47 protein-coding genes (1 of these 47 only partly in view) are annotated in these 57324 nt (G+C 72.1%); 21 read left to right on the forward strand and 26 right to left on the reverse strand.

The features are described 5' to 3' along the window. Nucleotides 1–120: 120 nt before the first annotated feature. From ACFWIC_RS21475 to ACFWIC_RS21505, 7 genes are all read right to left on the reverse strand, one after another. Nucleotides 121–1080, reverse strand: a complete 960-nt coding sequence (locus ACFWIC_RS21475) for a sugar kinase (RefSeq protein WP_380519755.1) — start codon at nt 1078–1080, stop codon at nt 121–123. Beyond that, a complete protein-coding gene (locus ACFWIC_RS21480) occupies nt 1077–1700 on the reverse strand; it encodes a bifunctional 4-hydroxy-2-oxoglutarate aldolase/2-dehydro-3-deoxy-phosphogluconate aldolase (protein ID WP_380519756.1) in 624 nt (207 codons plus the stop codon). Before ACFWIC_RS21480 ends, ACFWIC_RS21475 begins: the two co-directional genes overlap by 4 nt. Next, nucleotides 1697–2566 (reverse strand): hypothetical protein, encoded by an 870-nt coding sequence (locus ACFWIC_RS21485; protein ID WP_380519757.1) that lies wholly within the window; start codon nt 2564–2566, stop codon nt 1697–1699. Before ACFWIC_RS21485 ends, ACFWIC_RS21480 begins: the two co-directional genes overlap by 4 nt. Then, nucleotides 2560–3705, reverse strand: coding sequence for a galactonate dehydratase (gene dgoD / locus ACFWIC_RS21490; RefSeq protein ID WP_380519758.1), 1146 nt, complete (start codon nt 3703–3705; stop codon nt 2560–2562). The genes ACFWIC_RS21485 and dgoD overlap by 7 nt, the downstream gene beginning before the upstream one ends. Next, nucleotides 3702–4409 (reverse strand): FadR/GntR family transcriptional regulator, encoded by a 708-nt coding sequence (locus tag ACFWIC_RS21495; protein WP_380519759.1) that lies wholly within the window; start codon nt 4407–4409, stop codon nt 3702–3704. The genes dgoD and ACFWIC_RS21495 overlap by 4 nt, the downstream gene beginning before the upstream one ends. A 53-nt stretch (nt 4410–4462) precedes the next feature. Further along, nucleotides 4463–5230: an SDR family NAD(P)-dependent oxidoreductase gene (locus ACFWIC_RS21500; protein ID WP_380519760.1), complete on the reverse strand. Its 768-nt coding sequence runs from the start codon at nt 5228–5230 to the stop codon at nt 4463–4465. A 224-nt stretch (nt 5231–5454) separates the two neighbouring features. Further along, on the reverse strand, nt 5455–6528 hold the full coding sequence (locus tag ACFWIC_RS21505; protein WP_380519761.1) for an ROK family protein: 1074 nt from the start codon (nt 6526–6528) through the stop codon (nt 5455–5457). Between the two features lie 492 nt (nt 6529–7020). Between ACFWIC_RS21505 and ACFWIC_RS21510 the strand changes: the two genes are divergently transcribed. After that, the gene (locus ACFWIC_RS21510; RefSeq protein WP_380519762.1) at nt 7021–10107 is read left to right on the forward strand and encodes a DUF5703 domain-containing protein; all 3087 of its coding nucleotides are present in this window, start codon (nt 7021–7023) and stop codon (nt 10105–10107) included. 191 nt (nt 10108–10298) lie between these two features. On the opposite strand, the gene ACFWIC_RS21515 is transcribed toward ACFWIC_RS21510, so the two are convergent. The 4 genes from ACFWIC_RS21515 to ACFWIC_RS21530 form a co-directional block, all read right to left on the reverse strand. Next, nucleotides 10299–11180: an SMP-30/gluconolactonase/LRE family protein gene (locus ACFWIC_RS21515; RefSeq protein ID WP_380519763.1), complete on the reverse strand. Its 882-nt coding sequence runs from the start codon at nt 11178–11180 to the stop codon at nt 10299–10301. 308 nt (nt 11181–11488) lie between these two features. Next, nucleotides 11489–12316 carry a carbohydrate ABC transporter permease gene (locus tag ACFWIC_RS21520; protein WP_380519764.1) on the reverse strand — a complete coding sequence of 276 codons (828 nt, stop codon included), beginning with the start codon at nt 12314–12316 and terminating at the stop codon, nt 11489–11491. Then, a complete protein-coding gene (locus ACFWIC_RS21525) occupies nt 12313–13311 on the reverse strand; it encodes a carbohydrate ABC transporter permease (RefSeq protein ID WP_380519765.1) in 999 nt (332 codons plus the stop codon). The genes ACFWIC_RS21520 and ACFWIC_RS21525 overlap by 4 nt, the downstream gene beginning before the upstream one ends. After that, entirely contained in the window at nt 13308–14591 is a 1284-nt protein-coding gene (locus ACFWIC_RS21530) for an ABC transporter substrate-binding protein (RefSeq protein WP_380519766.1), read from the reverse strand. The genes ACFWIC_RS21525 and ACFWIC_RS21530 overlap by 4 nt, the downstream gene beginning before the upstream one ends. A 113-nt stretch (nt 14592–14704) precedes the next feature. Between ACFWIC_RS21530 and ACFWIC_RS21535 the strand changes: the two genes are divergently transcribed. The 4 genes from ACFWIC_RS21535 to ACFWIC_RS21550 all read left to right on the forward strand — a co-directional run bounded on the left by ACFWIC_RS21535 (nt 14705) and on the right by ACFWIC_RS21550 (nt 21329). Next, on the forward strand, nt 14705–15928 hold the full coding sequence (locus ACFWIC_RS21535) for an ROK family protein (RefSeq protein ID WP_380519767.1): 1224 nt from the start codon (nt 14705–14707) through the stop codon (nt 15926–15928). Nucleotides 15929–15963: 35 nt separating this feature from the next. Then, complete coding sequence (locus ACFWIC_RS21540; protein WP_380519768.1) at nt 15964–18117, forward strand: alpha-galactosidase; 2154 nt, start codon at nt 15964–15966, stop codon at nt 18115–18117. A gap of 759 nt (nt 18118–18876) precedes the next feature. Beyond that, complete coding sequence (locus ACFWIC_RS21545) at nt 18877–20373, forward strand: hypothetical protein (protein WP_380519769.1); 1497 nt, start codon at nt 18877–18879, stop codon at nt 20371–20373. Nucleotides 20374–20660: 287 nt separating this feature from the next. Beyond that, complete coding sequence (locus tag ACFWIC_RS21550; RefSeq protein WP_380519770.1) at nt 20661–21329, forward strand: GntR family transcriptional regulator; 669 nt, start codon at nt 20661–20663, stop codon at nt 21327–21329. 539 nt (nt 21330–21868) lie between these two features. Here ACFWIC_RS21550 and ACFWIC_RS21555 read toward each other — a convergent pair. From ACFWIC_RS21555 to ACFWIC_RS21565, 3 genes are all read right to left on the reverse strand, one after another. Next, nucleotides 21869–23188 (reverse strand): ABC transporter substrate-binding protein, encoded by a 1320-nt coding sequence (locus ACFWIC_RS21555; protein WP_380519771.1) that lies wholly within the window; start codon nt 23186–23188, stop codon nt 21869–21871. Nucleotides 23189–23551: 363 nt separating this feature from the next. After that, on the reverse strand, nt 23552–24157 hold the full coding sequence (locus ACFWIC_RS21560; protein ID WP_380519772.1) for an SGNH/GDSL hydrolase family protein: 606 nt from the start codon (nt 24155–24157) through the stop codon (nt 23552–23554). 1058 nt (nt 24158–25215) lie between these two features. Beyond that, nucleotides 25216–25650: a hypothetical protein gene (locus ACFWIC_RS21565; protein WP_329875854.1), complete on the reverse strand. Its 435-nt coding sequence runs from the start codon at nt 25648–25650 to the stop codon at nt 25216–25218. Nucleotides 25651–26011: 361 nt separating this feature from the next. On the opposite strand from ACFWIC_RS21565, the gene ACFWIC_RS21570 reads away from it, so the two are divergent. Further along, the gene (locus ACFWIC_RS21570) at nt 26012–27832 is read left to right on the forward strand and encodes a glycosyl hydrolase family 18 protein (protein WP_380361130.1); all 1821 of its coding nucleotides are present in this window, start codon (nt 26012–26014) and stop codon (nt 27830–27832) included. A gap of 241 nt (nt 27833–28073) precedes the next feature. Further along, nucleotides 28074–29225 carry a C40 family peptidase gene (locus ACFWIC_RS21575; RefSeq protein ID WP_380519773.1) on the forward strand — a complete coding sequence of 384 codons (1152 nt, stop codon included), beginning with the start codon at nt 28074–28076 and terminating at the stop codon, nt 29223–29225. A gap of 312 nt (nt 29226–29537) precedes the next feature. Here ACFWIC_RS21575 and ACFWIC_RS21580 read toward each other — a convergent pair whose 3' ends face one another. Beyond that, entirely contained in the window at nt 29538–29807 is a 270-nt protein-coding gene (locus tag ACFWIC_RS21580; protein ID WP_380361122.1) for a hypothetical protein, read from the reverse strand. A gap of 225 nt (nt 29808–30032) precedes the next feature. Here ACFWIC_RS21580 and ACFWIC_RS21585 point away from each other — a divergent pair, with 225 nt between their 5' ends. The 4 genes from ACFWIC_RS21585 to ACFWIC_RS21600 all read left to right on the forward strand — a co-directional run bounded on the left by ACFWIC_RS21585 (nt 30033) and on the right by ACFWIC_RS21600 (nt 32537). Next, nucleotides 30033–30284 carry a hypothetical protein gene (locus tag ACFWIC_RS21585; RefSeq protein ID WP_380519774.1) on the forward strand — a complete coding sequence of 84 codons (252 nt, stop codon included), beginning with the start codon at nt 30033–30035 and terminating at the stop codon, nt 30282–30284. A 39-nt stretch (nt 30285–30323) separates the two neighbouring features. Further along, nucleotides 30324–31001, forward strand: coding sequence for a hypothetical protein (locus ACFWIC_RS21590; protein WP_329949924.1), 678 nt, complete (start codon nt 30324–30326; stop codon nt 30999–31001). Between the two features lie 239 nt (nt 31002–31240). After that, nucleotides 31241–31939, forward strand: coding sequence for a hypothetical protein (locus tag ACFWIC_RS21595; RefSeq protein ID WP_380519775.1), 699 nt, complete (start codon nt 31241–31243; stop codon nt 31937–31939). Between the two features lie 241 nt (nt 31940–32180). Then, nucleotides 32181–32537, forward strand: a complete 357-nt coding sequence (locus ACFWIC_RS21600; RefSeq protein ID WP_380519776.1) for a hypothetical protein — start codon at nt 32181–32183, stop codon at nt 32535–32537. A 109-nt stretch (nt 32538–32646) separates the two neighbouring features. Here the strand turns inward: ACFWIC_RS21600 and ACFWIC_RS21605 are convergent, their stop codons facing one another. The 6 genes from ACFWIC_RS21605 to ACFWIC_RS21630 all read right to left on the reverse strand — a co-directional run bounded on the left by ACFWIC_RS21605 (nt 32647) and on the right by ACFWIC_RS21630 (nt 42271). Then, entirely contained in the window at nt 32647–33093 is a 447-nt protein-coding gene (locus ACFWIC_RS21605; protein ID WP_329875873.1) for a hypothetical protein, read from the reverse strand. Nucleotides 33094–33289: 196 nt separating this feature from the next. Continuing rightward, nucleotides 33290–34993 (reverse strand): SulP family inorganic anion transporter, encoded by a 1704-nt coding sequence (locus tag ACFWIC_RS21610; RefSeq protein ID WP_380519777.1) that lies wholly within the window; start codon nt 34991–34993, stop codon nt 33290–33292. Between the two features lie 46 nt (nt 34994–35039). Then, the gene (locus ACFWIC_RS21615; RefSeq protein WP_380519778.1) at nt 35040–36866 is read right to left on the reverse strand and encodes an alkyl/aryl-sulfatase; all 1827 of its coding nucleotides are present in this window, start codon (nt 36864–36866) and stop codon (nt 35040–35042) included. 307 nt (nt 36867–37173) lie between these two features. Continuing rightward, a complete protein-coding gene (locus tag ACFWIC_RS21620) occupies nt 37174–37794 on the reverse strand; it encodes an L-threonylcarbamoyladenylate synthase (RefSeq protein ID WP_329875879.1) in 621 nt (206 codons plus the stop codon). 150 nt (nt 37795–37944) lie between these two features. Next, the gene (locus tag ACFWIC_RS21625; RefSeq protein WP_380519779.1) at nt 37945–38556 is read right to left on the reverse strand and encodes a hypothetical protein; all 612 of its coding nucleotides are present in this window, start codon (nt 38554–38556) and stop codon (nt 37945–37947) included. A 118-nt stretch (nt 38557–38674) separates the two neighbouring features. After that, a complete protein-coding gene (locus ACFWIC_RS21630) occupies nt 38675–42271 on the reverse strand; it encodes a hypothetical protein (RefSeq protein ID WP_380519780.1) in 3597 nt (1198 codons plus the stop codon). Between the two features lie 374 nt (nt 42272–42645). Between ACFWIC_RS21630 and ACFWIC_RS21635 the strand changes: the two genes are divergently transcribed. From ACFWIC_RS21635 to ACFWIC_RS21650, 4 genes are all read left to right on the forward strand, one after another. After that, the gene (locus tag ACFWIC_RS21635) at nt 42646–44181 is read left to right on the forward strand and encodes a trypsin-like serine protease (RefSeq protein WP_329875885.1); all 1536 of its coding nucleotides are present in this window, start codon (nt 42646–42648) and stop codon (nt 44179–44181) included. Nucleotides 44182–44552: 371 nt separating this feature from the next. After that, a complete protein-coding gene (locus tag ACFWIC_RS21640) occupies nt 44553–44954 on the forward strand; it encodes a hypothetical protein (RefSeq protein ID WP_380519781.1) in 402 nt (133 codons plus the stop codon). Nucleotides 44955–45064: 110 nt separating this feature from the next. Further along, on the forward strand, nt 45065–45316 hold the full coding sequence (locus ACFWIC_RS21645) for a hypothetical protein (protein WP_380357860.1): 252 nt from the start codon (nt 45065–45067) through the stop codon (nt 45314–45316). 784 nt (nt 45317–46100) lie between these two features. After that, nucleotides 46101–47174, forward strand: a complete 1074-nt coding sequence (locus ACFWIC_RS21650) for a hypothetical protein (protein WP_380519782.1) — start codon at nt 46101–46103, stop codon at nt 47172–47174. Nucleotides 47175–47333: 159 nt separating this feature from the next. On the opposite strand, the gene ACFWIC_RS21655 is transcribed toward ACFWIC_RS21650, so the two are convergent. Both ACFWIC_RS21655 and ACFWIC_RS21660 read right to left on the reverse strand, forming a co-directional pair. Further along, nucleotides 47334–47858 carry a GNAT family N-acetyltransferase gene (locus ACFWIC_RS21655; protein WP_380357854.1) on the reverse strand — a complete coding sequence of 175 codons (525 nt, stop codon included), beginning with the start codon at nt 47856–47858 and terminating at the stop codon, nt 47334–47336. 86 nt (nt 47859–47944) lie between these two features. Further along, nucleotides 47945–48883, reverse strand: a complete 939-nt coding sequence (locus ACFWIC_RS21660) for a GlxA family transcriptional regulator (RefSeq protein WP_380519783.1) — start codon at nt 48881–48883, stop codon at nt 47945–47947. A 114-nt stretch (nt 48884–48997) separates the two neighbouring features. Between ACFWIC_RS21660 and ACFWIC_RS21665 the strand changes: the two genes are divergently transcribed. Next, on the forward strand, nt 48998–49927 hold the full coding sequence (locus ACFWIC_RS21665; RefSeq protein ID WP_380519784.1) for an NAD-dependent epimerase/dehydratase family protein: 930 nt from the start codon (nt 48998–49000) through the stop codon (nt 49925–49927). 188 nt (nt 49928–50115) lie between these two features. Here ACFWIC_RS21665 and ACFWIC_RS21670 read toward each other — a convergent pair whose 3' ends face one another. Further along, a complete protein-coding gene (locus tag ACFWIC_RS21670; protein ID WP_380519785.1) occupies nt 50116–50838 on the reverse strand; it encodes an SDR family oxidoreductase in 723 nt (240 codons plus the stop codon). A 96-nt stretch (nt 50839–50934) separates the two neighbouring features. On the opposite strand from ACFWIC_RS21670, the gene ACFWIC_RS21675 reads away from it, so the two are divergent. Next, the gene (locus ACFWIC_RS21675) at nt 50935–51882 is read left to right on the forward strand and encodes an AraC family transcriptional regulator (RefSeq protein WP_380357841.1); all 948 of its coding nucleotides are present in this window, start codon (nt 50935–50937) and stop codon (nt 51880–51882) included. A 48-nt stretch (nt 51883–51930) separates the two neighbouring features. On the opposite strand, the gene ACFWIC_RS21680 is transcribed toward ACFWIC_RS21675, so the two are convergent. Beyond that, nucleotides 51931–52809, reverse strand: a complete 879-nt coding sequence (locus tag ACFWIC_RS21680) for a LysR family transcriptional regulator (RefSeq protein ID WP_329949937.1) — start codon at nt 52807–52809, stop codon at nt 51931–51933. A gap of 123 nt (nt 52810–52932) precedes the next feature. On the opposite strand from ACFWIC_RS21680, the gene ACFWIC_RS21685 reads away from it, so the two are divergent. Beyond that, nucleotides 52933–53796, forward strand: a complete 864-nt coding sequence (locus tag ACFWIC_RS21685; protein ID WP_329949938.1) for an oxidoreductase — start codon at nt 52933–52935, stop codon at nt 53794–53796. 329 nt (nt 53797–54125) lie between these two features. After that, a complete protein-coding gene (locus tag ACFWIC_RS21690; RefSeq protein ID WP_380519786.1) occupies nt 54126–54659 on the forward strand; it encodes an EF-hand domain-containing protein in 534 nt (177 codons plus the stop codon). 436 nt (nt 54660–55095) lie between these two features. Here ACFWIC_RS21690 and ACFWIC_RS21695 read toward each other — a convergent pair whose 3' ends face one another. Beyond that, nucleotides 55096–56088, reverse strand: a complete 993-nt coding sequence (locus ACFWIC_RS21695; RefSeq protein ID WP_329949939.1) for a LacI family DNA-binding transcriptional regulator — start codon at nt 56086–56088, stop codon at nt 55096–55098. A 130-nt stretch (nt 56089–56218) separates the two neighbouring features. Between ACFWIC_RS21695 and ACFWIC_RS21700 the strand changes: the two genes are divergently transcribed. Together ACFWIC_RS21700 and ACFWIC_RS21705 are read left to right on the forward strand one after the other, a co-directional pair. Continuing rightward, on the forward strand, nt 56219–57130 hold the full coding sequence (locus ACFWIC_RS21700) for a ribokinase (protein WP_329875909.1): 912 nt from the start codon (nt 56219–56221) through the stop codon (nt 57128–57130). A gap of 60 nt (nt 57131–57190) precedes the next feature. After that, nucleotides 57191–57324, forward strand: partial view of an NtaA/DmoA family FMN-dependent monooxygenase gene (locus ACFWIC_RS21705; RefSeq protein ID WP_329875911.1) — the 5' end (the start) only. 1213 nt of this gene lie beyond the right edge of the window; the window shows 134 of its 1347 coding nt (coding positions 1–134); the start codon lies at nt 57191–57193; its stop codon lies beyond the right edge, outside the window.

A 57324-nucleotide genomic window follows, 5' to 3' on the forward strand; every position in this document is an offset into this window, starting at 1 on the left:
GGCCCACCGACGGGCCAGGGTGCTGCGGCGTCCGCGATCGGGCAGAAGCACAGACCTGTCGGTCGCAGGCGCCGTCGTTCCTGCGGCCCGGGGGCGGGGGAGTGGCCCCGGGCGGGCCGGTCAGCGCAGGGTGGTTCCGGTGGGGGTGTCGAGGAGGGTGAGGTCGGTACGGGTGGGGAGGCCCTCCCAGTCCCCGCGGGTGGCGACGGCGAAGGCCGCGGTGTCGGTGGCGCGGTGGAGGCGTTGTTCGGTGGTGAGGTTGTCGAGGAGTGCGGAGAGGTAGCCGGCGACGAAGGCGTCACCGGCGCCGATGACGTCGACGACGGGGACTCGCCGGGCCGGGGCGTGGGCGGCCGTGTCGGGGGTGGTGACGTCCGCGCCGGCGGCGCCGCGGGTGATGACGACCTCACGGGTGCCCCGGTCGAGGAGGGCGGTGACGGTGTCCGCCTCGTCGCGGGTGGGGTCGTCGGCGACGAGGTGGAGTTCGTCGGCCGAGGCGATGAGGATGTCGGCGGTGCGGGCCAGTGGCAGGAGGGTCCGGCGGGCCTGGTGCTGTGTCCACAGGCGGGCGCGGTGGTTGACGTCGAGGCTCACGGTGATGCCGAGCTCGCGGGCGCGGGCGGCGGCGGCCTGGACGGTTCGGGCGGCGGTGGGGCCGAGTGCGGGGGTGATGCCGGTGAGGTGGAGGACGCGGACGCCGGGGTGCAGGGCGGGCAGGACGTCGTCGGGGCTCAGGGCGGATCCGGCGGAGCGCTCGCGGTAGTAGTGGACGGTGGCGAGGTCGCCGATGCCGTCCTCGCGCACCAGCAGGCCGGTGGGCTGGCCGTCGGTGGCGGTGCGGGTGTGAGTGGTGTCGACGCCTTCGGCGCGCAGGGTGCGCAGGATCAGGGCGCCGAAGGGGTCGGCGCCGACGCGGCCGACCCAGCGGGCGTGGTGGCCGAGCCGGGCGAGGCCGATGGCGACGTTGGCCTCCGCTCCGGCGACGGACAGTTCCATGGGCGGGGCGAGTCTGATCGGCCCGGTGGCGCGCAGTGCGGCCATGGCTTCGCCGACGGTCACCACCTCGGGGGCGGCGGTCACGTGGCCACCAACGCGGCGAGGGTGCTGCGCCAGTGTGCGGCGCGGGCGCGCAGGGCGTGCTGGTCGCCGCCGTCGGCGGCGTCTCCGATCAGGGGCGAGCCGACGCCGACGGCGGTGGCTCCGGCGGTGAGGTGGGCGAGTGCGGCGGCGGCGTCGATCCCGCCGACGGGGATGATCGGGGTGTCGGGGAAGGGTGCGCGGAGCGCGGCCAGGTAGGCGGGACCGCCGTGGGAGGCGGGGAAGAGTTTGACGGCGAGGGCGCCGTGCCGGGTGGCCGCCATGATCTCGCCGGGTGTGAGGGCGCCCATCAGGACGGGTGGGTGTCCGGGGCCGTGGGGCAGGTCGGTGACGAGGCCGGGGGTGACGAGGAAGCCGGCTCCGGCGTCGGTGGCGCGGGCGGCGTCGTCGGCGGTCAGGACGGTGCCGGCGCCGAGGTCGGCGTCGGGTCCGAGTTCGCGTCGGGCCTGTTCGATCACCCACAGGGCGTCGGTGGTGGTGAGGGACACCTCGCTCGCGGTGAGGCCCTCCTCGGCGAGGGTGAGCACGGTGCGCAGGGCGGCGCCGCGGTCGGTGCCGCGGACGATGACGAGGGTGCGGTACGGCAGTTCGGCAGGTCTCATGGAGTGCCTTCACAGGACGGGGAGGGTGTGCGGCCGGCGGTGAGGGTCAGCTCCCAGCGCAGGTCGCCGGCGGCGGGGACGACGGCCGCGTCACCTCGGCCCGCCTCTGCGAGGTCGAAGACGGCCCCGAGCATGGGTTCGACACCGATGCTGCGGTAGGGACCGGTGGCCGGGTAGCCGCCGAGGTTGCGCCACAGCGCGACGGACACCGGGACGTCGGCATCGGCCCGGAGGCTGAGGCGCAGAGTGTCCCGGCCGTCGACGACCGACACGTCCGCACAGTCGGTGAGGACGGCGCCGACGGCGGTGCCGTCCTCGGGGCCGAGGCGGTCCAGGGGCAGTCCGAGCGGTGTGGGCCAGCGCCCGGTGAGGTGCGGGGCGTTCGCGGGCCACGGTCGGTCGATCAGGGGCGCGGCCTCGGGGAAGACCCGGGTGGCCGTTCCCGCGGGTGCGACGAGCCGGGCACCGGGCCCGACGTCGAGCAGCGCGTGGGCCGCCCAGAGAAAGCGGTACCCGGGGTCCGCCGACAGGCGGTAGGAGGCGCACAGGGCCCCCGTCCGGTCCTGCCGCAGGCTGCGGCGCAGGACGAAGTCGGGATGGTCGAGCACGTCGGTGTCGCCGTCGCGCCGCCAGGGCCGGGACCAGGCGTCGCCGTGGTCGGGGGTGCCGCGGACGGTGGGGAGGCACTCCTCCAGACCGCCGGCGTCGACGAAGGCGTCGCCGGGTCGGACGGTGTCGCGGGCGGGGCAGTGGCGGTGCCAGAGCCACTCGCGTCCGCCGCCCCGAAGGCTGGTCCACCGGCCACCGTTGCGGGGATCGGTGGTGGCGGTGAGGGGGAGCCGGTTCACCGGGATCGGGTTCACCATTCCGCGAACCCGCCGTCCTCGTGGTACCAGACGGGGCTGCGCCAGCGGTGCCCGCGCTCGGCTGCGCGGCGGACGGCGGCTTCGTCGATCTCGATCCCGAGGCCGGGGGCGGTGGGGAGGGCGGCGTGTCCGTCGGTGAAGCGCAGGGGTGCCGTGTCGAGGAGGTAGTCGAGGACGTCGCCGCCCCGGTTGTAGTGGATGCCGACGCTCTGTTCCTGGATGAGGAAGTTGGGTACGGCGAAGCCGAGTTGGATGCTCGCGGCGAGGGCGATCGGGCCGAGGGGGCAGTGCGGGGCCATCGCGACGTCGTGCGTCTCGGCGAGGGCGGCGATGCGGCGGACCTCGGAGATGCCGCCCGCGTGGGAGACGTCGGGCTGGGCGACGGCGATGCCGGTGGTGAGGACGTCGCGGAAGTCCCAGCGGGAGTAGAGCCGTTCGCCGCAGGCGAGCGGCACGGTGGTGGAGTCGACGAGCCGGCGCAGGTCGCGGGCGTGTTCGGGCAGGACGGGCTCCTCCACGAACAGCGGGTGGAGCGGTTCCAGCAGGGGCAGGACGCGCCGGGACATCGCGGTCGACAGCCGGCCGTGGAAGTCGATCGCGACGTCGTGCTCGTCGCCGACGGCCTCACGTACGGCGGCCACCCGGTCGACGATCTCCCGGGTCCGGGCGGGGGTGTCGATGGACCGCAGCTGTGCGGATCCGTTCATCTTGACGGCGGTGAACCCGGCCTCGATCTGTTCGCGGGCGAGTTCGGCGACGTGGGCGGGGCTGTCCCCGCCGATCCACGCGTACATCCGCAGCCGGTCGCGGACCGGGCCGCCGAGCAGCTGGTGGACGGGTACGCCGTGGGTCTTGCCCTTGATGTCCCACAGGGCCTGGTCGATGCCGGCGACGGCGCTGGAGAGGACGGGGCCGCCGCGGTAGAAGCCGCCCTTGGTGAGCACCTGCCAGTGGTGCTCGATCCGCAGCGGGTCCTCGCCGACGAGGTGGTCGGCCAGTTCCCCGACGGCGGCGCGGACGGTCTCGGCGCGGCCCTCGACGACGGGTTCGCCCCAACCGGTGATCCCCTCGTCGGTGGCGATGCGCAGGAACAGCCAGCGGGGGGCGACGAGGAACGTCTCCAGGGCTGTGATCTTCATGGCGTCTCTCCCGGGTGTATCAGGGCGAGGTCGGCGGTGGCCTGCGCGAGCAGGTCCCGGACGGCCTGTTCCGCGGCCTGCGGGTCGCCGTCGCGGACGGCGTCGAGCACCGCGCGGTGCGCGGGCACGGGGTCGGCCCAGTGCTCCGTGCTGTGGACGAGGTGGTCGCGCACCCGCAGGTCGGCCGCGATCACCACCTCCATGCGGGTGAGCAGTTCGTTGTGGGCGGCGGTCAGCAGGGCGCGGTGGAACGCCAGGTCCGCCTCCACGGCGGCGTCGGTGTCGTGGCCGGCTTCGGCCATGCGTTCCAGGGCGTGGGCGAGATCGGCGAGGTCGGCCTCGTCACGGCGCTCGGCGGCGAGGCGGGCGGCGGCCGGCTCCATGATCGAGCGGACCTCGCCCAGATCGGCGAGGAAGCCTTTGTCGGGGATGCCGGCGCCCTGCCAGCGCAGCAGGTCGACGTCCAGGAGGTTCCAGTCCGCGCGGGGCCGCACGAAGGTGCCCCGCTTCTGCCGCGATCCGATGAGGCCTTTGGAGGCCAGGACGCGCAGCGCCTCGCGCAGGACGGTCTTGCTGACCCCGATCTCCTGCTCCAGCCGGTCCGGGGACAGGAGCGAGTCCGGTGCGTAGGCGCCGCTGACGATCCGCTTCCCGATGATGTCGATGATCTGCTGGTGCAGATTCCGGGTGGGCGGCTGGTTCATAGGGGGCCTTCCGGTGCGGCTGTTCGGGGGTGGGTCATGAGGAGGTGGCTGTGTCATGAGGAGGCTTTGACGATCGACCAGCCCCCGTCGACGACGAGCGTGGTTCCGGTGACGTAGGAGGCGTCGGGCGAGGCGAGGAAGGCGACCGTGGCCGCCACCTCCTCGGGGGTGCCGAACCGCTTGGCGACCGTCCCGGCCACGCTGTCGGCCTGCCCCGCCTCGTCCACCCGCTCCCACGCCGCCGTCATGATCGGCCCGGGCACGACGGTGTTGACCCGCACCTGCGGCCCGTACTCGACGGCCAGTTGGCGCCCCAGCGAGCAGAGGGCGCCCTTGGCGGCGGCGTAGGCGGGATGGCCCGGAAGACCCACCAGCGCGTGGACCGACGAGGTCAGCACCACCGAGCCGCCGCTGTCGCGCAGGAGCCCGGCGAAGGCGCGCACCCCCAGCCACGCGGCCTTCAGCGTGACCGCCAGCTGGCCGTCCCACTCCGGCTCGGTCAGCTCGTGCGCGGGCTTGACGACCACCGCGTACGCGTTGCTGTGCAGGACGTCCAGCCGTCCGTAGCGCCGGCGCACGTGCGCCGCGAGCTCCTCCCACATGGCCGCGGACGACACGTCGCCGTGCCGGTACTCGGCCTGCCCGCCCTGGTGCGTGATCGCCTCGGCCGTCGCCCGCCCCGCGGCATCGGCGATGTCGACGATCACCACCGCCGCGCCCTCCGCCGCCAGACGTCGCGCGGTCGCGGCGCCGATACCGGCGGCGGCACCGGTGATCACTGCGACCCGGTCACGGAAGCGGTGGCACGTCTGCTCTGTCATGCCGCCACCGTACCGGTGGACATTAATTATGCAAATATCCGACGCGGAGATCTCACCGCTACAGGCTCGGTGTCCACGACCCCGGGCGCACGCGTTCGGCTGCTTCTACTTCACCGACACCATCGGCCGGCACCTCAAGGCCCCTGCCCGCGAGGCCGGCCACCGGGCCGAGCCCACCGACGGGGCTCGGCCCGGCCTCCTGCCGTGTGCGGCGAGGGGAGGGGTCAGGCCTGGACCGTGACCAGTAGCTCCTTGAGGGCGTCGAGGGCGAGCCGGGCCGCGCCGAGGGCGACGGATTCGTCGCCGAGCAGGGAGACGCGGACCTCCGGCGAGCTGAGGGAGGTCGCGGCGAAATGCCGCTCGAACGGGAGGGTGAGCGCGTCACCGGCGCGGGACAGTCCGCCGCCGATCACGACCAGGTCGGGGTCGACGGCGTGGACGAGGGTCGAGGCACCCACGGCGAGAGCCCGGGCGACGCCGTCGACGACCTGCGCGGCGGCGGGATCATCGTTTCCGGCCGCCCGGAAGAGGGCCTGGACGTCGTCGCCGGTGGCCTGCGCGGCGATCGAGCCCGCGCGTTCGAGGGCCGCGCGTTCGAGTGCCGTCATCGCCTCGGGCCATCCCAGGAGCTTCATGGAGCCGACGGACGCCGCGAGGCCGCGTCGGCCGTTGTGGATCCGCCCGTCGATGAGGATCGCGGCGCCGAGCCTGCGGCCCGCGTGCATGTAGACCAGGTCGCGGGCGCGGGTGGCAGCGCCCTTCCACTGCTCGGCCAGGGCGGCGGCCTGGATGTCGTTGGCGATCAACACGTCGCGCTTGAAACGGTCCGTCACCTGCGCGACCACGTCGATCCCGTCGAACCCCGGGAGCGAGTAGACGTCGAGATCCCGGCCCGCGGGGAGGTTGCGGACGTCCATGACCGTCGAGCCGTTGGCGAGCACGCCGGTGATGCCGCAGGCCACCGCCCGGATGTGATCCTGGTCCGTCCCGGACCCCCGGACCGCCACCTGCACCAGGCGGGCCGCGGCGTCGATGCGGTCGGCGGCACCGAGCTCGGGGTCGACGCTGCGCCTGCGCATCGCCAGGACCGTCCCGTTCAGGTCGCAGAGCGCCACGGCGACCTTGTGCGCGCCGATGTCGACACCGGCGACGACGGACCGCTCGGCCACGAGCTCGTAGCGGCGGGCGGGCCGTCCGCCGGGTCGCTCGCCGTCCTGGCGTACGGGCGCCTCCCGGATGAGGCCCTGCTGGAGAAGGACCGTCAGGAGCTCCTCGGCGGTCGGGCGTGAGACGCCCACGCTCGACCGCACCTCGCTGACCGACAGGGACGCCGTTTCGAGGAAGGCCCGTGTCAGGGCCGCCAGGTTGAGCTTGCGCAGATACCCCGGATCGCCGATCCGCCCTTCGGATCTCGTGCCGGATTCGGTAATCGATGTGTCTTGACTCACAGCGACACGCTATCTACATTGATGCCCCACGGCAATATTGCCAAGAAACCTACTTATCAAAACCAGGCTGGGTTTCCACTTCGGCGCGGGGTTCGCGTTTCCCGCGCCCCTTCGGGTCCCGGCGACCGGCCGGATGCTCCAGGGGTGCTTCACCCGGGGCATCACCGGCAGGGCCGTCGAGGACCGGACGCTCGCCCGGTCCGAGGTCGGTCGTGGACGACCGTCCCGACCTCGGCAGATCTTCGAGAGATCGAAAGCTATCGCTCACAAGGCCTCCGGCGGCTCCCTCCTGCGTGCGATCCCCGCACGCGGCCGCCGTACGGCCGAAGCGGGAGGAATCGAATGACAGGACGAAGTGCCAGAAGGCTGCCACGATTCGTGGCGGCGATGGCCGCGGCAGCCACCGTCGGCGGGTTGGTGATCGGCTCCCCGGTGGCACCGACCGCGCATGCGGCGATCAACCCGATCGTCGACCAGCGTCTTCCGCAGTACAACGAGACGTGGACCTCCAAGAGCAACGACATCACCGGCTCCATGCCGATCGGCAACGGCATCCAGGCGGCCAACGTCTGGGTCGAGGGCAACACGCTCAAGCTGCTGCTGTCGTCGGGCGACGCGTGGGAGGAGAACGTCCGCCTCGCCAAGCTCGGTCGGCTCGACCTGACCTTCTCACCCAACCCCTTTTCCTCGGGCTCCTTCGCCCAGGTGCTGAAGCTGCGGGAAGGGGAGATCGTCGTCACCTCGGGTACCACTCCGAAGATCACGACGCGCATCTGGGCCGATGCGAACAACCCGACCATCCACGTCGAGAGCGACGCGCCGTCCGCGTTCTCCGTGCAGGCCGACTTCGTGAACGTCCGCCCGACGGAGGTGACCAACCCGTCCCGCGAGAACCTCACGTTCATGGACCTGGTCGACACCGAGCCTCCGAGAACCTCGGTGTATCCGCCGAAGATCACGCCCGACACCGTGCACACGCGCTCGAACAAGCTGCTGTGGACGCACCGCAACGCCGATTCGAGGTTCGACGAGGTCATGCGGTTGCAGGGCCTCGACCCGGCCGGCTACGACGACCCGCTCACCGGGCGTACCTTCGGCGGCCTCATCCAGGGGCCTGGCTTCACCACGGCCTCCAACACCCGCCTGGTCTCCGGCTCCTCCGCGTCCCAGCGCCTGGACATCACCCTGTCGTCGCAGATCGACAAGGGCGCCGACTGGTTCACCAAGTGGGAGACGGGGATCTCCACGAGGGCGGGCACGGTCGGGGCGACGCCGAGCACCACGCTCCGCACGGCCCACCAGCAGTACTGGACCGGCTTCTGGAACCGTTCGTTCATCTTCGCCTCCGGTGACGCGGACGCCGACCGGGTCACCAAGGGATGGCTGCACACCCGCTACACCGAGGCCATCGCGGGGCGGACCCCGAAGATGCCGATCCGGTTCAACGGCTCGCTGTTCACCCCGGGTACCGAGACCGACGCCGACCACCGGTGGTGGAACAGCTACCACGGCTTCAACCAGCGCTTCGCCTACTGGAGCATGCTGCCCTCGGGCGACTACGACCTGATGCAGCCCTACTTCGACCAGTACGCCTCCTCCCTCGGTCTGGCCAAGGACCGGGTGAAGGCCTTCTGGGGCAACGGCGCCACCGAGGACAACAACGTGCGGCTCCCGGCGTCGAGCGGCGCGATGTGGCCCGAGGTGATGGGCCTCTGGGGGCAGGCGGTCGGCGGGGAGTACGGGTGGAGCCGGGCGGGCAAGCCGGCGAACTGGTTCTCCGGAGTCTGGACCCGGTACCTGTACGCGACCAACGTCGAACTCACCTCGATGATGCTCGACTACTTCACCTATACCGGTGACAACGCGTTCGCGACGCAGAAGCTCCTGCCGGTGGCCCGTGAGGTGGTCCGTTTCTACGACACCCACTGGAACCTCGCCAGCGGCAAGATCGACATGTATCCCATGTACTCCGGTGAGGGCGACCGGAACCTGCGCAACCCGATGGCCGACGTCGCCGGGCTCACCAGGACCGTCAACGGCCTGCTCGCCCTGCCGGCCTCGCTGACCACCCAGGCCGACCGCGACTACTGGACGACGGTCAAGGGACGTCTGCCGAACCTCCCGATCGGCTCGTCCGTCACGGACAACGACACCTCCTACGGTCCCAACGACCGCCTGAAGACCGCCTCCAGCGTCTTCCAGGGCGGCGACACCAACAACCAGAACCTCTGGCCGATCTTCCCGCTCAGGATGTTCGGCAGCGGCCGGGCCAACCTCGACCTGGCGATCGCCTCCTACACCGACCGCAAGGGCAAGTACCCGACGGACGGCACGCAGGACTGGCGGCACGACGCCACCCACGCGGCCTACCTCGGCCTCACCGACGAGGCGCGCTACCAGACCGTGGAGGCGTTCCGCGCCGGCGCCTGGCGCTACACCGGATTCGGCCCGGGAGGCACCGACGGCGAACCGGGCAACGAGCCGCGTTCCATCGGGAAGATCGCGCTCCAGGCGATGCTGCTGCACCCTGGCTCGGGCGACGAGGCGATCCTGTTCAACGCCTGGCCCGGCAACTGGGACGTCACGTTCCGGCTGCACACCACCAACGGGCGGATCGTCGAAGGATCGAGGACGGCGGGCGTCGCCGACTACACCGTGTCCCCCGGCGCCGGCACCATCACCGTCCGGTCGTCCCAGAGCGCCCAGACCACCAGCCACACCTGGGCCGCCCAACCCGGTTCCACTCCGCTCGGCGGGGACGTCAACGGCGACGGCAAGGGCGACCTGCTCGCCTGGCAGGGTACGGACGGCTCCGCCTACCCCAAGGTCGGCAACGGGTCGGGCACCCAGTTCACGCTGCTGTCGCCGACCGCCTGGGCGGCGCCCGGCAGGCGCTTCGGCGGGGACTTCAACGGTGACGGCAAGCTCGACCTCGGAGCCTGGTCGGCCGACTCCGCCGGCAGCTGGAAGATCCGGTACGGCACGGGGACGACGTTCGGAAGCGAATCGACCTACACGTGGACCGTGGCGCCGAGCGTGAGCCTGGTGACCGGGGACTTCGACGGCGACGGCCGAACCGATCTCGGTGTCTGGCAGGTGGACGGCCACTTGTACATCAGGTACGGCAACGGTTCCGGCTCCTTCGGGAGGGAGAGCCACCAGGCCCTGCCGTATCCGGGCAACGGCATCGAGATCACCGCCGGCGACTTCGACGGCGACGGTGACGCCGACCTCGCCCACTGGAGCGGCACCGGTTGGTCCGTCAGGGCCGGCGACGGCACCGGGCAGTTCGGGGCGGCGACGGTGCTGCAGGGCCAGCCCGGCAACGGAAAGGCCGTCACCAGCGACATCAACGGTGACGGGTCCGACGACCTCGTGGTGTGGACGCCGTCCACCGGTACCTGGGTGACCAGGTACGACGTCCTCTAGCAGATCGGGGCATGGGTGACGGCCGGAGCCGTCACCCATGCCCCGTCCGCATGTCCGTGGCCGGCACTGCGGACCCCGGCGACCCGTCCCGGGCCCGAAGTGCCGGTACCCGACGTCCTTCCCGGAGCCTCGTTCGCAGACGGCTACGAGACCACGCCCCCGGGGGCGTGGTCTCGTAGCCGTCAGACCGTTCAGGTGAGGCGTGCCGCCGCCGTGGGCAGGCCCGCGCAGGGGGCGGGCAGGAGAAGGGTGCGGCCGTCGACCGGGCCGGGGGCGTCGAGGCCGAGGGCGGCGGTGGTGACGTAGAGGTCGGTGAGGTCGGGACCGCCGAAGGCACACGAAGTGGGCTGCCGGGCGGGGAGGGCGAGAATGCGCAACAGGTCGCCGTCGGGGCTGTAGTGACGGAGGCGGGCACCGCCCCACTCGGCGGACCACACGTTGCCGTCCCGGTCGACGGCCATGCCGTCGGGCACGCCCTCGTCGGGACGGAGCCGGGCGAGGAGCCGCGGTGTGCCCAGGGTGCCGTGCTCCAGGTCGTAGGGGTAGGCGTCGATCCGCCGCAGGGCACTGTCGGCCAGGTACATCACGGTGCCGTCGGGGGAGAAGGCCGGGCCGTTGGGGATGGTCAGGCCGTCGAGGATCTTGGTGACGGATCCGTCGGTGTCCGTCCGGTAGAGCGAACCGGAGCCGGGGGTGGCGTCGAAGGCCATGGATCCGGCGACGAACCGGCCGCGGGGGTCGGCGCAGCCGTCGTTCATCCGCATGCGGGTCGGGGCGCCGTCCTCGGGCCGGTCGATCCAGTCGGGCCGGCCGTCGCGGAGGACGGCGATGCCGGTGTCGCAGGCGGCGATCCAGCCGCTCCCGTCCTGGAGCGGGGCCACAGCCCCCAGGGGTACGTCGAGGGAGAGCAGGCGACGGGTGGCATCGGTGGCGGGGCGGTGTTCCCAGAGTTCGCCGGCGAGGAGGTCGACCCAGACCGTCCGGTCGTGGATCCAGCGGGCGCCTTCGCCGAGTTCGTGGGGGTTGCCGAGAGCGCGGGGCACGCCCCGGGAGGGCAGGTCGGTGGGGGACACGGACGGCTCTTTCGGTGGCGGGGGAGCGGAGTGTGGTGTCGGCGCGGAGCACGAGCGCCGCGACCGGGACCTCGCCGCCGGGGTCGGCGGCGGAGGTGGGGTCGCGGCTCTCGACGGCCTGTCGGGCGGCGGTGCGCCGGACAGGGCGGATGGCGGGGTCGTCGGGTGTGGGGATTCGTCGTGTCGGGCCGCCCGGTTCCCGGGGGACGGGAAGCATGTGTCATCAGGTCCAAGACGATGACACATGCCGGGTCCGGGGGGCAACGGGCACTCCTCTCGCTCGGGCCGATGCCCGGACTCCGGGGGTGTCAGCCCTTGGTCGCGCCGCCTGTGAGGCCCCGGACGAAGTGCTTCTGGAACGCGAGGTAGAACACCAGGACCGGCAGTGTCGCAAGGAACATGAACGCGAACACGGCACCGAAGTCCTGCTGGTAGGGCCCGATCGACCGGTAGATGCCGACGGTGACGGTGTTTCCGGCTCCCGGGCCCAGCACCAGCAGCGGAGTGAGGAAGTCGTTCCAGACCCACACGCCGAGGAAGATCAGCACGCTGGCCGACGCCGGACGCAGCAGCGGGAAGACCACCTGCCAGAAGATGCGGAACCGGCCCGCCCCGTCGACCGCTGCGGCCTCCTCGAGTTCGCGGGGGATCGTGCGGATGAAGCCCATGAAGACGAGCATGGCGAACGGTAGGTAGTACCCGACGTTGACCAGCACCGCGCCGGGCATGGTGTGTAGTAGCCCCCCGGCGTCGAGGACCCGTGTGATCGGCAGCATGATCACCGCGGGCGGGACCATCAGGCCGGTCAGCATGACGCCGAGGACGGCGCGGCTCCACCAGCGGTCCGACCGCACCAGGTGGTAGGCCGACATCGCGGCCAGGACGGTGGTGATGAGGATCGACGCCGCTGTGAGCGTGGCGGAGTTGGCGAGGCCGTACCAGTAGAGACCGTCCGGCCGCGACAGTACGCGCCCGATGTTCTCCAGGGTGGGTGGGGTGGGGAGCGCCAACGGCGAGGCGACGACGTCGGCGTTGGGCTTGAAGACGTTGACCAGTGCGACGTACAGCGGCAGGGCGAAGACGGCCGCGGTGCCCGTGGCCAGGAGCGGGCGTACCCACGGGACTCGGGACTTCACAGGTTCACCTCTCGTCGTTGCAGAAGCCTGAGCGTGGTCACGCTCGCGACGGAGACGATGGCGAGCATGATCCCGGCCATCGCCGAGGCCATTCCGGGGCGTTGTTCGGCGAAGGCGGTGCGGACGACGTCGAAGGCGACGGTGGCCGTGCCGTCGGTGCCGGGGCCGCCGTTGGTGAGGACGGCGATCTGGTCGTAGACCTTGAACGAGCCGATCATCAGCATCACGGTGTTGATCGTCAGCGCGGGCGCGAGCATCGGCCAGGTGATCGCACGGAAGCGTTGCCAGGGGCCCGCTCCGTCCAGGCTCGCCGCCTCGTCGAGCTCGACGGGGATTCCCGCGAGTCCTGCGAGGTAGACCACGACGGCGAAGCCGAGTGTCTGCCACACCATGACGAAGGACACCGAGTAGATCGCAAAGGACGGATCCGTGAGCCACCCTGGTGGGTTCTCGATCCCGAACGAGGTGAGCGTGCTGTTCAGCAGGCCCTTGTCCGCCAGGATCGAGCGCCCGATCACCGACACCACCACGGAGGAGAGGATCACCGGGGTGAAGTAGACGCTGCGGAGGAGGCTGTAGAGCCGACTCGGCCTGCTCAGCAGCAGGGCGATCGCGATGCCCAGCAGGTTCGTCAGAACCACCACGATCACCGTGATCACCACGGTGTTCCACAGGGAGTGCCGGAAGCTCCCGTCCTCAAGCAGGGAACGGTAGTTGTCCAGGCCGACGAACGAGGTCTCCCGCCGGGTCGCGCGCTCGTCGGTCGTCCCGATGTAGAGGGTCCAGAGGATCGGTACCAGGACCACCGCCGTGAAGACCGTGAGGGTCGGCAGCACGAAGGCCGCGAAGGCCCCCGCCGACGACCACCTCCGGGCGGAGCGCCTGCGGGACCCGCCGCCGGGTCCGGCCGAGGCCCGGCCCGGCGGCGGCCGGCGAGCCGGGGCCGCCTTCTCGGTGACGCCGCTCCTCGCGCCGGGGGACGAGTGGAGCGTCACTTCGAGAGTTCCTTGTATCCCGCGTTCAGCTTGTCGGCGAACCCGGCCACGTCCGAGCGGCCGTTGAGCAGGTCGGTCAGTGCCGAGTCGACCTTGACCATGAAGCCCGACGGCAGGGCCGGCACGCCGCCCTCGCTGCCGAAGGCCGGCGTCACCGTGCCCGCGGCCTTGCCCTTCTTGTAGAGATCGAGGGTGGCGTTGTACAGCGGCGGCAGGTCGGAGGGGGGCTGGTAGCCCTTGAGGGCCACGAACAGGGCGTCGTTCCGTGCCCCGCCGTCGGCGTTCTCCCTGGAGAACTCGATGGCCCACTTCTTGGCCTTCGCGACGTCACGGGATTTGGCACTCACCGACAGTCCGCCGCCGGTGTACGTCGGCACGACGATCGAGCCGTCCTGCGTGGGCATGGTGAAGACGCCGATCTGCTCCTGCTGGGTCTTGTCCGGGGCGGCGGGGAACCACGAGCCCATCGGGAACATCGCGCCCTTGCCCGCGAGGAAGTCGCTCTGGGCCTCCGCGTAGGTGGCGGAGAGGTTGACGACGTTCTCCTTGCCCGCCAACTCCTTCATCTCGGTCGCCGCCTTGAGGAAGAGCGGGTCACTGAAGTCGGTCTGCCCGGAGACCAACTTGTCGAGCCACTTCGGGTCCTTCGCGTAGACCTCGTTGGCCACCAGCTGGGAGAACGTCCACCGCGGCCCGAGGCCGTCCGGGGCGCCACCGCCGATGACGAGCGGCTTGATTCCCGCCGCCTTCAGCTTTCCGACCGCGGCGAGCAGGTCGTCCCAGGTCTTCGGCGGCCCGGCGATGCCGGCCTTCTCGAACGCCGCCTTCTGGTAGTAGATCTGCCACGTCTGCGAGTTGGTGGCGAGCTGGAAGATCTTGCCGTTGAAGCTGTTCGAGGTTGGGTCGCTCCAGTCCGCGAGCTCGCCGAGGCCGAACTCCGCGAGCTTGCCCGCCTGAGCCAGTCCGTTCGGCTCGACCGCGACCATGATGTCGGGCAGCCCCCCGGTCGAGTCGAGCTGACGCGCGTACTCGTTGCGCTGCTCGGCGCTCGGCGCGACCAGCTTCTCGATCTTCACCCCCGGCACCTTGGCGCTGGTCCTGGCGATGATGTCGTCCCAGTACGCGGCGGTGAGGTTGGGGGTCTCGAAGGTCAGCAGGCTCAGCTTCACGTCGCCGCCTGCCGCGGTGTTGCCCGTCCCGCTTCCCCCGGCGGCACAGCCAGTCAGTGCGACGATGCCCATCACCGTGGTGATCGCCACACGGTTGGTCAGCTGTCTCATGGTGCTCTCCTCCAGCGTCGAACCCGCTCCGCGGGTATCGCCCGAACCTGCTTTAGATAAGCAAGTTGCTTTTCAATATTGCTGAGGAGGGTCAATCTAGATAGCCTGTTGCCGTGCGTCAAGACACTCGTCAAGCCCAAAACCGTGCGACTTCGACCACCCGCTCGGGCGATGCCGGCCTGCTGCGCAGGCTCAATCTCTCGGCCGCGGTGAAGGCCTTCCTCAACGCGGAGTCGTTGACGGTCAGCGACCTGCGCTCGGCTATCGGCGTCTCGCGCCCCACGGCCGAGGAACTGCTGAACGCCCTGTTGGAAGAGGGCTTCGTCCGAGAGGCGCCCGGGCCCACGAAGGTCGATCGATCCGCGGGGCGGCCCGCTCGGCACTACGGGGTCGCCGCCGAGAACTTCAACGTCGTCGGGGTCGACATCGGTGCTCACAAGGTGGCCGTGATCATTTGCGACCTTCGGGGGGAGGTCGTGTCGCTACGCAAGCGCGACGTCGACCCCGCCCTGGGAGCCGCCGAGCGCATCGACGCCGCGGCACGTCTGATGGAGGCCACGGTTCGGCAGGCCAGGATGGGACGGGAGCGCATCCGCTCCGTGGCCTGCGGCATCACCGGAACGGTGACCGACGGCTCGTCGGTCAAGGACATCCGCACGCTCTCCGCGGGCCGGGACCTCAACGTCTACTCGCTCCCCGGCTTCGACCGGATCGATGTGGTGGCCGAGGTCTCGGCACGGTTCAAGCGCGACGTGCTGGTGGCCAACGACATCCACCTGGCGGCGGTGGCCGAGCAGTGGCGGGGTGCGGCAGCCGAGGCACGGGACCTCGTCTACATCCACGCCGGCCGCCGCATCGGGTCGGCGATCGTCATCGGCGGGCGCATCCACAACGGCCGGCACGGTCTCGCGGCGTCCGTCGGTTCCCTGAAGATGCTCGGGTGGCGCGAGGCGATGACCGAACTCGACCACGAGAGTCGCAAGCTCGCCGGCTCGACCGCCGACGAGTCCACCGGCGAGGGTGTCCGAGCGCTCTTCGAGGCGGCCACGACAGGTGACCCCGCCGCGATGCGCACGGTCGACGTCCTCGCCGAGGCCCTCGCCCTCGGAGCCTCGACCCTCGTGCACGCCATCGACCCTGACCTCGTCGTGCTCGGCGGCGGCCTGTCCCGCACGGGAGAGGTGCTCGCCGCTCCGTTCCGGCGGCACTTCGCCGCGACGTCCTTCGACCCGCCCAAGTTTCGCGTCTCCCTGCTCGGAGACGAGTCCGTTGCGCTGGGCGCAGCCCGGCTGGCCCTCGACGACATCGAGAGTCGCCTTCTCGCCGGGCAGACCTGACATCGTCCTTCCCTCTGTACCGATGGAGCTGCCTGATGATCGAGCCCGGGCGCGTTGCCGCCCCCGTACCCACCGACCCCGTCGCACTCTCCGGTTCCGGCGGGGCCGAGACGACGACGATCGTCCTCCTGCCGCGGGCCGACGGCCTGCCCGACATCGGGTGGGTGGGGCCGAGGCTGGGGGAGGGGGACGTACGGGCCCTGACCCCGCCCGCCTCGGTCGAGACCACGGCCTGGAACAGTTGGCTGATCGGCTCACCCGTCAGCCTCCTTCCGGAGCACTCGCGCGGCTACCTCGGACGGCCCGCGCTGCTCGGTCATCGCGTCAGTCCCGACGGCCCCGGCAGCGACTGGTCCACCGCGTTCGGCCCGGCGTCCGTACGGTGCGCTCCGGGCTCGCTCGTGGTCGAGGCGACCGACAAGTCGGCGGGCCTCGGACTCCGTTTCGAGGCCGAAGCCGTCGCGGGAGGAGGCCTGCGGCTCCGACACCTGCTGACCAACACCGGCAGCGGCCCGTACGTGGTCGACGCGCTCGACGTGGTCGTCCCCGTTCCGCCCGGCACCGGCGAGATCCTCGACTTCACCGGGCGCTGGGCCCTCGAACGGCAGCCTCGGCGCCGGGCCCTCGCCGACGGGCTCTGGGTCCGGGAGCACCGCCGGGGCATGCGCGGCCTCGACGGCACCGGTCTCGTCGTGGTCGGCACGCCGGGCTTCGGCTACGGCAACGGCGAGGTCCTGGGCGTCCACCTCGCCTGGAGCGGCAACCACCGGTACGCCGTCGAGCAACTCAGCTCGGGCACCGCCGTCGTCCGGGCGGGCGAGCTGTTGCATCCGGGCGAACTGGTCCTCGCCGAGAACGAAACGTACGCGATGCCCTGGGTGCAGGTCACCGCGTCCACGCGCGGGCTCGACGGCCTGGCGGACGCGACCCACACCTACGTCCGCTCGCTGGCGGCCCATCCACCCGCACCCGCACCCGTCATGTTCAACCCGTGGGAGGCCGTCTACCTCGACCACGACCTCGACACGTTGACCGCCCTGGCCGAGATCTCGGCCGCGCTGGGCGTCGAGCGCTTCGTGCTGGACGACGGGTGGTTCACGAACCGCACCTCCCTGAGCGACGGCCTTGGTGACTGGGCCTCCGACCCGGGAACGTGGCCGGACGGACTGACACCTCTGGTGGACCGGGTGCACGAGCTGGGGATGGAGTTCGGCCTCTGGTGGGAACCGGAAGCCGTCAATCCCAACGCGGCGATCTTCCGCGACCACCCCGACTGGATCCTGCGTACCGGCGACCGCCTGCCGGTACTCGAACGCGACTGCTACCTGCTCGACCTCAGCCGCCACGAGGTACGGGCACACCTCCTCGACGCCTTCGACCGCCTGGCGGCGGATCACCCGATCGACTTCGTCAAGTGGGACCACAACCGCGACCAGATCGACGGCGGCGACTCGCGCGGCTCCGGGCGGGCCATGGCGCGGCGGCAGACCCTCGCCTTCCGCGACCTCCTCGACGAGCTGGCCCGTCGTCACCCCGGAATCGCGTGGGAGAGCTGCGCCTCGGGAGGCGGCAGGATCGACCTGGACGTGCTCGAACGGGTCCAGAGCGTCTGGACCTCCGACGTCACCGATCCGCTGTCCCGCCAGTCCATTCAGCACTGGACCGCCCAGCTCGCCCCGCTGGAGTACCTCGGCGCTCATGTCACGGCGCCGCTCTCCCACCAGACCGGTCGGACCAGCACCCTGGACCTACGGGCGGCCACGGCCCTGTTCGGCCAGTTCGGCATCCAGTGGGACCTCAGGACGGTACCGCCCCACGAGCTGGACCGCCTCGCCCGCTGGATCGACCTCTACAAGCGCCACCGCGTACTCCTGCACACCGGTCGGCTGACCCGTGTCGAGCTGCCCGACGGCCTGCTGTCGCACGGCGTGGTCGCGCAGGACCGGTCCGAGGCGCTCTTCTCCTACGCCCAGCTCGACGAGACCGTGCACGTGCCACCACGGCTGCGCATCCCGGGTCTCGACCCGGCCCGGAGCTACCGCGCCTCGGTCGTCGCGCCCGCCGACCCGGCGGTGGCCTGGGAGGTGACGGGCATGCAGGCGTCCGGTGCGGCGCTGGGAGCACTCGGACTGCCCGGTCCCGGTCGCGCGTCCCAGAGTGCGGCACTGGTCCATCTACAGGTGATATGACCCGGCGAAGCCACCTGCTCTGCGAGGAGGGCGGCTACCGCACAGCCACCGCCGACCCCCGCGAGCGGATCGTCTGACGCTCCGCAAACCTGGCTTCCGCTTCCCGGTGCCCGGACGAGAGGCCGCTCGCCGCCGCCGGAGCCGACAGCGCCCACCGTCCGAGCCGGCCCCTGCGTCCGATCACGGAACACGATCAGACGCAGGGGCCGGCTCCTTTCGAGATCACGAACGCGAACACATCAGGATTCGCCGAGAAATGAGGCGGCAACACATCTGGCGCTCCTTTCGTATATCGCATATATTTCACGCACGACTCCGGATGTCGTGCCGACGTGACAGCACGCCGTTCGGGGGCCGGACTGGGAGCCGGATCACGACCGGCCTCTCCCTGCTCCCGCACGTACCTGGACGGCCGACCCAGCCGCAGCCCGTCCCACAAGAGACGCGCCCACGGCGCCGCCGCGCAGTTGATCCGTCGGCACCTCCCGGCGGTCCGCTCTCGCGCCGCCACCACGGCCCGACCTCCCCGACAGCCGGCCTCCGGAATCAGTAGGCCCGAGCACCGTCACACCCCGAAGCCCCTTCGGTGCGGACCCCGATCGGCGCCCGTTGCCCAACGTCGCCGAAGTGCCGCCCGCGGGAGCTTCGTACCCGCCGTCCACACCGGCATCACCCCCACCGGAGCCGGCCTTCCCCTCGCCCACGGCGACAGGCCACCTCCAGCCCCCACCCCACCCCCATCCCCCACGGAGACAGAACATGACCAGACCCGAGCCTCACGGCATCAGCCGCCGCTCCGTCCTGCGCGGAGCGGCCGTCGCCGGCGCCGGAGCGGCCATCACCCCGCTGCTCAACCTCTCCACCGCCACGGCCGCCACGGCCGGCAACTACACCATCCGCTTCGACCAGGCGCGCAAGCAGACCATCCTCGGCCTCGGCTTCGAGATCCAGTCGGACTCGATCGGCTCCGGCAACAACGGCCTGCCGGCCACCGTCTCCGGCGTGCCCTACGACCTGACGCCGGCCGAACGGACCCGCTTCTACCAGCAGTTGGTCATGGGCGGCCGCACCGACCGGGGCTTCCGCTACTGCCGGCTCGCGCTCGGGCTCTACCACCGCGGTCTCGATCCCACGGGCAAGCACATCATCGACCGCTACCCCGGCCAGACCGCCCTGCTCGCCGACATGATCAACAGCAGTCGCATGGAGGGCGTGGCGGCCGAGTACTGGTCACCCGCCCCCGGCTGGAAGAGCAACAACTCCTACGTCAGAGGCAGTCTCGCGTCCGTCGAGCCGGCGTTCCTCGACCAGTTGGGCGACGCCATGGTCGGCGACCTCGACTACCTCTCGGCACGCGGTGTTCCCATCTCCATGTGGGGCCTGCAGAACGAGCCGGACGCGGAGAACACGTACTCCACGTGCCAGTACACGCCCGAGGGGTACCTCAAGACGTTCAAGGCCGTCGCACCCAAGGTCAAGGCCCGCTACCCCCGAGCGATGATCCACGCCGACAGTCGGGACGGCTGGGAGAGTGCCTGGGGCAAGGCCGTCGCCGCCGACCCCGTGGCCCTGTCCTACGTCGACGCCTGGTCCTTCCACCGTATCGGCTCGCCGAGCAACGAGCAGATGCCGAGCAAGAAGCCGCTCGGGAGGGACTACACCTCGGGAGCGCTCGGAAGGCCCGTCTTCAACAACGAGTTCGAGTACCTCGACAACTTGACCAGTGACGACAGAACGATCAACACCGCCCAGTCGATCATGAACTGGATGACCTTCCAGAACTCCCCCACCTGGTTCTGGCTGCACGCCCTCAAGCCCACCACCAACGCCGAATCGCCCGGCTACTCCCTCGGCTTCTGGCGCCCGCCGAGCGACACCGACTTCAGCCCCAACCACTTCCCCGACCTCCCGGTCGGCCACTGGACCTGGAACCCCCAGAACTGGAACGCCGTCGCCGGCTTCGTGAAGTACATGCCGTGGAACTCGGTGCGCTACCACGTCGACGAATCCGCGGAACTCGGCGACCAGCGGATCATGGCGTGGAAGACCCCGGAGGGCAAGCCGGTCTTCGTCATCACCAACCGCTCCGCCACCCAGTCGTTCACCTACACCGTCAACACCCAGACGACCGCCGTCTTCCAGGGCCACCGCTACGGCCCGGCCACCAACAACCAGGACATCCCCGTGCTCACCGGGCCCACCCTCACCATCACCGTCCCGCCGCGGTCGATCGAGTTCTGGGTCCGCACCCCCTGATTCCCGGCCCGCACCTGAGCCCGACGCACCACGGTGCGCATGGCTGACGAACGTCTCCCGGCCGGACCCGGGGACCGGGGCGACCGGCCGCCGGATCAACGTGATCCGCAGGTTCTGCCCGGGAGGCGTTCGCCGCATCCGCCGCCGAATGGAGGGTGCATCGAACTTGGTGCACGAAGATCCTGGACGACACATCCGGGGCGAACCGGATGAAACCCCGGGCTGAGGTGATGAATTCACCTCAGGGGAGAGGCCCGGATCGTTGGGATATCGCATACCATGAACGAATGGAGCGAACCAGCTGGGCGGAGCGCATCCCCGCCGTGAAGAGCAAGGCCGACCTCGTCTACGAGAGCCTGTACAACGCCATCGCCCAGGGAGGTCTCCGACCCGGCGAGCGGATCAACATGGACGAACTGGCCCGCCGGTTCGGCATCAGCAAGATCCCCGTCCGCGAGGCGGTGAAGCGGCTGGAGTCGGACGGTCTGCTGGTCTCGCGGATGCACGCGGGCATCACCGTGACCCCGATCGACGTCGCCGAGATGCGAGGCGTCTTCCTCGCCCGCGAGGCCATCGAGGCGCTGGTCGGACAGCTCGCGGCCGAGCGGATGGACGACGCCCGGCTCGCCGAACTCAAGAGCGTCCAGCGGGCGATGCACGACGCGCTCGCCGCGGGCGCGCTGGAGAAGATGGCCGAGCTGAACTCCCGCTTCCACCGGACGCTGGCCCAGAGCGCGGGCTACCGCGTCCTGCGCGACCTCACCGAGCAGTTGCTGTTCACCATCCGCCGCTACCGCATCACCGCGCCGATGGGCGACCGGGACTGGCGCTCCGTGGCCGCCGAGCACGACGTGATCGTGGACGCGCTGCGCCGGCGCGACCCGGTCGCGGCCGCGGACGCGGTACGCGCCCACATAGGCTCGCAGGCCGTGCACGAGGTCGAGTGCGCCTTCTGAGCTGATTGAACGTGGGCGATATCTCTGCCTCGGCCCGGTGTCTTCCGTGCCCCAGAGCTATCCGTGCAGGCCGACGACCTGTTCCTCGCTCGCGCACCCGCAGGATCCTGGCCCTTGTGAGCGGCAACGCTCCGGCGCCGGCCCGGGTGCGGTCCTCACCCTGTTCGCCTGTGGCATCGATGCCGTCGAGGTGTCACCGAACACCGCCCGCGCCCTGAAGGTCCTTGAACGGACCTGAGCGCCACCCGGCCCCGACACCGCCCCCGGCGCCCGTGAGCCCCTCGCGCTCCTGCCGTCCGCTCTCCGCACCGGCGAGCCGGTTGCGGTCGGGGCAGCCTCCGCAGGTCCGACACGCGCATGCCACAGGCCCGACCGGGTGCCTGTCTCCAGCACCTGGCCGGGCTCGTGCTCCCCGGTTCATCCGTGCGACTACCGGGGAGCACGTGGGTCCTACTCCTTGACCGCGCCGCCGAGGGGGTGCTGCGCGGGGAGCCCGGTCGCCCTCGTCACAGGTCTCCCTCGCCCCTTGCCACGGTCCGTCATTCCTTGCCGAGGGCCTGGCCGACCGCGTCGTCGATGGTCTTCAGTGCCTTGTCCACGGGGACCTGGCCGTTGACGCCGGCCACGATGTTGGCCTTCTGGGCGTCCCAGCGGGCCTGGAAGGCGTGCCGGTCCTGGAGCAGCAGCTCGGGGGTGTTGCGGCCGAGCTGCTCGAAGATGGCGTTCCAGTTGGGGTCGGCCTTGACCTTGCCGTCCACGGTGGCCTTCACGGCCGGGTCCACCTTGCCGAGGTCGTACGGGAAGATCCCGTAGTACTCCATGTACTGGGCGCTGCGCTCGGGCGAGGCCAGCCAGCGCATGAAGGTGCCGGCGCCGTTCAGGTTCTTGCTCGCGGAGCCTGCGACCAGGCTCTGGCCGCCGACCATCGAGCAGCCGCTCTTCGGACCGGTGGGCATCGGGGCGACGGCCCACTTGCCCTCGGTCTTGGCACCCCCGAGCTTGATGCTGGCGATGACGGACTGGTTGAACGGGAACATCGCGACGTCGCCGCTGATGAAGCCGTTGAGGGCGCTGGTCCCGGTGGGGGAGATCTTCTCGGTGTAGAAGGACTTCATGTACTCCATCGCGGTGCGCCCGGCGTCGGTGTTCTGGGTGGAGGTCTTGAAGTCGGGGGTGGTGAGGGTGCCGCCGGCCTGGCAGAGGAAGCTCTCCCACACGGAGTTGATGGCGTTGAGGTGGTCGTCCATGCCCTTGAACTGCCAGCCGGCCACCTTCTTCCCGGCCTCGGCGGACTTGGCGGTGATGGTGGCCGCGGTGGACTTCAGCTCGTCCCAGGTCCTCGGCGGGGCGGCGATGCCGTACTGCTGGAGGATGTCGGTGCGGTAGAGCATGACGCCGACGTCGAAGGAGAGCGGGACGCCGTACATCTTGCCGTCGTACTCGTCGACCTTCGCCAGCGGCAGGAACTTCTCGGTGTCGGCGGGGGCGTAGCCGAGCTTGTCGAGCGGGGCGAGGGCACCGGACTTGAGGTAGTCGAGGTCGAGGCCGTTGTTCATCAGCCAGACGTCGGGACCCTTGCCGGCGGCGACGGCCTGCTTGATCTTGTCCCGGCCGTCCTTCCACTCCAGCAGGGTGAGTTCGACCTTCACCTTGCGCTGGGAGGCGTTGAACTCGTCCACCAGTTCCTTGACCTTGCCGTCCTGGCCGATCCAGTACGGCATCGACCAGAACTTGACGGTGGTCGGTCCGGCGGACTCCGAGGACCCGCCGGTGGAGGAGGAACAGGCCGAGGCTGCGAGCGCGACGGCGGAGGCCAGCGAGACGGCGGCGGCGAGTCTACGGCGGAGTAGTGGTGCCATGAGGGGGTCTCCTTGTGCGACGGGCAGCGGCCGGGCCGGCCGTCCCGGAACGTGCGGGGGCAGGGAGAGGCCGGGGCGATCCGGCCCAGAGACCGGCCCCAGAGCGGTGCGGCGTAACGTCGAAGCAGCAAGCTGGAGCCTTGCCCGAAACTTATGCGATATACGAAATGGCCGCCAGGGGTGTTGCCGTTTCGTGTTCTTGGCCAACCGGATCTCTCTCGGGCCGAGCCGGGGGATCGGTGGCAGGGGGCGCCATCATGCCGACAGCTCCGCAGACCCGCCCGGCGGCCGCACCCTGCCGCCACCCGAACGGAGCGGCGACGGCGCGGTCGTTCCGGGCGGGTCTGCGGAGCGCGAGCGGAGTCACGGGTGGATCAGTTCGCCCAGCCCCAGGGTGCGCAGCGTGAGGTTGACCATGTGCAGGTGGCCGACTGCGTTGGGGTGGATGGGGTCGTCGAGCCACTCGCCCGGGTCGCCGTCGGGGAAGCGGGCCAGCCAGTACGCCTCGTGGTCGACGAGGAGGGAGCCGGTGTCGTGGGCGATGTCCCGGACGGCCTGGCAGTAGGCGGGCAGGCCCGGGTGGGTGGTCCGGGCGGCGGGGCCGGTCGGGACGGGGGTCTGGAGGATGATCTGGGCACCGGGGGTGCGGGTGATGATCTCGCGCATGCCGGAGTGGAAGGCGTCGAGCCCGACCGCCCCGGCGTGCGCGTCGTTGGTGCCCAGGGAGATCGAGAGGATGTCGGGGGCGAACCGGCCGATCAGATGGTGGTAGGAGCCGAGGACGTCGGCGGAGGTCCAGCCGGACACACCGGTGTTGACGACGATGTCCGTGCGACGGTCCAGCTGTCGCCGCACGCGTTCGTGGAGGTGCTCGACCCATCCGCGGGCCCCTCGCGTGTGCGTGCTCGCCTGGGTGATGCTGTCACCTGCGGTCACCCAGGTCATCGGCGCTGCCGACAGATCGATCATGCGTGTACCTCTCGCCTCGTTCGGATTCCGGACGCTGTTGCGGACGCACGCGGAGTCGGCGGCCTCGACGGGCCGCACCACGGCGCAGTGGTGGCGGCCGGCCGGATCGTCCGGGCGCACCATCCGACGCAGACTCCCTGTGCGATCTACGACAGCGATGCTTCGAGATCAGGACCTGGCCGGCCGGACGCCCGCGCTTCCACGTTCACTTCACCCCGACCGGCCCCACCTGGACAACATCCTTGCGGTCGACGTGAGGTGGGTGCGGTGCGCCGCCCATACGATTCTGTTATCCGCCCCATCAGCAATTCGGACCTTGCCGCCGTCGGCCGACGGGCCGAGAATCGGACCCCTCGCTCCCGGGGAGGGGGCGGTGCCGGCGACGCGGTCGACGTGAGCGGGAGCAGCCTCGCCGACCGTGCCGCGGTCGTCCGTAGACCGAACGCCGACGCCCCGGACCGGGGCTCCGGGTTCGGACCGCTCGCGGACGGTCACACGCGTGTCGCCCACAGCCTCGGCGGCCTCTACCTCACCGCGGGCGCCACCCGGGACGGTCGGTTCGAACAGCACCCCTGTGGCGGAAGCAGCCCCCAGGCGTTCGTCCTCGGCCGACATCGCCGCGTCCACCGAGGTGCGAGATCCGCGGCCCCTCTCGACTGGCTGGCAGTAACCCCTTCATTTTCCTCCGGGAGAAAGGGACTTGGCGGCACAGTTCGTTCGCCGGATGCTCCGAACTCACGTGACCTTCGCTCGCCGGGCTCGCTGATCTGACGTGCACGAATTACGGCAGGTCCATGAGGGTCTGGCCGCTTCGCAAGGGGATGGGGCGACGGCGTGTCAACCTCCAGTAGCCCGACGCCCGTTGCGCGGTGGTGGTCCTCGCCTCGCCCGCGTCAGGCCCGGTCCGCTCCGGTGACCTTCCGGTGGGTAGGAAGGGTCCCCGCCGCAGTGCGCCGGGGCGGGGACCACGTGGTGTGCTCCCGGGCGGGCCCCGGGGGCGGGTCGGGTGCGGGCCGGTGGATCGGCCGACTGCGGGGGAGGGCAGGGGAAGCGAGCGGTCACGGACGGGGGTAGACGCCGCACGACGTGACCGGTTTGCCGTTCGCGTCGTCGAGGCAGACCCCGACGTACGAGCCGCCGCCGACGACATCGGCGGGAAGTGTGGCGGGCACCGAGGTCACCGTGTTGCAGTGCGTACTGCTGCTCCTGGGGCCGAGCGGGTTGGCGTAGCCGTCGAACACGCTGTACCACGCCCTGCGGCAGCCGACGGACTTCAACGTCCCGGTGAAGCCCACCGATCGGTTGTACCAGGTGAGGGTGCCGGAGATGTAGCTGCCGGCGCCGTCGGCGACGTGGACCGGGGTGGTGGGGTAGGCGGCGGCCGTGGCCGGAGGTGCCGCGACGGCCGGTGCGGTCAGTGCGGCGGACGTGGCCAGGCTCGCCACGGTGAAGAGGGTGAGTGCAGTTCGGCGCAACACGGCGTTTGTCTCCATTGGTGGGAGTTTGCGGTGATGACGCCACAAGGTTGCCCGCAGCCCTTGCATGTCAATCCTGGCGGAGCGCGATGTCCACGGACGGCCCCGCCGGCGCCGGGGTGGCGCGAAGCCGGGTGGATTTCGTCCGTTGTCGTCCGCTTCGTCTTCGGACGGACCGTCAGGAGGCCCAGGGGGATGTCCTTGTCGGCAAAGGTCAGGTAAAGGAAAAATGGTCTGGACCTCTTGACGGCTTGGTCTGGACCTTTCTAGTCTCGCCGGAGCACCCTGCGAAGGACGTCGCGCAGCGTGCGACCACGGACTCCCCCACCCCTGTCCGCCCCCACGTCGAGGAGCCCCTCTCTTGAGTACTCGCTTCGCCATGTCGAAAAAGAAGTTGAGAGTCGCTGCAGCCGGTCTGACCGCGCTCGCCCTTCCGCTGGTCGCCGTCGTAGGCCTGTCCACCCCCGCCCAGGCCGCCACCGCCGCCACCGCCACCTTCGCCAAGGGCTCCGACTGGGGCTCGGGGTTCGACGGTAAGTGGACGGTCAAGAACACCGGCACGACCACGCTCACGTCCTGGACCATCGAGTGGGACTTCCCGACCGGCACGAGCGTCGCCTCGGCCTGGGACGCCACGGTCACCAGCTCCGGCACGCACTGGACCGCCAAGGACAAGGGCTGGAACGGCACCCTCACCCCCGGTGCCTCCGTGACCTTCGGCTTCAACGGCGCCGGCCCGGGCGTGCCCAGCGGCTGCAAGCTCAACGGCGCCTCCTGTGACGGCACCGACCTGCCCGGCGGCAACAAGGCGCCCTCCGCGCCCGGCACCCCGGTCGGCTCCGACGTCACCGACACCTCGCTGAAGGTGTCCTGGACCGCCGCCACCGACGACACCGGCATCAAGAACTACGACGTCCTGCGCAACGGCACCAAGGTCGCCACGGTGACCGGCCTCAGCTACAGCGACAGCAACCTCACCGCGGGCACCAGCTACGACTACACCGTCGTCGCCCGCGACACCGCGGACCTGACCGGCCCCGCCAGCGCCCCCGGCAGCGTGCGCACCACCGGCGGCGACGTCGTCGTCGGCGACAAGGTCAAGCTCGGGTACTTCACCAACTGGGGCGTCTACGGCCGCAACTACCACGTGAAGAACCTGGTGACCTCCGGCTCCGCCGCGAAGATCACCCACATCAACTACGCCTTCGGCAACGTCCAGAACGGCAAGTGCACCATCGGCGACGCCTACGCCGACTACGAGCGCGCCTACACCGCCGACCTGTCGGTCGACGGCGTGGCGGACACCTGGGACCAGCCGCTGCGCGGCAACTTCAACCAGCTGCGCGAGCTCAAGCGCCTCTACCCGCACATCAAGGTGATCTGGTCCTTCGGCGGCTGGACCTGGTCCGGCGGCTTCGGCCAGGCGGTGCAGAACCCGGCCGCGTTCGCCAAGTCCTGCCACGACCTGGTCGAGGACCCCCGCTGGGCCGACGTCTTCGACGGCATCGACCTCGACTGGGAGTACCCGAACGCCTGCGGTCTGACCTGCGACACCAGCGGCGCCGACTCGTTCAAGAAGATGACCCAGGCGATGCGCACCGAGTTCGGCCGTGACCTGGTCACCGTGGCCGTCTCCGCCGACGCCTCCCCGGGCGGCAACATCGACAAGGCCGACTACGCCGCCGGTGCGCCGTACCTCGACTGGATCAACGTCATGACGTACGACTTCTTCGGTGCCTGGGCGGCGAAGGGCCCGACGGCCCCGCACTCCCCGCTCACCACGTACAACGGCATCCCGAAGGCCGGCTTCACCTCGGCCGAGGCCATCGCCAAGTACAAGTCGATCGGCGTGCCGGCCGACAAGCTGCTGCTCGGCATCGGCTTCTACGGCCGTGGCTGGGCCGGCGTGACCCAGTCCGCCCCGGGTGGCACCGCCACCGGTGCGGCGGCCGGTACGTACGAGACCGGCATCGAGGACTACAAGGTCCTCAAGAACACCTGCCCCGTCACCGGCACGGTGGCCGGCACCGCCTACGCCCACTGCGGCACCAACTGGTGGAGCTACGACACCCCGGCGACCATCGCCTCGAAGATGGCGTGGACCAAGGCCCAGAACCTGCGCGGCGCCTTCTTCTGGGAGTTCAGCGGTGACACCGCCAACGGCGAGCTGGTGAACGCGATCCACAGCGGTCTCCAGTAACACCTGCACCACCGTCCGACCGCAGCACCACAGCACCACAGCACTGTACGAAGCGGCCCGCCGGCCATCCGCCGGCGGGCCGCTGTGCTGTGTCGGTGCCCGCAGCCGTCGAGAAGGTGCGGTTGCTTCCGGGCCACGATCACGGTGGCCGTGCCATCCGGCCCAGCTGATATCGCCCGATGAAGTGACAAGCGGGTGTCACTCGGTCCGGGGCCGTCCGTGCTCTGACTCCTTGGGACTGGTGACCTCCTCATTCCTCGGGACGTGCCGTCGTGGCTCGGTGGGCCTGATCGCCGCAGCCGTTCTCTGCTCGTCGGCCGTCCTCGGTGCGGGCACGGCGCGAGCCCAACCGCTGCCCGTTCCCGTCCCCGTGCCGTCGCCCGTGCCGTCGCCGTCCGCCGGCACCGCGCCGCCGGACGAGGGGCTCGCGCCGCCGACCGGGCCGCTCGGACCGGACGGAGAGCCGGCCGCGGTGGCCGAACCCGGCCCGGCCCCGACGGCGGAGGCCGTCCGGGAGTGGACGGACACCGCGTTGGCGATCGTGGAGGGCGAGGCCCGACTGACGGCTGTGCGGGACACGGCCGTACGCCTCCGTCAGGACGCCGCCGCCGCCGTGGCGTCCGCGGACGCCGGGCGGGTCCGGCAGGAGGTGCTGGGAGATCTGCTCAGCGGGTTGGCCCAGGCCCAGTACCTGAACCACGGGATGGTCCAGCTGGCCGCCTTCCTCAGCTCCACACCCGAACAGAGCCTTGAACGATGGCGGGGCGAGCGGCTCAGCGACGACGCCCTCGCCGACCGCTACCACGATGCCGAGGAGGTGCGCCGGGCCCGGGCGCAGCAGGCGGATCTCGCTCGTGCTGCCGAGTCGGCGGGCGCCGAGGAGGTCCACCGGGTCGAGGCGGACCAGGCCGGTCTGGTGCAGCGGCAGGAGAGGATGCGCGCGGATCTCGCGGGCCGGTTCGGGGACGGGGTCTGGCAGCCGGGGACGTACCGGAACTCGGCGCCGGCCGACGGCCGGACCGACCCGGTCGCCCAACGTGCCGTGGCCTACGCGCTGAGCCGCATGGGCAGCCCCTATGTCTGGGGCGCGACCGGGCCGACGGAGTTCGACTGCTCCGGCCTGACCTCGAAGGCGTGGGAGGCGGCCGGTGTCACCGTGCCCCGGACCAGTCAGGAGCAGTGGGCGCAGCTCCCGCGCGTTCCGAGTGGCGCTCCGCTGCGCCCGGGTGACCTGGTGGTCTATTTCGAGGAGGCGACCCACGTCGGCCTGTATGTGGGTGACGGGTTGGTGGTCCACGCGCCCCGGCCCGGCACGGTGGTCCGGCTCACCGCTCTGCAACGGATGCCGGTCGCCGGAGTGGTGCGGCCGGAGCCTTCACCGCCCCGGCCGTAGCGTCTCGTCAGGCAGCGGGCCGTCACCCGTCTTCACGACATGGCCGTGCCCTCGCCGAGGAAGTCCCTCACTCCCGATTCCGGCCGATTCCCGGTATGGGACACACACTGTTCTCTCCCGCCCTTCCTCGGCAGCTCGGCGAAGTCATTCGCGAGCACACCGTGTAGAGAACGGAAGGCCGAGCGTATCCCCGTCCACGCCCCCGCATGCCGTCCGGCGGTGCCCGCCCGTCATCGGCGGTGTCCGAGTCCCGCAAGGGGCGCAGCCCGTCAGGCACACCGGGCATCCGGAACGAGGGCCGGTGCGGCGTGACTACTGCGACGCCCGCGCTGCTGCCCCCGCGGAGGCGACATCCAGGTCGATCACGACCTCCTCACCCTCCCAGCGGCCGCGCTCCGAGATCACCAGGCCGATCAGTGCCAGATCGCCGGCCTGGTCCCGCAGCGCGTACTGCTCGTGGGTCTCCTCGCCGAGGTCACCCAACTCGTCACGCTCCCAGGCATCCACCGCGGCCTCGGCCACAGCCCTGGGCAGTCGCACGGTGACACGGCCGACCTGGGCGTCGACATGCTCCCCGATCACTGCCAGCACCTTCGAGTCTTCCCGATACCGGACGTACTGCTCCTGATCCACCACAGGGCGAGGCTACTCGGACTGCTGAAGCCGTCTCGACCGAATTGACCCGGCGGTCCTGTGCGGTCATGGCAGTAGCGTTTCCCCGGCCCCGGCCCCGGCGGCGAGGAGGGAAGGGGTGGCCCGTCCGGTCGGGCAGTCGACCGGAAGGCCGATCCGAACCACCCGGACCACGTGCTGACCGCGACCGACATCGCCTTCTCGATCGACCCGGTCTACCGCGTGGAGCTGCTGACCGGCAGCGGGTGGTCAGCCCGCCACTGGGATCTGGGCGTGTGGGAGGAGGCCGGCGGACGGGGCTTCTTCAAGAGTGCCAAGTGGTCCGGGGCGGACGAGATCGCCGTGTTCGCGGAGAAGGAGACCACGGTGTTCACCGTGGACCCGGTCAGTGGCCGTCCGGGCGAGCCGAGGGCGGGGGCCCGGTAGTCCGCTCGCCTGACAGTGGCGCGTGGCACAGTTCTGCCCATGAACATCGTCGCCACGCCGCACAGTTGGGACGGCGCCGTCGCTCTCTTCGAGCAGCGGAGCCTGCCCGTCAGCACCTACGAGAACCTGTACGAGGAGGACTACGACGTCCACGCGGGTGACCTCGCCATCGACGGCCACCTCGACCTCGATGCCGTCGAGCCGGACGGCACCGGCTACATCGTCGACGGGAACCTCGACGTCGCCGGCGCGATCCTCAACCTCGACGACGGCTGCCCCGCCCTGATCGTCCTCGGTGACCTCAGGGCCACCGCCGTCTACTTGGAGGGCGACGCCAAACTGCTCGTCCGAGGGAGCGTCCACGTCGAGGCGTTCGTCGGCAACATGACCGACAAACTGGTGATGATCCACGGCGACCTCCACGCCCACGCCACCGTCCTGTCCTCCGAGTTCGCCCCGGACCTCATCGGCGGCGCCCTGCACGGGCCCGTCCTCGCACCCGACTACCTCGCTCCCGCTCCCGGCCGACCGACGGTCGCTCCCGAAACGGTGCTCGTTCCCGAGGTCCTGCGCACCGGCGCCGACGACGACCCCGACGACCTGCGCTGCTTCGACGCTCCCGGCGTCCACGGCGGGCGCCTCCTGCGCCGCATCGAGGCCGGTCTGCCCGTCACCCTGACCGCCCGGTCCACGGCCGGGCCCGCCACCGGGCGGTAACGGGGGCGGCTCCTCCCGGACATCGGCTCCGGCCGATGTCCGGCGGGCCCCGCTGCCGTCTGGCTCGCCAGCCGTGGCCGTCGCCGGGTCGTCCTCGCCCGCTCCCGAAGCCGGCACGGCGACGTCAGCGTGCTCCTGGAAGGGCTCAGGATCACCGGCCCGCCGAATGCCGACGACCGGCCGGCGCACCAAGTCCGCATCCCGATAGGGTCCTTGGACGAGGAGGGATGACCTTGGGCATGGATGATCTTGTCGCCGGCCGGTTGCCACGGCCGGCGGTGATGGCGGAGCTGGCCCGGACACGGCCGGTGTTCCACTCGGAGGCCGACCTGCAGCACGCGTTCGCCCGGACGCTCTGGGAGCTCGACCGCGAGGTGCAGTGCCGCCTGGAGGTGCGCCAGACCACCTCGGACGGTGTCGAGCACCTCGACCTGCTCTGTGCCACCGCGGAGGGTCGGACCGCGGTGGAGTTCAAGTACGTCAAGAGCGCCTGGAGCGGAGCGGTGGGTGCCGGGCCTTCGGGCGAGCAGTACGCCCTGAAGGCGCACGGTGCCCCTGATCTGGCCAGGCGCGACTTCGTGTTCGACGTCGCACGGCTGGAACGGTTCTGCGACCGGCCGGACCAGAACGGTCTGGCGCTGATGGTCACCAACACGTCGGCCTTGTGGCGGGAGCCGAAGCCGTCGGCGAAGCTGCCGCGCGACCACGCGTTCCGGTTGCACGAGGGCGGCGAGCTGACCGGGGAACTGCTGTGGGGCGGGGGTGACTACCCGCCCAACACCCGCGTCCTGCGCGGAACGTACCCCCTGCGCTGGCAGCCGTACTCGATCCGGCCCGGGGCGGCGGGGGAGTTCCGATACCTGGCCCTGTTCGTCGAACCGGGCGGGACGGCTCCCGCGGAACCGGAAGCCTCGGAGGCGGACAGCCGACCGGCCTGATCGCGCCAGGCTCGGCCCGGACGCACCTCCGGAACCGCGGGCGCGTCGGCGGCGAGCGGGTGGACGGGCGGTTCGCGCGCGGGCGCCCGTCGGCTCCTGCTTCGGCCTCGGCTGAGTACGGATACTCAGGCGCCCGCCGCTCGTGCGGCCTCACACTGGGGACGTCATGACGGATGCGAAGGGGGCGGTTGTGAGGCGTGCGAGGGTTCTCACGGTTCTGGCGATACTGGCGGCGTGTGCGGTGACGGGTGCGGGCCCTGCGGCCGCTGCCGATGACGTGCTGCTCCCGCACCCCGGGCCGGACGGTCTGGTGTGGGTGCCGGACCAGGTGGGGGACGGCGGTTTCGTGTCGGGCGGAGCGTGGAGCACCCTGCCGACCGTCCTCACGGTGGCCTGCGAGGGCGGCGGCAGCGTGCAGGTGACGATGGAGTCGCAGGGGGCGCAGACGGCCTCGCTCACCGTGGACTGCCCGGTCGGAACCGCCGGGGTGGGGTCGGCGACCATGGCTCCGGGGGTCGTGCTGGGATCTTTCTACGTGGGCGTCGACGCGTCCGGTGACACGATCCGGTGGGCCGCGACGGTGACGCAACCGGAGTAGACGCCGCGTAACGGGGGCTGCCGCCACATCACCGTGCGGCGGCGGCCCCCGAACCGATGAGCGCCGTCCGCCGGACGCCGCCGGACGCGCGACCGCGGACGGCCGGACCCTATCCGGGAAGGTGGATCAGGAAGCCCCAGGCCTGCTGCTCGTCGCGGACGTCCAGCGGTCGCAGGGCGATCCGCTGCGGAGCGATGTCCAGCACGCTGAGATCGAGCGCCAGCTCGGTCCCTCCGACCGGACCGCCGGGGACGACCACGTGGAACCGGGAGGCGTCCGGATCTCCGGCCGGGCGGAGCTCCCACTCCCGGGGCTCGGACGAGCCGACCACCTCGGAGTTCTCCTCCGGATCGCCGTAGTAGCCCGCGTAGGAGCGATGCCGCTGGTTGCGGAGCAGGACGTTGCCGTTGTCGAGTTCCTCCACCTCCCACGACTGCGCCTCCACCTTGCCTCCGTGGGGCGGGAGGAGCAGCACGTGCTCCTTGACTCCCGGCAGGCTGAGCAACTGCTCGTTGGGCTTGTCGATGCCGTAGGTGCCGCTCGGTACGGGTGCCATGGGCGGTCTCCCCTCGTTCGTGTGGTGCCGCACGGCACCGCAGATCGATGAATGGGGCGATTCAACCCGCGAAGGACGGGACGTGTGCGGACCGACACGAGGTGCCGGCCCGCCGAGCCCGGGCACCTGGAGGTGCAGACCGGTCCGGGACTCGGCCGTGGCCGGCGGTGCTGCTCCGGACGAGTACGCGCCCGCGTCAGGGCGAAGGCGGCGCCGGGGCGTTGCGGTGGGCGGCGATCCAGGCGTCGGCGTCGCGGAGGGCGGTTTCGAGCGGGCCGAAGAGAGTGCCGGTGGCGGGGACGACGGCGCCGGGCCCGAGGTGCTCGGCCAGACCGGTGTCGGCGACGATCCTGGCGAGCGGGGGCTGGACGCCGGCGAGGATCAGGTGTCCGCCCGCGTGGTGGAGTTCGTCCGCCTTGCGGCGCAGGAGCTTGATCATGGCGGACGACGGTACGTCGGGGAGGGTGCGGACGACGAGGACGAGGACGGCGCCCTCGGCGGGCGCGGGCCAGCTCCGGTCCATGCGGGGGAGTTCGGCGAAGAGGCTGACGCCGTTGTAGTCGAGGACGGTGACCTGCCCGGGGGTCAGCCGGTCGGGCGGGGGCGCGGTCCTCCAACGGCCGTCGCCCGCGGGTTCGAGGGCGAGGAGCCGGGACTGGCGGGCGGCCTGGGCGCAGTAGAGCAGGAGGGAGACGACGGCGCCCAGAATGACGGCCTGCTGGAGCGGGAGCTCGGTGGTGGCGAGGAAGGTGAGGGCCATCGCGGCGGTCGACAGGGGAGAGGTCTTCAGGACGAGGCGGATGTCGGGGATCTTGCCGGCGATGAGTTCGGCGCCGACGACGATGATCAGGCCGCCGATGACGGGCATCGGGATGCGCTCGGCCAGGGGCGCGAGGGTGAGGACGATCGCGGCGAGCCACAGGCCGGAGAAGATCCCGGTCCAGCGGGTGCGGGCGCCGGCGGAGACGGCGACACCGGTGCGCGACAGGGAGCCGCCGACCGGCAGGGACTGGAACAGGGCCCCGGCGACGTTGGCCGCACCCTGGGCGGCGAAGTCGCCGTTGACGGAGGAACGGGAGCCGTCCGGGTTGGGGACGGTCGGGGCGATACCGGCCGCTTGCGCGAGGGCGACCAGGGCGATGGAGACGGCGCCGCCGAGCAGGTGCGGGAACGCCGACCAGTCGGGGGCGGTGAAGTGGGGCAGGGCCGAGGGGATGTCGGCGATGCCCTCGACCAGCTCCACACCGGTGCCCAGCGCGGCGACCGCGCTGCTGACGACCACCATGGCGATCAGCAGCGCGACCGTTCTCAGCCGCTCCACGGCGTGGGCCAGGGCCCAGACGCCGACGGTGGCGGTCGCGGTCAGGGTGGCAGCGAGCTCCCAGGAACCGACGTGCACCACCCAGTCGCCCAGCTGCACGAGCTTGTTGTGGCCCTGCGGCTTGTATCCGGTGGCGTCCTTCAGGACACCGGTGATGATCTGCACGGCGATGCCGACGGAGAAGCCGGTCATCACCGCGTTGGAGACGAACGAGAGCACCACTCCGAGCCGCAGGACGCCCATGAGCAGCATGACGAGGCCGGTCATCATGGCGAGCATCGCGATGTTCCCGCCGCTGCCGGCATCGAGGCCGGCGTCGGCCAGGACGCTCTGCGCCGTGAGTGAGATGGCGCTGGTGAGGGTGGTGACCATCAGTACGGTGCGGGCGGTGATCGAGCCGACGACGGCGGGTACGACACCGGAGAAGAGTCCGGCGACCGGGTTGAACCCGGCGATCGCCGCGTACGCCATGCCTTCGGGGATGCTGAACAGGCCGGTGACCAGACCGGCGGAGACGTCGGCGGGCCGCGGCCTGCCCAGGTGGGGGCGGCGGAGCCTGGAGGGTGCGGTTCGGGTCATGCGCGGCTTCGGTGGCATGCGGGGCCGTGGTCGCGGTGTCGGACGGTCAGGGAGTGACGACCGGGAAGGACTTGTCGACCGGTGTGACCAGGGAGAAGAGCCGATCGAGGGCGCCGAGGTCGCCCTCGTGGTCGATCTTCTCCGAACCGCCGCCGGCCAGCAGGCCCAGCAGCTGGGGCTTGGTCAGGGTCAGGGTGAGGTCGGCGGCTGTCCTGGCCGCGCCGCTCGGGGGAACGGTGCGGTGGGTCAGGGCGCCGTTGCTGAGGGTCAGACGGTGGCGCCGGCGCTCGTCGACGAGGGCCAGGTCGATCGTCAGGTTCTCCTGCCAGGCCCGGGGGCCGTCGACGCGGACCGCGATCGAGTCGAGGAGCATGTCGACGGTCAGGGCCATCGCCATCTCGGGGTTGGTGGAGTCCAGCAGGATGGTGCCCGGTCCCTGGCGCAGTTCCAGGGCCGCGGTGAGGAAGAAGTTGCGCCAGGGGCCGTTCTCCGCGCCGTGACCGAGCCGGTCGTAGACGCCGGCGAGCGCGTCCTTGGCCGCGGTGTCGGAGGCGTCGGCGAAGACCAGGTGGTTGAGGAGGGTGGCGGCGAAACGCAGGTCCCCGTCCTGGGTGAAGGCCCGGGCCTTCGCCAGTGCCTGCTCCCGCCCGCCGAGCGCGTCCACGTACCGGCGGGCCTGCTCCACCGGCGGGTGCTCCCACAGGTGCGCCGGGTTGCCGTCGAACCAGCCCAGGTACCGCTGGTAGACGGCCTTGACGTTGTGCGAGAGCGAGCCGTAGTAGCCCCGCGCGTGCCAGGAGGTCTCCAGCGCCGGCGGCAGCTCCAACTGCTCGGCGATCTCCGGCCCGGTCAGCCCGTCGTTCAGCAGCCGCAAGGTCTGGTCGTGCAGGTAGGCGTACAGGTCGCGCTGCGCCGACAGGAACGTCACGACGTTGCCGTGACCCCAGGTGGGCCAGTGGTGCGAGGCGAACGCCACGTCGTACCGTCCGTCGAAGAAGTCGATCGCCTCGTCCAGGTAGCGCGCCCAGATCCGGGCGTCCCGGACCACTGCGCCGCGCAGGGTCAGGATGTTGTGCATGTTGTGCGTGGCGTTCTCCGCCAGGCACAGGGCCCGCCTGTCGGGGAACAGGAAGTTCATCTCGGCCGGGGCCTCGGTGCCGGGGGTCAGCTGGAAGACGATCCGCACCCCGTCGACCGTCTCCTCCTGCCCGGTGTGGGTGATGTCGAGCGTCGGCGGGATCAGCGTGATCGTGCCGGTCGAGGTGGTCATGCCCAGCCCGGCACTGATCTGTCCCTCGGGGCCCTTGGGCAGCCGGTCCCCGTACATGAACATCGCCCGCCGGGTCATGGCGTTGCCCGCGTAGACGTTCTCGCTCACCGCGTGTTCGAGGAAGCCCACCGGGGCGATCACCGGCACCCCCTCCTCCGTACCGGCCGGCAGCACACCGCGCGAACCGCCGAAGTGGTCGCCGTGCGAGTGCGTGTAGACCAGGCCCGTCACCGGCCGCCGACCCCGGTGCTCGCGGTACAGCGCGAGCGCCGCCGCAGCGGTCTGCGTGGAGATCAGCGGGTCGATCACGATCACCCCGCGCTCGCCCTCCACCAGCGTCATGTTCGACAGGTCCAGACCCCGCACCTGGTAGATGCCCTCGGTCACCTCGAACAGGCCCTGCTTCGCACACAGCTGCGCCTGGCGCCACAGGCTCGGGTTCGCGGTGGGCGGGCATTCGCCCCGCAGGAAGTCGTAGGCGTCGTTGTCCCAGATCACCCGCCCGTCCTCGGCCTTCACCACGGCGGGCACCAGCGAAGCGATCAGTCCGCGCTCCGCGTTCTCGAAATCCGTCCTGTCACCGAAGGGCAGTGAGGAGGTCATGCGTCGCTCCGATCCAAAGCCGAGCCGGGAACCCCGATCCGCGGCCCGCACCGGGCGCACCCGGCGGCGGAACGGCGGCGTACCCGGCCCACCCTAGGACGATCACGGACAGGACCCCGAGTCCTGTTGGACCTTCCGGGTGAAGGCGGAGAGACGCGCCACCGACACTGCCCTCGGCCCCTTCTCGCCACGAGCGTGCGCAAGGCCCGGCGCCCCGTCCGGCGCCCCGTCCGACGCCCCGTCCGGCGACGCCGCCCGAACCGGGTGCGGGTCGGTGGCGGCCACCGGCGGATGCGTCCTCGTGCGGCTACTCGAAGCGTGCGGGGTCGCCGGCTCCGCGGCGGACGATCTCCGCTCCGCCGTCGGAGAAGTCGACGACCGTGGTCGGGGTCGTGCCGCAGTCGCCGGAATCGACGACGGCGTCCAGCACGTGGTCGAGCCGTTCCTTGATCTCCCACCCCTGGGTCATCGGCTCGTCCTCGCCGGGCAGGAGCAGGGTGCTGGACACGAGGGGCTCGCCGAGCGTGGCGAGCAGGGCCCGCGTGACGGTGTGGTCGGGGATCCGGACGCCGACGGTCTTCTTCTTCGGGTGCATCAGACGGCGCGGGACCTCCTTGGTGGCGGGGAGGATGAAGGTGTAGCTGCCCGGTGTCGCGGCCTTGATGGCGCGGAAGACGTCGTTGTCGATGTGGACGAACTGCCCCAGCTGGGCGAAGTTCTCGCACATCAGGGTGAAGTGGTGGCGGTCGTCGAGGCGCCTGATCGACCGGATCCGGTCGAGGCCCTCGTGGTTGCCCATGCGGCAGCCGAGGGCGAAACAGGAGTCGGTCGGGTACGCGATGAGGGCTCCGGAGCGGAGGCTGTCGGCCACGGTGTTGATGGTGCGGGCCTGGGGGGTCTGCGGGTGAACGTCGAAGTACTTCGCCATTGGCCGACCCTACGGGATCCGCCCGGCCGTCGTGGGACCGGCCCGCGGTGGCGCGCTGCCGGCGGGGGCTCGCGCGGACGGCCGTCCGCGCGAGCCGGTCAGGGCCGTGGCGGTCAGGGGTGTGGGGGCACCTCGCGGGGCGGGCGGTACTCAGACGCTGCCCGCGGTGGCGACGTGCTCCGCGGCGGGTTCCTCGTCGACGGCCACCCGGTGGCCGGTGGCGCGCAGTTCGGCGCTCCGGAAGGGTTCGAGCTGCTCGCGCCCGTCCGGCATCACCTGGTGGTACCAGTGGCGCAGCAGCGGGTCGGGCTGGTCGGTGGCGTAGAAGGAGTTGTGGACGACGCCCCGGGCGCCTACCAGCGCCTGCTCTCGGGCGGTGGGGCCGTCGAGGATGGTCACGACGTCGCCGTTGGCGAAGGGGGGCGCGGTGGCGGCCTCCTCCTCACCGACCTCCGCGCCGCGGACCGCAGGGTGGAGGAAGACGTCCCCGCGCGCCGTACGTTCCCAGCGGGGCCAGTCGCCGTGCTCGTCCGGGCGCAGTCCCAGGGCGAGGAGGCAGTGCGTGGTGGAGGCGGAGGGGGTGAGTTCCACGTCGAGGAGGAGCAGGGAAGGGGTGCGCCAGTGGGGTCCGCGCGAGGTGACGGTGACGCGGCCGAGGGGGGCGAGCGCGTCGGCGACGGCGCGGGTCAGCCGCGGGCCTTCCTCGGCGGGGGCCTCCAGCCGCAGGTTCATCCAGACGAGGCGGTGAGGGGCCAGGGGCATCGTTCGGTCGCTTTCCCGAGTCGGTGGTCGAATCGTGCGCGGATTCTACTGGGGTCGGTGGGTGCCGCCACCGGCCCGGCGGGGGTGCCGGGGCCGGTGGCGGCGGGCGGGTTTCGTCTCAGTGCGTGACGTAGCCGTCAGGGGAGATGTTGGCGTGTTCGAAATCCTTGCCCTGGTTCTTACCGCTGGAGAAGATGGAGAACTTCGTTCCCTTCTTCACCTGGACATCCCATTCGTCCTTCCCGTCGTCCGCCTTCTTCCAGAGATTTCCGTAGGCGTCCCTGAAGCCGCCGCCCCTTTCGGGCTTTCCCATCCAGCCCTTCGGCGGAACGAAGGGCACGGGCCCTTCGAGGTCGGTGGGCAGGTTGTGCCTGATGGCGGCGGACCGGGAATTCGCGGTGTATCCCTTCTTGGCGTCGCGGGCGAGTGTGTTGAGCGTGGCCACGCCGTCGCCGAGCTTGGCCGGTGAGACGTGTTTGAGGCTCTGTGCGGCCCACTTCACCCATTCCAGGTCGGTGGCCCGCTTCGCGATGTGGCTGTTCTTCCCCAGGAGTTTCGCGATCTTGGCCGGCTTGGAGAGGTCACCGGCGAACGGGATGATCGCGACCGCGGACAGGCCGGCACCCGCGAGGTCGCCGCGGAAGAGGCTGAGGAGGCCCGAGGCGCCGTCACTGATCGGTGTGGGGTCGAAGATGCCGATGATGTCGAGGGCCAGGGTGGCGGCGTCGGCGGCGGACAGCCCGCCTTCGAGGTCCATCGGCTCTTCCGGGTGCGCCGGCTCGAACTCGTCGCCCGGGCCGGTGCCCGGGTCGCCGGGGGTGCCCGGTGAGGTGGGCGCGGTGGCGTTGGCCTTGGCCTCCTGCTGGGCGAGCGTGATGGCGTGGCCGAAGGCCTCGCCGGCCAGGGTCAGGGCCTCGCCGGCGCTCTTGCCCGCGGCCACGGCGGAGGCGTACGCGCGCGACGACGAGTCGTAGGCGGCGCGGGCGGAGGCCGCGGCGGTGGCGGCGGAGTTCGCGGCGCGGTGGGCGGACCGGGTCGCCTGGGCGGCCGAGCTGTTCGCCGACGCGGCCGCGTTCCTGGCCCGGGTGGCCGATTCGGCGGCCTGGCGCGCGGAGGCGTCGGCGGACCTGGCCGCGTCGGAGGCCTGGTCGGCCGCCTGCTGTGCGGTGTGCGCGGAGGCGGCGGCCTGGGCCGCGTAGCCGGTGGCCTCGGTGGCGGCGCCCCTGGCGGTGGCGGCGGCCTCGGCGGCCTGGGCCGCGTTCTGGGTGGCGGTGGCGGCGAGGGCCTTGCCCTCGGCGACCAGGCGCCGGATGCCGGCGACGTGGACGGCGTCGTCCTGGTCGCGGGTGGCGGCCTTGTGCTGGACCTCGGCGACGAAGTCGCGCAGGAGAGGGGCGGGGCCGGCGAGGGCGACCTGGGCCGCGGCCCTGACGCGCGGTCCGGCGGTGGCCGAGAGCCTGAGCGCCTCGACCTTGTCGTCCTCCTCGCGGGCCAGGTGCTGGCCGGTGGCGAGGAAGACGCGGAACGCCTCGGTGGAGTTGGCGTCCAGGGCGGCCGATCCGGCTTCCTTGACGGCCTTTCCGCCGCTGTTCATCAGGGCGAGGATCTGGACGCGGTAGTCGTCGGTCAGGACGGTGTGCCGGCCGGTCTCCAGGAAGGCCGCCTGCTCGCCGGGGCCGGTGTCCAGCGCGGCGAGGGCTGCCGTCTTGAGCGCGGGGGTGCCGCTCGCCGCGAGGGCGGCGATCTTGGTGTAGTCGTCCTGGGCGGCCGCGGTGCTCCGACCGCCGGCGAGCCACTGCCGGACGTCGGTCTCGGTGCCGGCCAGGGCCGCCTCGGCGGCACGCTCGGTCCACGGCGAGCCGGTCTCCAGCAGACGCAGGGCCGCCTTGCGGCCCTTGACGAGGACGGTCTCGGTGGGTGCCGCGGGGGCGGTGGCCTCGGCGAGGAGCTGCTTGGTCTCCTCGTCCTGGCGCAGTGACTCGGCGCGCTCGGTGGCCTGCGCGGACTGCTGCTCGACGTACTGCTGCTTCTGTTCCTCCGCGTACTGGACGGACAGGTCGCGGTCGCTCTCCAGGGCGACGGTCTCGGCCTGGCGGGCCGTCTGTTCGACCTGGTCGGCCTGGTTCGCGGCGGTGGTGGCCTTCTCGGCGGCCTGGACGGCGGCGTTGGCGTGCTCGGTGGCGAGGTTGGCCCAGTTGCCGGCCTGGCCGGCGTGGTCGGCCGCGTCCTGGGCGGCCCGGGCGGCGGCGTTGGCGTGCGCCGCGGACTCGTTGGCGGCGGTGCGGGCCTGCTGGGCGGCGGTCAGGGCCCGGCCGGCCATCGCCTTGGCGGTGTTGGAGGCCGCGGTTGCGGTGGCGGACAGGCGCCGGGCCTTGGCGGCGGCGGCGTTCGCGCGGTTCGCCTGGGCCTGGGCGACCGCGCTGTTGCCGCCGGCGGCGGTGGCGGCGGTGGCGGCGGCGGCAGCGTGGGAGCCGGCGTCGAGTGCTTCGCCGACGGCGGTCAGTGCCTCGTTGAGGGCGCCGATGGCCTGGAAGACGGACTGGGCCGCGTTGCCGGCGCCGACGGCGGCGTCGCGGGCGGTCTGCGCGGCCGCGCGGGCGGCGGCGGCCTGGTTCTGGTCCTGGGCCGCGGCGGACGCGGCCTGGTAGGCACGGGCGGCGGCCCGGCCCGCCGCGGCCGACGCGGCTGCGGCGGCGGAGGCCGCGGAGGCCGCGGTGCGGGCCGCACTGCTGGCCGCGTTGGCTGCGGTGATCGCGGTGCGGGCGGCGGTGGCCGCGCTCTCGGCGGCGTCCGCGGCCCGGCTCGCGGCCGCCGTCGCCTTCTGGGCCGATCCCTGGGCGGCGGCGGTTTCGGCGGCGGCCCGCTGGGCCGCCTCCTTGGCGAGGCGTGCGGAGTCCACGGCGCGGCCCGAGGCCTCCTTGGCCGACGCGGTCTCCTTGGCGGCCTCGGCGCCCGCCTGGCGGGCCGCCTCGACGAGCTGTCCGACCGTCATGGCCTCCTGGTCCTGGGCGCGGGCGGCGTTCTGGCCCTCGCGCAGGAACTCCCGGACCTCTGCGGGGCCGGCGTCCAGGGCGGCGCTGGCGGCCTTCCTCAGCTGGGGGCCGCCGACGTTCAGAAGCCGCAGGACGCGGACCCGGTCGTCCTCCTCCTGCGCCTTCTGCAGGTCGGTGGCGAAGAACCGGGCCGCCGCCTCCGGGGAGCCGTCGTCGAGAGCCAGCTGGCCGGCCTCCTTCACGGCGGTCCCGCCGGTGTTCATGGCCCGCAGGATGCCGACCTTGCGGTCCTCCGTGAACGGCGCCGTCCAGCCGGTCGTCAGGAAGGCACGCAGTTGCTGCGGCGTGCCGGCGAGCGCCGCCTGCGCGGCCTCCCGGACGCCGGGGCCGCTGACGTTGAGCAGGTGGAGGACGGCGAGCCGGTCGTCCTCCTCGGCCGCGATCGCGCGCCCGGTCTCCAGGAACGCGGCGATCTCGCCGTCCGATCCGGTGAGTGCCTGTCCGGCGGCGGCCCGGACCGCCTTTCCGCCCGACTTCCACTCGGCGACCGCCTGGGCCCGGGGGCCGGGGGCGGGTGATGCGGGCGTGTCCGCCGCCGCGGTGGCGGCGGCGGACAGCGATCCCGCCGCGAGGGCGAGCACGGCGATGCCCGCCAGAAGGCGGCGCGCCGGTCCGGCGTGCGGGGACTCCTTCCGACGCCCCCGCGGTATCTGCTGTTGCATAATCCCCTCGATCCCCTCGAAATCAGTCAGTTCGTCACGAAACCGATTGGGGTGAACGACTTCCCCCCGGGGCGAATGATTTCATGACGCGTTCGACGCGCGGCGGGTTTCCGTCGAATTTGTCAGAACAATGGACGCATCCGACCCATAATTTACTATCCATCACATTGCGGACAGTCGGGGTTCGTTCAGCGGCCGAGGTGATATCAATGACCCGTCATCCCGGCAGGTCGGCGGCCGGGACGTGGTGCCGGCGCATCCGCGCGGCACCGCCCGGGCCGCCGCCGGTCGCCGTGCCGATGACGGGGAAGTCGAATTCAAGCCAGAGGGATATGGGGGGTGAGGAGCCCGAAATGAGGGTTTCTTCTCGAATAGTGGCAGCCGGCGCGGCGATCGGGATGTCGCTGCTCTACGGGGCGTTCGGCATCACACCGGCCGGCGCGACGCCCACCGCCGCCGCGCCGTTCGTCGTCGAGGACGGTTCGTATCCGGACGCGGACCGGATCCTCGCCGAGAGGGGCGTGCGGTTGAAAGCCGGCAACGGCAACATCGTGCTGGCGCCCTGTGCGCCGGGGGGCGGCCTGCTGCGGATCATGGCGCGCGGCCGGGACGACCTCTGCTTCCGCATGACGGGCGCGACCGGGTACCTGAGCCTGGAGGTCCCGCGGGTCCACGGCATCCAGAGCGACGGCGTGCGCGACGTGAGCGTCGCCATGTCCGTCGACGGTGCCGGTACCTCCTTCACGGTCGACCGGCACCTGTGGACCGCGGTCGGGGAGGCGGCGGACCCCCAGGGGCGCGCCCACACCCTGCTGGAGATCACCGCCACCGGCCCCGCGTCGCCGGGCACCGGCGCCTCGGACCGGCCGTACCTGGCCAAGCTGGGCGTCGGCAACCGCACCTGCACCGGGACGCTGGTCGACCCGTACTGGGTGCTGACCACCGCCAGCTGCTTCGCCGAGAACCCGGCGCAGTCGCTCGCGGTGCCGGCGGGTGCGCCGCAGAAGAGGACCACGGCGATCGTCGGCCGCGGTGACCTGAACGGGGCGGGCGGGCACACCTCGGAGGTGACCGAGCTGGTCCCGCACGCCGACCGGGACCTCGTGATGGCCCGTCTGGCCTCGCCCGCCACCGCCGTCGTCCCGCTCGCGGTCGCCACCGCGGCGCCGGTCCCGGGCGAGGGACTGAAGGTCGCCGGCTACGGGCGCACCAGGACCGTGTGGGCCCCCGCCGCGCCCCACACCGCCACCTTCGGCGTGGGCGCCGTCGAGGCGGCCGGCATCGACCTCACCGCCACCGCGCCCGCCGACGCCACCGTCTGCCTCGGGGACACCGGCGCGCCCGTGATCCGCGAGACGGGGGGCCAGGGCGAGCTCGTCGCCGTCACCAGCCGCTCCTGGCAGGGTGGCTGCCTCGGCGTCCCGGCCACCGAGACCCGCACCGGCGCCCACGGCACCCGCGCCGACGTCCTCGCCGACTGGGTGCGGAGCGTGCGCTGGCGCACCGCCTCCATCAAGAACGTCCACAACGGCAACTGCCTCTACGTCCCGTGGCAGACGCCGGGCGACGGTGCGAACGCTCGCCAGAGCTTCTGCGACCCCCAGTACACCGACCAGCTCTGGCGGGTGGAGAAGGTCGCGCAGGGCTACCAGGTCCGCAACACCTACAGCAACCGCTGCCTCTACGTCCCGTGGCAGACGCCCGACAACGGAGCGGCGGCCCTCCAGACGTTCTGCGACGCCCAGTTCGCCGACCAGGTCTGGCAGCTCGACAAGGTCGACCAGGGTTACCAGATCCGCAACACCCACAACAACCGCTGCCTCGTCTTCTTCGCCTGGCAGGACAGCTCCGACCCCGCCCGCGTGTACGACTGCGTGCCGTCCTACAACGACCAGGTCTGGAGGCTGTGACCCCGCAGGACCCGGGTGGCCGCCGCTGAAGCACGCCACCCCGGCCGGGCCCGGCGGCGCTCCCGCCGCCGGGCCCGCGCGCGATGCGCTGCCGGGCCCGCGCGCGATGCGCCGGCGGTGCGGAGCCGCGGTCACGAACGGGCGGCCGGCACCCGGTCCGGGTCGTGCTCAGGCGCCGGGCTCCGCGCCGGCGACGAGAAGGCAGGCATGGCCTGCAGCGGGAGTGCTTTTACGGAGAGTGACCGGCAGACGTCCTCGACGTACGCCGTCAGGGTGAATCGGCTCCCCTGATGGGTGAGGCGGGTGCGCTTCGGAGGGTGGTCCAAGGCCCGTCCGGAGTTGGCTGGGAGCGGATTCCTGGAGGATGACCCATGGGGCGTACGACCCGGCTCGGCCATTCCACGGCCCGGTTCGCGGTCGTGGTGCTGATGGGTGTCGCACTCGCGCTCGCGCTGCTCGGCGGGGGAGCCGACAGCGGCTTCCCGGAGCGCGTGGCGAGCGGCCACTGCGCAGCCGGCCAGGAACGGCCCGCAGGTGAGGGTGGCCCTTCGACGCCGCCCGGCGCGCCCGATCCGGAGAACTGCTCCGAGCCCAGCGAACGACGCCGTGACCGGGTGGGTGTGTCGGCGGGCGTCGTCGTCCACCGGGCCGTCCGGACCGGGACGGCGGCGGCCCACGGTGACGGAACGGCGCGGCGACCCGACGCGGGGGCGGCCCGGCCCAGGACCGGTGAAGGCGTCGGGCCCGTCCGCGAGGTGGTCCTGCGCTGCTGACGGTGCCCGGCCGGGAGGTGCCGGGACGCGTGGGCGGTGTCGCCGCCGATCGCACCGGCCCCGGCCTGCCGCGACCACCGTCCGACTCCGCACACCGCAGGAGATCCGTCATGCCGTTCGATGTCTATGCCGCGATGGGCGCGCTGGTGCGTGCCGAGGCCGTCCGCGTCCACGAACCCGTTCCCGCTCCGCCGTCCGCCGCCCGGCCCTGCGGAGCGCCCGCCGCCGCACCTGCGGGCGGGCCGTCGACCGACCCGGCGCCGGTGCCCGCGACGCCCCGGGCCGCCGAGGCCGGGCGGGCGGGCAGCCCCGACGTCCTGCCGGCCTCCGTGTGGCGCAGGCTCACCGGCCTGTTCGGCTGACCGCCGTGCGGCACGCACCGGAGGCCGGAGCCCGGCCGGGTCAGGCCGGAGGGGCGAGCCGTACCGACGGCAGTGACCCCGGCAGCTCCGCCTCCGGCGTGTCGTACCCCACCACCTGCGCGCCCCGGGGGATCCGGCAGCGGCGGAGCGCGATCCCGTAGCGGCAGTCGCCGCACCAGAAGGAGCCGCTGCCTCCTTCGCCGGGTCGGAGGTCAGGTCCAGCAGGTGCAGGCTCCCGGCCGCGCTCCCGCACCCCGGGCATGTCGCTCGCACGGACCGCGGCAGCGCGCCGTACACCTCGTCGAACGTCTCCAACCACGCGTCCCACGAAGCCGTCGGCCCTCCCCGGTCGTCGTCGCCCACGCTGTCCGTGCCGTGATCGACGGCATGCCGCGCGGGTGCCCGCTGCTCGTCCCCGCGCTCCTCGGCCCGCGTCGACGGTAGCGCCGGAACGCGTCGTCGGGCAGGGTTCGGCATGACGGACGCGGGGGGCGGCCACCGCGCGGGCCGCCCCCGTCGGAGCGGTGCCGTACGCGGACAGGGGACTGCCGCGGCCGGTGCCCCGAGTCCGGTCGGGCCGCCGGTGGCGGGCTGTTTCCCGGGACCCTGTATGTTGATCACCCGCCGGTGCTCCCGGTGTCCCGCGACAGCCTCTGACGTGCGGTTCTGCCTGCCCGGGTGACGGCCGTGCGGACGCCGGGCCGCTGCCGTCGCCGGATCGGGCCGGGCTTCGGCCCCGGAGCCGACAGGCGCTCCTCGTCTCCCCGTGCGTGAAGGATTTCGCATGACCGTTCCCGCCCCGCCCGACAGCCCGCAGCCCGTGGAGGAAGCGACCGGTACGCGGTCCGTCGAGGAGGACACGACCGGCCCGCGGCCCGTCGAGGACACGACCGGCGACGACCCGTGGACTCCGCCGGGTCCGGACCGGGGCGACGCCACCGACCGCGGTGGGGCCCCGGCGTTCGCGGCGGCGGGTCCGCCGCCCTGGGCCCCGTACCCGATGCCGGTGCCGCCGCCCCGCAACTCTCTGGGGACCGCGGCCATGGTGCTCGGGATCGTCGGTTCCACGCTGAGCCTGGCCGTGATCCTCTTCTGGCTGTCCTGGCTGCCGGCCCTGCTCGCCGTGATCCTCGGGGCCGTCGGCCTGGGGCAGGTGCGCAAGGGCCTCGCGACCAACCGTGCGGCGGCGCTCGCGGGCGTGATCCTGGGCATCACCGGTCTGCTGGTCTCGACGGGTGCCGGCGTGTTCGTCGTGACACAGCTCCGGGCGGTCAACCAGGAACGGAAGGCGGAGGAGGAGGCCGCGCGGGTCCGGGCCGAAGCCGCGATCGAGGCCGCCGAGACGAGGGCGGCGCAGGAGAAGGAACGGGCCGAGGCCGAGAAGCAGCGGATCGAGGCGGAGCGGCAGCGGATCGCGGCCGAGCGGGAGAAGGCGGCTGCGGACGAGAGGGCCAGGCGTCTGTCGTTCGGCCAGTCCTACACGTACCCGGACGGGCTGAAGGTCACCATGGCCGCGCCGGAGCGCTACGTCCCCAGCACGACCGTCTTCGAGGCCCCCAAGAACGCCAAGATCGTCCAGGTGACGATCACCGTCGTCAACACCGGGTCCCAGGGCGTCTCGCTCGAAGGGGCGGGGCTGCCCTCCGTCAGGGACGCCTACGGCGGTCCCGTCTTCACCCTGATCGACGGGAGCGCACGGATGAAGATCCTCCCCGGCTCCCTCGCGCCCGGCGAGCAGGCCACCGGCGTGTCCGCGTACGCGCTGCCGGCCGGCGCGGCCGACCCGTTCTCCGTCGGGATCGACCACGGCCTCGGGTCGCAGCGCAAGAACGTGATCTGGTCCGGCCCGCCCGCCTGACCGGGGCGGTCGGCTCCGCCCCGGTGAAGCACCCGTGGGCGAACCATAGGGGAAGGCGTCAGTGCCGTTCTGTCGTGACCTCCCGCGCGGTCGGGAGGTCACGGCCGCGCCGGGCCGTCGCCGCCGGGCGCAGCGCCTCACGGGCGAAGCGTCGGAGAGTCAGTCGAGGGCCACCTCGTGCCGCAGGATGCTGTAGTGGGCCATGTCGTGGAACCGCCCGTTCCGGAAGTGGGCGCCTCGCAGGATGCCCTCACGGGTGAAACCCGCCTTCTCCAGCGCACGTTGCTCGGCGGCGTTCGTCACATCGGTGCTGGCGTCGATCCGGTTCACCTGGGTGTGGGCGAAGAGGTACCGGACGAGCAGTCGTTGGGCCGTCGTCCCGACGCCGCGTCCGCGGGCCTCGGGCAGGATCCCGGCGCCGATGTTCCAGCTGTGGTTGAGCGGGCCCTGCTGGGAGCGGTGCCAGGAGACGTGACCGAGCACCTCGTCGCCCTCGGCCACCACGAGGTTCCCGGAGTCGGGCGTCAGCAGCCCGTTCTCCTCCCAGCGGCGCGTCAGACGCGCCGGATCGTTCCATCCGAACCACCCGAAGGCCGAGGCCGTTTCCGGACCGGAGTTGTTCAGTAGGTCCAGGACGGGAAGGTCTTCCCTCGTTGCGGGCCGAAGACGAATCTCAGTGGTCATGCCGGGCAGGGTACGTTCCCGGGCCCGGCCGTGGTACCGGCCGGGGGGAGGAGATCGGTGCCGGGCCGGTCCGTGCAGGCGGCCGGTCACCGCTGCGTGAACGCGGCCCGGTACGCGCTGGGAGCGAGCCCCGTTCGTCGCGCCAGGTGCCGGCGCAGGGAGTCCGTGGTGGCGAGGCCGCTGAGCCGGGCGACCTGGTCCATCGACAGGTCGGTCGTCTCCAGGAGTTCCTGCGCCCGGATCACCCGCTGGTGGAGGAGCCACTGCAGCGGGCTCAGACCCGTTTCGTCGTGGAACCTGCGGGCCAGCGTGCGCACACTGGTCCTCGCGTGAGCGGCGAGGTCGGCGCGGGTGAGCGGCTCGTCCAGGCGGTCGAGCGCCCAGGCCCGGGTCGCGGCCAGCGAGATGCCCGTCTCGGGCGGCAGCGGCGTCGCGATGAACTGCGCCTGCCCACCGGGCCGCACCGGTGCCGCCACCACCAGTCTGGCGACGGCGTTGGCCGCCGCGGCGCCGTAGTCGGAGCGGATCAGGTGCAGGCACAGGTCGATGCCGGCCGACAGTCCTGCGGACGTCAGGACGTTGCCGTCCTCGACGTAGAGCACGTCGGGCCGCAGCCGGACGGCGGGGAAGCGGGCGGAGAACTCCTCGGACTTGGCCCAGTAGGTGGTGGCGCTGCGGCCGTCGAGCAGCCCGGCCCGGGCGAGCACGAACGCCCCGGTGCAGATCGAGGCGATGCGTTTTCCCGCGGCCGACGCGTGGCGCAGCATCGCGAGGACGCGCGGGTCGATGTCGTCGCGGGCACCGGTGCCGGTCACGATGACGGTGTCGGCGTCGTCGGCGGCCTCCAGCCCGTGGAGGACGGTGACCTGCATGCTGCCGGTGACGACGGGACCGGGGCGGGCGGTGCAGACGCGCACCCGGTAGCCGGGGCGGCCGTCGACGCTCGTCTCGCCGAGGACGAGTTCCGGGATCGACAGGTCGAAGGTGGTGGCAGGGGGGACGGCGACGACGGCAACGCGGTGCATGGCCCGAACCTCCGGATGTTTGGCATTCGGGCCACTACCTTACGGATCAACCGTGGCGGAGGGTGGGGGCGTTGGGGCGGACCCGTCCCAGCACTTCGACCAGGGAGTGAACACGTGTCCTTGTACGTCATCGTCGGGGCCGGATCCACGGGATCGGCCGCCGCACGGCTGCTGGCGGACGCGGGCGAGCAGGTCCGGCTCGTCACCCGCCGGGGCGGCGGGCCGGTGGACGACCGGATCGAGCGGGTGGCCGCCGACGCCACCGACACCGCGCGGCTGAGCGGGCTGGCCCGCGGGGCGGCGGCCCTGTTTAACTGCGCGATGCCGGCCTACGACCGGTGGCCGGCCGAGTTCCCACCGCTGGCGACCTCGTTGCTGACCGCAGCGGAACGCGGCGGAGCGGACTACGTCATGCTCGGGAACACCTACGGCTACGGACCCGTCGACGGGCCGGTCACCGAGGACCTTCCCATGGCGCCCACCAGCGTCAAGGGCCGTGTCCGGGCCCGGATGTGGCAGGACGCGCTCTCGGCCCACGAGGCGGGCCGGGTGCGGGTGACCGAGGTCCGGGCCGGCGACTTCCTCGGCGCGGGCGCGTACTCGCCGTTCACGCTCATGGTGGGGGAGCGGGTGCTGAGCGGCGCGTCCGTCTCGTACCCGGGTGATCTCGACGCCCCGCACAGCTGGACCTACACCGGTGACGCGGCCCGGACGCTGATCGCCGCCGCCCGGAACGAGAGGTCCTGGGGCCGGGCCTGGCACGTGCCGTCCACCTCCCACGCCCCGGTCCGTGAGCTGGCCGCCCACCTGGCCCGGACGGCCGCCGTACCCGGCCCCGACCTGACCCACATGACGACGGCCGAGTTGGAGGAGATCGGACGGACCGATTCGGTCATGGCGGAGTTCCCGGAGATGCTGTACCTGTACGACCGCCCCAGCATCCTCGACGCGTCGTTCACCGCGGAGGTGCTGAACGTCGCGCCGGCCCCGCTCGACGCCGTCCTCGCGGAGATGGCGCAGGAGCACGGCCGGCGCGGCGTCTGACGTCCGACGTCCGCGGTGCGTCGGTGGGCGGCGGCCGGGCGGGTGGATCGTCCGGCAGGGGGTCCCTGTGGATTCCGCGCCCTGTCCCTGTCCGGGTGGCTCCCGTTTCTCCGGCGGACGACGTGCCGGGGGTGGCGCCCGAGGCTGTCGGACCGGGCTTGCCGGTCCGGTCCGACAGCAGCCCGGTGTCAGGCCAGGGCGGCGCCGCCGTCGAGGGTGAGGACCGTGCCGGTCGCGTAGCCGTTGCCCAGGAGGTAGAGGTAGGCCGCCGCAGCCTCCTCGGGGCTGCCGACGCGCTGCACCGGAAGGCCGCTGCCCTGCGCCCGGAGGAAGGCCTCCGGCTCGGGCACGGTGCTGTCCCAGAGCTCGGTGCGGATCGCGCCGAGGCGGACCGCGTTGACCCGCAGCGGGGCGAGTTCCAGGGCGAGGGCTCGCGTCAGGCCCTCGACGGCGGCGGTGATGCCGGCGCCGAGCGAGGCTCCGGGGACGGGCCGGGTGGCGAAGGCGCCGGAGGTGAGGGTGATCGAGCCGCCGGAACGGAGCTTCGGTGTGGCGTACTTCGCGGCGAGCACGGCGCCCCAGAAGCGGCGCTCGAAGAACGCTCGGGACTCCTCGGCGGTGAGGTCGGCGAGCGGCTTCAGCAGCAGGGGCTCGCCCGCCGTGTAGACGAGGTGGTCGAACTCGCCGATCCGGTCGAAGAAGGCGACGAGGGCGGCCTCGTCGGCGACGTCCAGCAGGACGCCCTCGGCCGGGTCGCCGAGCTTCCTCACCGCCAGGTCGACCCGGTCCCGGCTGCTGGAGGCGACGACCACGTCCGCGCCCTCAGCCGCCGCGGCCTGCGCGACGGCGAATCCGATGCCGGAGGTACCACCTATGACGACGACACGCCGGGTGTCTGATGTGTTGTTCATGGCGAGGACGCTACGTGTCGCGATCGAGACAGTGAATGACACGAAGTCTCGATTCTCTGTCCGATCGGCTCGATCGCAGCGCCTTAGGGTGAGCGCATGGACATACTCAGCGACACGCTCGCGGCCCTGCGCACCGGGCGTCCGTCCGTGGTCCGGACCGACGCGCAGGCGCCGTGGGGTGTGCGCTTCCAGCCCGTCGCGGGAGCCGGATTTCACGTCGTCGTCGAAGGGCGCTGCTACCTCCTGCCGGTCGGCGGCGATCCGACACCCCTGGGCCCCGGCGACGTCGTGTTCCTGCGGCGCGGCACCGGTCACGCCATCTGCGACGCGGTCACCAGCGAGCCGGTCGCCTTCGAACCCGAGCGCGTCGACACCTCCTCGCCGATCGGGCGTTTCACCGTCGAGGGCGACGGCGCTCGCAGCGTGCTGGTGTGCGGGGCCTACCACCTGGACATCGACCGGCCGCATCCGCTGCTCGGCGACCTCCCGGAGGTCGTCCACCTCCCGGCCGGCCCCGGTCGCCATCCGGCGCTGCGCTCGGCGGTCGACCAGCTCTGCGCCGAGATCCACCGGCCGCGGCCGGGTTCGGACGCGGTGGTCACGGCGCTCGTCGACCTGCTGCTCCTCTACATCCTGCGGTCCTGGTACGCCGAGTTGCCCGGGGAGCGGACGCGGGGCTGGGCCGCGGCACTGGACGACCCGTTGATCGCCCCGGCGCTGAGGGCGATCCACGACGACCCGGCGCATCCGTGGACCGTCGAATCGCTGGGGAGCCGGGCCGGGCTGTCGCGCGCCGCGTTCGCCCGGCGGTTCACCACGGTGGTCGGCGAGCCACCGCTCAGCTACCTGACGACGTGGCGGATGGCCGTCGCGGCACGCACGCTGCGTGAGACGGCCGACTCGCTGAGCGCCGTGGCCGGGAACGCCGGCTACACCTCGGAATTCGCGTTCGCGAAGGCCTTCAAGCGGCACTTCGGCGCCCCGCCCGGGGCCTACCGGCGCGAGCGGCGGACGGCGTCGGCCTCGCGGGCGGCGCCGGGCTGATCCTCCCGGGCGAGGGTCCGGGCTCTCGGCCCCGGGCGGTCGGCCGTTTCAGCCGGCCAGTTCGCGGACCACGGCGGCAAAGCCGTGGACGAGCGGGTTGTCCTCGCCCGCCGGCCAGGCGAGGGCGACCCGCAGCGGCTCGACGTCGGTCAGCGGGACCCAGGCGAGGTCCGGGCGGGTGTAGTAGCGGGCCAGGCTCGCCGGGGCGAAGCAGACGGCCGCGCCCTCCGCGACCTGCTCCAGCATCTCCTCGACGTTGTCGTTGGTCGGCCCCCAGCGCGGCGTCGAACCGTCCGGGCGGGGGTTGACCGCCCACCAGTCGACCCAGGCGCGGGGTGCGCGCTCGGTCCACATCAGCGGTTCGTCGTTGACCTCCAGGACGGATATGCCCGCGCGCCCGGCCAGCCGGTGGCCGGTGGGCAGCCCGACGATCCGCGGCTCGGTGTGGACGGTCTCGTGGTGAAGCCCCGTGAGGTCGGCGGGCAGCCAGACGAAGGCGACGTCCACCCGGCCGTCGCGCAGCGCGTCGGCCTCCTGGCCCCAGTCGAAGCGCTTCGGCTCGACCCGGACGCCCAGGTGCCGGCGGGCGAACTCGGCGCGTGCCCGGGTGGTCAACTCGCCTGCACCGCTGGCCTCGAAGCCGACCCGCAGCACCCCGCTCGCCGCCCGCCGGTGCCGCTCGGCGGCGGCGTTGATCCGCTCGGCCTGGGTGACGGTGCGGCGGGCCTCGGTGAGCACGTCGAGCCCGGCCGCGGTGGCGGTGACTCCGCCGGAGTGGCGGTCGAAGAGACGGACCCCCAGCTCGGTCTCCAGCCTGCGCAGGGCGTAGGAGAGGGCGGGCTGGCTCACGAACAGGCGGGCGGCGGCCCGGCCGAGGTTGCCCTCGTCGGCGATCGCGATCAGGTACCGCAGCTGGCGTAACTCCACTCGGTGATCATAAAGCGTCTTTATCGATCGACCAGGGTTCTGTCTTGGACGTCTTCGATCCCTGGCTGACATAAAAGAGTCCGTCAACTACCGAGTTCTGTCACGCCTTACGGAGGCACCCCCATGACCGGAACCACCCCCGAGACGACCGCGGCCGGTCGGGTCTGGCTGATCACCGGCGCCAACTCCGGCTTCGGCCAGGCGATCGCGGAGGCCGCGCTGGCCGCCGGCGACACCGTGGTGGCAGCCGCCCGCCGGCCCGAGACGCTGGACGCGCTGGTCGCCGCCCACCCCGACCGGGTCGTCCCGGTCCGGCTGGACGTCACCGACCCGGCCCGCATCGCCGCCGTGGTGGCGGACACCCTGCTCTGGTACGGGCGGATCGACGTCCTGGTCAACAACGCCGGGCGCGGGCTGATCGGCGCCGTGGAGGAGTACACCGACCGCGAGTTGCGCGACCTGATGGAGCTTCACTTCTTCGGACCGGCCGCGCTGACCCGTGCCGTCCTGCCGCACATGCGGGCCCAGGGCTCGGGCGCGGTCGTCCAGTTGAGCAGCATGGGCGGCCGGTTCACCTTCGCCGGGGTGGGTGCCTACTCGGCCACCAAGTTCGCGCTGGAGGGCCTCTCGGAGGCGCTGGCGCAGGAGGTCGCGCCGTTCGGCATCAAGGTGCTGATCGTGGAGCCCGGCTCCTTCCGCACCTCCTTCGCCGGAGCGGGCGCGCTGGCCCAGGCGGCCGCCATCCCCGCGTACGAGTCGGTGGTCGGCCCGCTGCGCACCGCGCTGCCGGAGAGCGACGGCAAGCAGCCGGGCGACCCGGCCAAGGCCGCCGCCGCGATCCTGGCCGCCCTGGACGACGAGCGGACCCCGCTGCGGCTCGCCCTCGGGAACGACGCCGTCGACGCGATCCTCGGTCACCTGGACGCCGCGGAGAAGGAGGTCCGGGACTGGGAGGCGGTCGGCCGGGGGACCGACTTCGACGCCTGACGGGCACGGGCCTCGCCGGATCGTCGGGACACGGCGTCGCAGCGGCCGTGGCCGCCGGCCGGCGAGCACGCTCCGACCCAGGAGCCCACCGCGGCTCCGGGGTCGGACCGCGCCCCTGCCGGTGGACGGCCTGCCGCTGCTCACCGTCGAGCGGCCCGTTCCTGCCGGCGCCCGATCGGTGGGAGCGGGTGCACTGCCGAAGACGTCGGCGCAGCCGCCGCGCGTTCACTCCTTCGCGTGAACGGTCCGTATCCGCAGGAGCCCGCCGGGCCCGCCCTGATGGAATCGCGAGGAAGACTTCCTTCGCGACTCCGGAAAGTGGGACATCGATGCGGACAGAAGCAGTCGATCGAGTTCGGTGTGTTTTCACCCTGTTCGACGCAGACGGCAACGGATTCATCGAAGCCGACGACTTCGAGCTGATGGCCGGGCGGGTCATCGAGGCGGTGCCCGGGGCCGCCGGCGCGAAGCACGGCGCGATGCTCAGTGCGTTCCGGGCCTTCTGGGGGAGCCTGGAGACGGAGCTCGACGCCAATCGTGACGGCAGGATCGACTTCGAGGAGTTCCAGGCCGTCGTGCTCGCGCCGGAGCGGTTCGACGAGGCGATCGGGGAGTTCTCCGAGGCACTCTCGACCCTGGCGGATCCGGACGGCGACGGGCTGATCGAGCGACCGGTCTTCGTGGGGGTCATGACGGCCATCGGCTTCGCCCTGCCGAACATCCACTCGCTGTTCGACGGCCTGGAACCCACGAGCACGGACCAGGTGGCGGTGTCGGACTGGGCCGAGTCGATCAGGGACTACTACCGCCCGGACCTGGCCGGCATCCTGGGCGACCGCCTGGTCGGGACTCCCACGGGCTGAGGGCCGCCGGGCGGTCGTCCGGGCGGCCGGGGGAGAGGTTCTGCCGCCCGGTCGAGGACTGAGCCCGCCCAGGCCCTCGGTGATCCGCGGGCCTGGGCTCCCGAGCGGCGCCCGCAGGTGGCTTTTGGGAGCCGCTGCCGCTGCGGTGACGAGCCGCGCCCCGGCCACGGCGTTCGGCCCGCGCGGGAGCGACCGGCTGCGCTCCTTGACCGTGGCGCGCCCGCGCCTCCCGGGTACCTGGACGGGCTGCCCTCCGCGGCCGAGGCCGCCGACGCGGCGCCCGTCCCCCCGGACCCCGGCGTGTGCATCGGTGCCGATGGGGTCGGAACACCCGCCCCCCGGCGCCACCGCGGTGGGGGTCGGGCCCTGCCGCGCCGTGCCGCCGGCGCCCTGGTGCCCGCCGTTTCCGCCGCCGCCGCCGTTTCCGCCTCCGCCGTCAGGCGTCCGCGTCCGTGGAGGCCCGCACCACCAGCTGCGGGGCGAAGCGCTCCACGCTCTCCTCCCTTTCGCCGGCCGGAGCCTGAAGGAGCGTCAGGGCGCGCTCGGCCATCGCGGTGAGCGGGTGGCGGATGGAGGTGATGGGCGGGTCGAGGAGTTCGAGGAGCTCGGTGTCGTCGAAGCCGGTGACGGCGATCTGCCCGGGCACGGAGACCGCCGAGCGCTGCAGCGTGCTGACGAGTCCGACCGCGAGGACGTCCGCGCCGCAGACGACGGCGTCGATCCGGTCGCGCTGTTCGGCGATGCGGCGGCCCGCGGTGCGGCCGGCGTCGGTGGTGAAGCTGGGCAGCAGCACGGTGGTGGCGTCGGTGCCGCGGGCCTCGGTGAAGGCGGCGAGGCGTTCCGCGCCGGAGGAGGACGCCTGGTCGGCGGCGACCAGGGCGATCCGGCGGCGGCCGAGGCTTTCGAGGTGGTCGAGGAGCAGGCGCATCGCGGCGGCGTTGTCGAGGGTGACGGCGACGGTGCCGGAGCCCGTGGCCCAGCGGTCGAAGAGGACGACCGGCGCGCGTTCGGCGGCGGCCCGGACGGCGGGCCCGGACGCGCCGGCGGAGACGGGGACGACGAGCAGGCCGTCGACCCGGCCGCCGAGCAGGGTCTCGATCTGCTCGGCCTCGATGGCGGTGTCGTTGGCGGCGTCGGAGACCACCAACTGGCCTCCGGCGGCGCGGACCTGCTGGGCGAGGGCGTCGGCGAGCTGGACGAAGTACGGGTTGGCGAGCGAGGGGACGACCACGCCGACGGTGCCCGTGGTGCCGGTCCGCAGCGCCCGGGCGGAGTGGTTGGTGCGGTAGCCGAGGCGCCGGGCGGCCTCCTCGACGCGGCGGACGAGGTCCGCGTCGACGTTGCGCGGGGTGCCGGCCAGGACGCGTGAGGCGGTCGCGCGGGAGACGCCGGCGGCCGCTGCCACGTCGAGGAGTCGGGGCGCTGTCACGTGGGTGGTCCTTCGCGGTCGGAGACGTGCTCAGTGGGTCTGAGCCGGCGGAAATGCGCAGCACGAGGGTACTTGACGGTTTTCTGGGGCTGGTCCACAGTGTGGGAGATCGATCTCCCAAGGAGTGTGGATGCCGCCCATCACCGTCGTAGGTTCGGTCAACCGCGACCTCGTCCTGACCGTCGAGGACCTGCCGCGCCCCGGCGAGACCGTGCTCGCACGGGGATTTGTCGAGGGCGTCGGCGGCAAGGGTGCCAACCAGGCCGTCGCGGCGGCCCGGCTCGGGTCACGGGTGCGTCTGGTCGCCCGGGTCGGCGCGGACGCCGGTCCCATCCTGCGGGCGCTCGCCGCCGAGGGCGTGGACGTCGAGGCGGTGCGCCCGGCGCCGGAGAGCATCACCGGGATCGCCTCCGTCGTGGTCGACCGGGCCGGTGAGAACACCATCGTGGTCAACCCGGGCGCGAACGCCGAACTGTCGGTCGCGGACCTTCCGCAGCGGCTGGCCCGGTCCGCGGGGGAGGTGGTCCTGGTCCAGCACGAGATCACCGCCGAGGTGGCCGCCGCCGCCGTACTGCGGGCCCGGGAGCAGGGCGGCACGGTCGTCCTCAATCCGGCCCCGGCCCGGCCGGTCGCCCCGGAGGTGCTGGCCGCCGTCGACGTCCTCGTCCCCAACCTCGGCGAACTCGCCACCCTGCTCGGAGCCGAGCGGCCCACCGGGCCGGACGGCGCACGCGAACTGCTGGAGCGGGCCGCGCTGCCCTGCGGGGCCGTCGTCGTGACGCTCGGCGCGGACGGAGCGCTGGTCAAACAGCCGGGCCGCCCCGCCGTGCACCTGCCGGCCCCCGTCGTGGACGCCGTCGACACCGTCGGCGCCGGCGACACCTTCTGCGGAGCCCTCGCGGACTCCCTAGCCCGCGGCGCCGACCTGCTCGCCGCGGCCGAACGCGCCGTCCGTGCGGCCTCGCTGGCCGTCACCGGGCTCGGCGCCCAGTCCTCCATGCCGTACGCGGCGCAGCTCGACGCCCCCGCCGCCGTGTCCTGACGGAACGCACCTCCGTCGCCCCTCCCTCGGCACCACCCCCAGTTCAACGGAGAACCACCCATGCGCAACCTCAAGCTCGGACTGTTCGAGAACGCCCAGACCAACGCGAGCGGCACCGCCACCTGGCGCCACCCGGACAGCCGCCGGCACCTGTTCGACACCTTCGGGTACTGGCGCGAGATCGCGGCGATCTG

It is taken from the genome of Kitasatospora sp. NPDC127035, from assembly GCF_042726075.1.
Lineage (GTDB): Bacteria > Actinomycetota > Actinomycetes > Streptomycetales > Streptomycetaceae > Kitasatospora.

Coding starts and splice junctions, on each gene's coding strand:
- ACFWIC_RS21655 (WP_380357854.1), bottom strand. CDS start 47,858: ATGACCACTGAGATTCGTCTTCGGCCCGCAACGAGGGAAGACCTTCCC.
- ACFWIC_RS21685 (WP_329949938.1), top strand. CDS start 52,933: ATGACCGGAACCACCCCCGAGACGACCGCGGCCGGTCGGGTCTGGCTG.
- ACFWIC_RS21615 (WP_380519778.1), bottom strand. CDS start 36,866: ATGACCTCCTCACTGCCCTTCGGTGACAGGACGGATTTCGAGAACGCG.
- ACFWIC_RS21650 (WP_380519782.1), top strand. CDS start 46,101: ATGACCGTTCCCGCCCCGCCCGACAGCCCGCAGCCCGTGGAGGAAGCG.
- ACFWIC_RS21500 (WP_380519760.1), bottom strand. CDS start 5,230: ATGACAGAGCAGACGTGCCACCGCTTCCGTGACCGGGTCGCAGTGATC.
- ACFWIC_RS21545 (WP_380519769.1), top strand. CDS start 18,877: ATGACCAGACCCGAGCCTCACGGCATCAGCCGCCGCTCCGTCCTGCGC.
- ACFWIC_RS21620 (WP_329875879.1), bottom strand. CDS start 37,794: ATGGCGAAGTACTTCGACGTTCACCCGCAGACCCCCCAGGCCCGCACC.
- ACFWIC_RS21540 (WP_380519768.1), top strand. CDS start 15,964: ATGATCGAGCCCGGGCGCGTTGCCGCCCCCGTACCCACCGACCCCGTC.
- ACFWIC_RS21595 (WP_380519775.1), top strand. CDS start 31,241: ATGGATGATCTTGTCGCCGGCCGGTTGCCACGGCCGGCGGTGATGGCG.
- ACFWIC_RS21510 (WP_380519762.1), top strand. CDS start 7,021: ATGACAGGACGAAGTGCCAGAAGGCTGCCACGATTCGTGGCGGCGATG.
- ACFWIC_RS21610 (WP_380519777.1), bottom strand. CDS start 34,993: ATGACCCGAACCGCACCCTCCAGGCTCCGCCGCCCCCACCTGGGCAGG.
- ACFWIC_RS21570 (WP_380361130.1), top strand. CDS start 26,012: ATGTCGAAAAAGAAGTTGAGAGTCGCTGCAGCCGGTCTGACCGCGCTC.
- ACFWIC_RS21495 (WP_380519759.1), bottom strand. CDS start 4,409: ATGAACCAGCCGCCCACCCGGAATCTGCACCAGCAGATCATCGACATC.
- ACFWIC_RS21480 (WP_380519756.1), bottom strand. CDS start 1,700: ATGAGACCTGCCGAACTGCCGTACCGCACCCTCGTCATCGTCCGCGGC.
- ACFWIC_RS21690 (WP_380519786.1), top strand. CDS start 54,126: ATGCGGACAGAAGCAGTCGATCGAGTTCGGTGTGTTTTCACCCTGTTC.
- ACFWIC_RS21485 (WP_380519757.1), bottom strand. CDS start 2,566: ATGGTGAACCCGATCCCGGTGAACCGGCTCCCCCTCACCGCCACCACC.
- ACFWIC_RS21560 (WP_380519772.1), bottom strand. CDS start 24,157: ATGATCGATCTGTCGGCAGCGCCGATGACCTGGGTGACCGCAGGTGAC.
- ACFWIC_RS21645 (WP_380357860.1), top strand. CDS start 45,065: ATGCCGTTCGATGTCTATGCCGCGATGGGCGCGCTGGTGCGTGCCGAG.
- ACFWIC_RS21605 (WP_329875873.1), bottom strand. CDS start 33,093: ATGGCACCCGTACCGAGCGGCACCTACGGCATCGACAAGCCCAACGAG.
- ACFWIC_RS21555 (WP_380519771.1), bottom strand. CDS start 23,188: ATGGCACCACTACTCCGCCGTAGACTCGCCGCCGCCGTCTCGCTGGCC.
- ACFWIC_RS21630 (WP_380519780.1), bottom strand. CDS start 42,271: ATGCAACAGCAGATACCGCGGGGGCGTCGGAAGGAGTCCCCGCACGCC.
- ACFWIC_RS21530 (WP_380519766.1), bottom strand. CDS start 14,591: ATGAGACAGCTGACCAACCGTGTGGCGATCACCACGGTGATGGGCATC.
- ACFWIC_RS21675 (WP_380357841.1), top strand. CDS start 50,935: ATGGACATACTCAGCGACACGCTCGCGGCCCTGCGCACCGGGCGTCCG.
- ACFWIC_RS21590 (WP_329949924.1), top strand. CDS start 30,324: ATGAACATCGTCGCCACGCCGCACAGTTGGGACGGCGCCGTCGCTCTC.
- ACFWIC_RS21625 (WP_380519779.1), bottom strand. CDS start 38,556: ATGCCCCTGGCCCCTCACCGCCTCGTCTGGATGAACCTGCGGCTGGAG.
- ACFWIC_RS21550 (WP_380519770.1), top strand. CDS start 20,661: ATGGAGCGAACCAGCTGGGCGGAGCGCATCCCCGCCGTGAAGAGCAAG.
- dgoD (WP_380519758.1), bottom strand. CDS start 3,705: ATGAAGATCACAGCCCTGGAGACGTTCCTCGTCGCCCCCCGCTGGCTG.
- ACFWIC_RS21660 (WP_380519783.1), bottom strand. CDS start 48,883: ATGCACCGCGTTGCCGTCGTCGCCGTCCCCCCTGCCACCACCTTCGAC.
- ACFWIC_RS21640 (WP_380519781.1), top strand. CDS start 44,553: ATGGGGCGTACGACCCGGCTCGGCCATTCCACGGCCCGGTTCGCGGTC.
- ACFWIC_RS21700 (WP_329875909.1), top strand. CDS start 56,219: ATGCCGCCCATCACCGTCGTAGGTTCGGTCAACCGCGACCTCGTCCTG.
- ACFWIC_RS21565 (WP_329875854.1), bottom strand. CDS start 25,650: ATGGAGACAAACGCCGTGTTGCGCCGAACTGCACTCACCCTCTTCACC.
- ACFWIC_RS21670 (WP_380519785.1), bottom strand. CDS start 50,838: ATGAACAACACATCAGACACCCGGCGTGTCGTCGTCATAGGTGGTACC.